General features: G+C 63.8%; 54 protein-coding genes and 1 tRNA gene (2 of these 55 cut by a window edge). 23 read left to right on the top strand and 32 right to left on the bottom strand.

Features of this window, described 5'->3' with window-relative positions:
• A protein-coding gene (locus tag CH286_RS11250) for a sensor histidine kinase (RefSeq protein ID WP_052058852.1) crosses the window boundary here: on the top strand, nucleotides 1-1,813 show its 3' portion. Its footprint begins 734 nt before the window's first position; the window shows 1,813 of its 2,547 coding nt (coding positions 735-2,547); its start codon lies off the left edge, out of view; the stop codon is at nucleotides 1,811-1,813.
• Nucleotides 1,806-2,504 carry a response regulator gene (locus tag CH286_RS11245; RefSeq protein ID WP_037154659.1) on the top strand — a complete coding sequence of 233 codons (699 nt, stop codon included), beginning with the start codon at nucleotides 1,806-1,808 and terminating at the stop codon, nucleotides 2,502-2,504. The genes CH286_RS11250 and CH286_RS11245 overlap by 8 nt, the downstream gene beginning before the upstream one ends.
• Here CH286_RS11245 and CH286_RS11240 read toward each other — a convergent pair.
• Complete coding sequence (locus CH286_RS11240; protein ID WP_141215834.1) at nucleotides 2,467-3,687, bottom strand: diaminopimelate decarboxylase; 1,221 nt, start codon at nucleotides 3,685-3,687, stop codon at nucleotides 2,467-2,469. The two genes, CH286_RS11245 and CH286_RS11240, sit on opposite strands and share 38 nt — an antisense overlap.
• 234 nt (nucleotides 3,688-3,921) lie before the next feature.
• Between CH286_RS11240 and CH286_RS11235 the strand changes: the two genes are divergently transcribed.
• Both CH286_RS11235 and CH286_RS11230 read left to right on the top strand, forming a co-directional pair.
• Nucleotides 3,922-4,605 (top strand): hypothetical protein, encoded by a 684-nt coding sequence (locus CH286_RS11235; protein WP_052058756.1) that lies wholly within the window; start codon nucleotides 3,922-3,924, stop codon nucleotides 4,603-4,605.
• 64 nt (nucleotides 4,606-4,669) lie between these two features.
• A complete protein-coding gene (locus CH286_RS11230) occupies nucleotides 4,670-5,392 on the top strand; it encodes a mycothiol-dependent nitroreductase Rv2466c family protein (protein WP_037154663.1) in 723 nt (240 codons plus the stop codon).
• Between the two features lie 13 nt (nucleotides 5,393-5,405).
• On the opposite strand, the gene CH286_RS11225 is transcribed toward CH286_RS11230, so the two are convergent.
• The 4 genes from CH286_RS11225 to CH286_RS11210 all read right to left on the bottom strand — a co-directional run bounded on the left by CH286_RS11225 (nucleotide 5,406) and on the right by CH286_RS11210 (nucleotide 8,209).
• Nucleotides 5,406-6,023, bottom strand: coding sequence for a dihydrofolate reductase family protein (locus tag CH286_RS11225; RefSeq protein WP_037154665.1), 618 nt, complete (start codon nucleotides 6,021-6,023; stop codon nucleotides 5,406-5,408).
• A 44-nt stretch (nucleotides 6,024-6,067) separates the two neighbouring features.
• Nucleotides 6,068-6,934, bottom strand: a complete 867-nt coding sequence (locus CH286_RS11220) for an alpha/beta fold hydrolase (RefSeq protein ID WP_037154667.1) — start codon at nucleotides 6,932-6,934, stop codon at nucleotides 6,068-6,070.
• Nucleotides 6,935-6,981: 47 nt separating this feature from the next.
• Complete coding sequence (gene arr, locus CH286_RS11215; RefSeq protein ID WP_037155889.1) at nucleotides 6,982-7,443, bottom strand: NAD(+)--rifampin ADP-ribosyltransferase; 462 nt, start codon at nucleotides 7,441-7,443, stop codon at nucleotides 6,982-6,984.
• 115 nt (nucleotides 7,444-7,558) lie between these two features.
• Complete coding sequence (locus CH286_RS11210) at nucleotides 7,559-8,209, bottom strand: class I SAM-dependent methyltransferase (protein WP_094609248.1); 651 nt, start codon at nucleotides 8,207-8,209, stop codon at nucleotides 7,559-7,561.
• A 36-nt stretch (nucleotides 8,210-8,245) separates the two neighbouring features.
• Between CH286_RS11210 and CH286_RS11205 the strand changes: the two genes are divergently transcribed.
• Nucleotides 8,246-9,712, top strand: a complete 1,467-nt coding sequence (locus CH286_RS11205) for a dihydrolipoyl dehydrogenase family protein (RefSeq protein ID WP_094609247.1) — start codon at nucleotides 8,246-8,248, stop codon at nucleotides 9,710-9,712.
• Here CH286_RS11205 and CH286_RS11200 read toward each other — a convergent pair.
• Nucleotides 9,684-10,295 (bottom strand): CDP-alcohol phosphatidyltransferase family protein, encoded by a 612-nt coding sequence (locus CH286_RS11200; RefSeq protein WP_037154673.1) that lies wholly within the window; start codon nucleotides 10,293-10,295, stop codon nucleotides 9,684-9,686. The genes CH286_RS11205 and CH286_RS11200 overlap by 29 nt on opposite strands.
• Complete coding sequence (locus tag CH286_RS11195; protein WP_230592586.1) at nucleotides 10,292-10,960, bottom strand: TVP38/TMEM64 family protein; 669 nt, start codon at nucleotides 10,958-10,960, stop codon at nucleotides 10,292-10,294. Before CH286_RS11195 ends, CH286_RS11200 begins: the two co-directional genes overlap by 4 nt.
• A 143-nt stretch (nucleotides 10,961-11,103) precedes the next feature.
• Here CH286_RS11195 and CH286_RS11190 point away from each other — a divergent pair, with 143 nt between their 5' ends.
• From CH286_RS11190 to CH286_RS11175, 4 genes are read left to right on the top strand one after another with little or no spacing between them, the layout of a single operon-like run.
• Nucleotides 11,104-12,339, top strand: coding sequence for an ABC transporter substrate-binding protein (locus CH286_RS11190; protein ID WP_207309263.1), 1,236 nt, complete (start codon nucleotides 11,104-11,106; stop codon nucleotides 12,337-12,339).
• Nucleotides 12,336-13,175, top strand: a complete 840-nt coding sequence (locus tag CH286_RS11185; RefSeq protein ID WP_052058758.1) for an ABC transporter permease — start codon at nucleotides 12,336-12,338, stop codon at nucleotides 13,173-13,175. Before CH286_RS11190 ends, CH286_RS11185 begins: the two co-directional genes overlap by 4 nt.
• Nucleotides 13,172-13,945, top strand: a complete 774-nt coding sequence (locus CH286_RS11180; RefSeq protein WP_037154675.1) for an ABC transporter permease — start codon at nucleotides 13,172-13,174, stop codon at nucleotides 13,943-13,945. Before CH286_RS11185 ends, CH286_RS11180 begins: the two co-directional genes overlap by 4 nt.
• A complete protein-coding gene (locus CH286_RS11175; protein WP_094609246.1) occupies nucleotides 13,942-14,976 on the top strand; it encodes an ABC transporter ATP-binding protein in 1,035 nt (344 codons plus the stop codon). The genes CH286_RS11180 and CH286_RS11175 overlap by 4 nt, the downstream gene beginning before the upstream one ends.
• A 193-nt stretch (nucleotides 14,977-15,169) precedes the next feature.
• Here CH286_RS11175 and CH286_RS11170 read toward each other — a convergent pair whose 3' ends face one another.
• The 3 genes from CH286_RS11170 to CH286_RS11160 form a co-directional block, all read right to left on the bottom strand.
• The gene (locus CH286_RS11170) at nucleotides 15,170-17,089 is read right to left on the bottom strand and encodes a UvrD-helicase domain-containing protein (protein WP_037154677.1); all 1,920 of its coding nucleotides are present in this window, start codon (nucleotides 17,087-17,089) and stop codon (nucleotides 15,170-15,172) included.
• Nucleotides 17,086-18,972 (bottom strand): ATP-dependent nuclease, encoded by a 1,887-nt coding sequence (locus CH286_RS11165; protein ID WP_094609245.1) that lies wholly within the window; start codon nucleotides 18,970-18,972, stop codon nucleotides 17,086-17,088. The genes CH286_RS11170 and CH286_RS11165 overlap by 4 nt, the downstream gene beginning before the upstream one ends.
• 131 nt (nucleotides 18,973-19,103) lie before the next feature.
• On the bottom strand, nucleotides 19,104-19,913 hold the full coding sequence (locus CH286_RS11160) for a DUF4241 domain-containing protein (protein WP_165430154.1): 810 nt from the start codon (nucleotides 19,911-19,913) through the stop codon (nucleotides 19,104-19,106).
• Nucleotides 19,914-21,027: 1,114 nt separating this feature from the next.
• Between CH286_RS11160 and gluQRS the strand changes: the two genes are divergently transcribed.
• The 3 genes from gluQRS (at nucleotide 21,028) to CH286_RS11140 (ending at nucleotide 23,674) form a co-directional block, all read left to right on the top strand.
• Complete coding sequence (gene gluQRS, locus CH286_RS11150) at nucleotides 21,028-21,888, top strand: tRNA glutamyl-Q(34) synthetase GluQRS (protein WP_094609244.1); 861 nt, start codon at nucleotides 21,028-21,030, stop codon at nucleotides 21,886-21,888.
• A gap of 102 nt (nucleotides 21,889-21,990) precedes the next feature.
• Nucleotides 21,991-22,851 carry a hypothetical protein gene (locus CH286_RS11145; protein WP_080734557.1) on the top strand — a complete coding sequence of 287 codons (861 nt, stop codon included), beginning with the start codon at nucleotides 21,991-21,993 and terminating at the stop codon, nucleotides 22,849-22,851.
• Nucleotides 22,852-22,930: 79 nt separating this feature from the next.
• Nucleotides 22,931-23,674: a queuosine precursor transporter gene (locus CH286_RS11140; RefSeq protein ID WP_032404507.1), complete on the top strand. Its 744-nt coding sequence runs from the start codon at nucleotides 22,931-22,933 to the stop codon at nucleotides 23,672-23,674.
• Here CH286_RS11140 and CH286_RS11135 read toward each other — a convergent pair.
• Genes CH286_RS11135 through kynA form a run of 3 tightly spaced genes read right to left on the bottom strand, consistent with a single transcriptional unit; the run spans nucleotide 23,671 to nucleotide 26,550 of the window.
• On the bottom strand, nucleotides 23,671-24,507 hold the full coding sequence (locus CH286_RS11135) for a PaaX family transcriptional regulator (RefSeq protein WP_037154685.1): 837 nt from the start codon (nucleotides 24,505-24,507) through the stop codon (nucleotides 23,671-23,673). The genes CH286_RS11140 and CH286_RS11135 overlap by 4 nt on opposite strands.
• Nucleotides 24,488-25,696 (bottom strand): kynureninase, encoded by a 1,209-nt coding sequence (locus CH286_RS11130; RefSeq protein ID WP_080734614.1) that lies wholly within the window; start codon nucleotides 25,694-25,696, stop codon nucleotides 24,488-24,490. Before CH286_RS11130 ends, CH286_RS11135 begins: the two co-directional genes overlap by 20 nt.
• Nucleotides 25,696-26,550 carry a tryptophan 2,3-dioxygenase gene (kynA, locus tag CH286_RS11125; RefSeq protein WP_037154689.1) on the bottom strand — a complete coding sequence of 285 codons (855 nt, stop codon included), beginning with the start codon at nucleotides 26,548-26,550 and terminating at the stop codon, nucleotides 25,696-25,698. Before kynA ends, CH286_RS11130 begins: the two co-directional genes overlap by 1 nt.
• 140 nt (nucleotides 26,551-26,690) lie before the next feature.
• On the opposite strand from kynA, the gene CH286_RS11120 reads away from it, so the two are divergent.
• Nucleotides 26,691-27,068, top strand: coding sequence for a BlaI/MecI/CopY family transcriptional regulator (locus CH286_RS11120; RefSeq protein WP_094609243.1), 378 nt, complete (start codon nucleotides 26,691-26,693; stop codon nucleotides 27,066-27,068).
• The gene (locus CH286_RS11115) at nucleotides 27,065-27,946 is read left to right on the top strand and encodes a M56 family metallopeptidase (protein WP_094609242.1); all 882 of its coding nucleotides are present in this window, start codon (nucleotides 27,065-27,067) and stop codon (nucleotides 27,944-27,946) included. The genes CH286_RS11120 and CH286_RS11115 overlap by 4 nt, the downstream gene beginning before the upstream one ends.
• A gap of 2 nt (nucleotides 27,947-27,948) precedes the next feature.
• Here CH286_RS11115 and CH286_RS11110 read toward each other — a convergent pair whose 3' ends face one another.
• The 3 genes from CH286_RS11110 to CH286_RS11100 are packed head-to-tail and all read right to left on the bottom strand — an operon-like array spanning nucleotide 27,949 to nucleotide 33,558.
• On the bottom strand, nucleotides 27,949-28,668 hold the full coding sequence (locus CH286_RS11110) for a VIT1/CCC1 transporter family protein (protein ID WP_037154698.1): 720 nt from the start codon (nucleotides 28,666-28,668) through the stop codon (nucleotides 27,949-27,951).
• Nucleotides 28,661-29,137, bottom strand: coding sequence for a DUF2231 domain-containing protein (locus CH286_RS11105; protein ID WP_094609241.1), 477 nt, complete (start codon nucleotides 29,135-29,137; stop codon nucleotides 28,661-28,663). The genes CH286_RS11110 and CH286_RS11105 overlap by 8 nt, the downstream gene beginning before the upstream one ends.
• A 50-nt stretch (nucleotides 29,138-29,187) precedes the next feature.
• Nucleotides 29,188-33,558: a non-ribosomal peptide synthetase gene (locus CH286_RS11100; protein WP_255182635.1), complete on the bottom strand. Its 4,371-nt coding sequence runs from the start codon at nucleotides 33,556-33,558 to the stop codon at nucleotides 29,188-29,190.
• A 188-nt stretch (nucleotides 33,559-33,746) separates the two neighbouring features.
• Between CH286_RS11100 and CH286_RS11095 the strand changes: the two genes are divergently transcribed.
• On the top strand, nucleotides 33,747-34,403 hold the full coding sequence (locus tag CH286_RS11095; protein ID WP_052058853.1) for a pyridoxamine 5'-phosphate oxidase family protein: 657 nt from the start codon (nucleotides 33,747-33,749) through the stop codon (nucleotides 34,401-34,403).
• Here the strand turns inward: CH286_RS11095 and tgt are convergent.
• From tgt to CH286_RS11060, 7 genes are all read right to left on the bottom strand, one after another.
• The gene (tgt, locus tag CH286_RS11090) at nucleotides 34,357-35,595 is read right to left on the bottom strand and encodes a tRNA guanosine(34) transglycosylase Tgt (RefSeq protein ID WP_037154708.1); all 1,239 of its coding nucleotides are present in this window, start codon (nucleotides 35,593-35,595) and stop codon (nucleotides 34,357-34,359) included. The two genes, CH286_RS11095 and tgt, sit on opposite strands and share 47 nt — an antisense overlap.
• A gap of 34 nt (nucleotides 35,596-35,629) precedes the next feature.
• The gene (locus tag CH286_RS11085; protein ID WP_170944731.1) at nucleotides 35,630-37,528 is read right to left on the bottom strand and encodes an ABC transporter ATP-binding protein; all 1,899 of its coding nucleotides are present in this window, start codon (nucleotides 37,526-37,528) and stop codon (nucleotides 35,630-35,632) included.
• A gap of 56 nt (nucleotides 37,529-37,584) precedes the next feature.
• Nucleotides 37,585-39,318: an ABC transporter ATP-binding protein gene (locus tag CH286_RS11080; RefSeq protein WP_094609239.1), complete on the bottom strand. Its 1,734-nt coding sequence runs from the start codon at nucleotides 39,316-39,318 to the stop codon at nucleotides 37,585-37,587.
• Between the two features lie 93 nt (nucleotides 39,319-39,411).
• Nucleotides 39,412-41,700 carry an MMPL family transporter gene (locus tag CH286_RS11075; RefSeq protein ID WP_037154714.1) on the bottom strand — a complete coding sequence of 763 codons (2,289 nt, stop codon included), beginning with the start codon at nucleotides 41,698-41,700 and terminating at the stop codon, nucleotides 39,412-39,414.
• 2 nt (nucleotides 41,701-41,702) lie between these two features.
• Complete coding sequence (locus CH286_RS11070; protein WP_094609238.1) at nucleotides 41,703-42,353, bottom strand: acyl-CoA-like ligand-binding transcription factor; 651 nt, start codon at nucleotides 42,351-42,353, stop codon at nucleotides 41,703-41,705.
• Between the two features lie 86 nt (nucleotides 42,354-42,439).
• Nucleotides 42,440-42,898, bottom strand: coding sequence for an RrF2 family transcriptional regulator (locus tag CH286_RS11065; RefSeq protein ID WP_037154717.1), 459 nt, complete (start codon nucleotides 42,896-42,898; stop codon nucleotides 42,440-42,442).
• Nucleotides 42,899-42,944: 46 nt separating this feature from the next.
• A complete protein-coding gene (locus tag CH286_RS11060) occupies nucleotides 42,945-43,580 on the bottom strand; it encodes an SOUL family heme-binding protein (protein ID WP_037154720.1) in 636 nt (211 codons plus the stop codon).
• A gap of 114 nt (nucleotides 43,581-43,694) precedes the next feature.
• On the opposite strand from CH286_RS11060, the gene CH286_RS11055 reads away from it, so the two are divergent.
• Entirely contained in the window at nucleotides 43,695-44,600 is a 906-nt protein-coding gene (locus CH286_RS11055) for a sterol desaturase family protein (protein WP_037154723.1), read from the top strand.
• Here the strand turns inward: CH286_RS11055 and CH286_RS11050 are convergent.
• Complete coding sequence (locus tag CH286_RS11050) at nucleotides 44,581-45,270, bottom strand: YceI family protein (RefSeq protein WP_037154725.1); 690 nt, start codon at nucleotides 45,268-45,270, stop codon at nucleotides 44,581-44,583. The two genes, CH286_RS11055 and CH286_RS11050, sit on opposite strands and share 20 nt — an antisense overlap.
• 120 nt (nucleotides 45,271-45,390) lie before the next feature.
• Between CH286_RS11050 and CH286_RS11045 the strand changes: the two genes are divergently transcribed.
• The 3 genes from CH286_RS11045 to CH286_RS11035 are packed head-to-tail and all read left to right on the top strand — an operon-like array spanning nucleotide 45,391 to nucleotide 47,791.
• Complete coding sequence (locus CH286_RS11045) at nucleotides 45,391-46,401, top strand: PHP domain-containing protein (RefSeq protein ID WP_094609262.1); 1,011 nt, start codon at nucleotides 45,391-45,393, stop codon at nucleotides 46,399-46,401.
• Nucleotides 46,398-47,312, top strand: a complete 915-nt coding sequence (locus tag CH286_RS11040; protein WP_037154728.1) for an alpha/beta hydrolase family protein — start codon at nucleotides 46,398-46,400, stop codon at nucleotides 47,310-47,312. Before CH286_RS11045 ends, CH286_RS11040 begins: the two co-directional genes overlap by 4 nt.
• 23 nt (nucleotides 47,313-47,335) lie before the next feature.
• On the top strand, nucleotides 47,336-47,791 hold the full coding sequence (locus tag CH286_RS11035) for a hypothetical protein (RefSeq protein ID WP_037154731.1): 456 nt from the start codon (nucleotides 47,336-47,338) through the stop codon (nucleotides 47,789-47,791).
• A gap of 226 nt (nucleotides 47,792-48,017) precedes the next feature.
• Here CH286_RS11035 and CH286_RS11030 read toward each other — a convergent pair.
• The 4 genes from CH286_RS11030 to CH286_RS11015 form a co-directional block, all read right to left on the bottom strand.
• Nucleotides 48,018-48,107 (bottom strand) — tRNA-Ser (locus CH286_RS11030).
• 58 nt (nucleotides 48,108-48,165) lie between these two features.
• Nucleotides 48,166-48,363: a CsbD family protein gene (locus CH286_RS11025; protein WP_032404959.1), complete on the bottom strand. Its 198-nt coding sequence runs from the start codon at nucleotides 48,361-48,363 to the stop codon at nucleotides 48,166-48,168.
• A 93-nt stretch (nucleotides 48,364-48,456) separates the two neighbouring features.
• A complete protein-coding gene (locus CH286_RS11020; protein ID WP_032379928.1) occupies nucleotides 48,457-48,912 on the bottom strand; it encodes a nucleoside deaminase in 456 nt (151 codons plus the stop codon).
• A gap of 3 nt (nucleotides 48,913-48,915) precedes the next feature.
• A complete protein-coding gene (locus tag CH286_RS11015) occupies nucleotides 48,916-49,455 on the bottom strand; it encodes a tRNA adenosine deaminase-associated protein (protein WP_008712456.1) in 540 nt (179 codons plus the stop codon).
• Nucleotides 49,456-49,518: 63 nt separating this feature from the next.
• Here CH286_RS11015 and CH286_RS11010 point away from each other — a divergent pair, with 63 nt between their 5' ends.
• A complete protein-coding gene (locus CH286_RS11010; RefSeq protein WP_037154738.1) occupies nucleotides 49,519-50,490 on the top strand; it encodes a prephenate dehydrogenase in 972 nt (323 codons plus the stop codon).
• Here CH286_RS11010 and CH286_RS11005 read toward each other — a convergent pair.
• Nucleotides 50,463-50,978 (bottom strand): putative glycolipid-binding domain-containing protein, encoded by a 516-nt coding sequence (locus CH286_RS11005; protein WP_032380655.1) that lies wholly within the window; start codon nucleotides 50,976-50,978, stop codon nucleotides 50,463-50,465. The genes CH286_RS11010 and CH286_RS11005 overlap by 28 nt on opposite strands.
• Before the next feature lie 189 nt (nucleotides 50,979-51,167).
• Here CH286_RS11005 and CH286_RS11000 point away from each other — a divergent pair, with 189 nt between their 5' ends.
• Complete coding sequence (locus CH286_RS11000; RefSeq protein WP_230592582.1) at nucleotides 51,168-51,509, top strand: hypothetical protein; 342 nt, start codon at nucleotides 51,168-51,170, stop codon at nucleotides 51,507-51,509.
• 22 nt (nucleotides 51,510-51,531) lie between these two features.
• On the opposite strand, the gene CH286_RS10995 is transcribed toward CH286_RS11000, so the two are convergent.
• From CH286_RS10995 to CH286_RS10985, 3 genes are read right to left on the bottom strand one after another with little or no spacing between them, the layout of a single operon-like run.
• On the bottom strand, nucleotides 51,532-51,909 hold the full coding sequence (locus CH286_RS10995; RefSeq protein WP_230592581.1) for a hypothetical protein: 378 nt from the start codon (nucleotides 51,907-51,909) through the stop codon (nucleotides 51,532-51,534).
• Between the two features lie 40 nt (nucleotides 51,910-51,949).
• Nucleotides 51,950-53,773: an ABC transporter ATP-binding protein gene (locus CH286_RS10990; RefSeq protein WP_037154740.1), complete on the bottom strand. Its 1,824-nt coding sequence runs from the start codon at nucleotides 53,771-53,773 to the stop codon at nucleotides 51,950-51,952.
• Complete coding sequence (locus CH286_RS10985) at nucleotides 53,766-55,559, bottom strand: ABC transporter ATP-binding protein (RefSeq protein WP_037154742.1); 1,794 nt, start codon at nucleotides 55,557-55,559, stop codon at nucleotides 53,766-53,768. The genes CH286_RS10990 and CH286_RS10985 overlap by 8 nt, the downstream gene beginning before the upstream one ends.
• A 178-nt stretch (nucleotides 55,560-55,737) precedes the next feature.
• On the opposite strand from CH286_RS10985, the gene CH286_RS10980 reads away from it, so the two are divergent.
• Complete coding sequence (locus CH286_RS10980) at nucleotides 55,738-56,886, top strand: DNA cytosine methyltransferase (RefSeq protein ID WP_037155921.1); 1,149 nt, start codon at nucleotides 55,738-55,740, stop codon at nucleotides 56,884-56,886.
• A protein-coding gene (locus CH286_RS10975; protein WP_037154744.1) for a very short patch repair endonuclease crosses the window boundary here: on the top strand, nucleotides 56,883-57,043 show its 5' end (the start). It continues 256 nt past the right edge of the window; the window shows 161 of its 417 coding nt (coding positions 1-161); the start codon lies at nucleotides 56,883-56,885; its stop codon lies off the right edge, out of view. The genes CH286_RS10980 and CH286_RS10975 overlap by 4 nt, the downstream gene beginning before the upstream one ends.

The following is a 57,043-nucleotide window of genomic DNA, read 5'->3' as shown; positions in this document are numbered from 1 at the left end:
TGTTGTCGTCTCGGTGACCGGTGGACCGGAGTCCGAGACCCTGTTGCGTCGCGCAAGCCGGATCGCCTCGCGGTCCAGCGCGGAATTGATGGTGCTGCACGTCATCCGCGGTGACGGCCTCACCGGCGTCTCGGCACCGCAGATGGGGAAGGTCCGCGTACTCGCAGCGAGTCTCGGCGCAAGCATGCACAGTGTCGTCGGTGACGACGTGCCGACCACGCTGCTCGACTTCGCACGGGGGGCCAACGCGACCCAGCTCGTCATCGGAACCTCGCGGCGGTCTCGCTGGGCCCGAATACTGGACGAGGGCATCGGCGCTGCGGTCATTCAGAACTCGGGCAAGATCGATGTGCACATGGTCACCCACAACCAGATCAGTCGAGGTTTTCGGCTCGGCCGGCTGATTCCGCCCAACCCGAAGCATCGACGAATTCTGTCCTGGGTTGCCGCCGTGGTCGTACCCGTTGTCTCGGCCCTGGCGATGCTGCTGGTGGATCCGTATCTGGATCTCGGCGGCGAGAGCGCCCTGTTCTTCATGGTCGTACTCGGCGTTGCGCTCCTGGGCGGCGTTGCACCCGCGGCACTGTCGGCGTTAATCGCAGGACTGTTGCTCAATTATTTCTTCGCCGATCCGCGGTACAGCTTCACCATCGCCGAACCCGACAACTTCGTCACCACCGTGGTGCTGCTCATCATGGCGGTGGCAGTGGCATTTCTCGTCGACGCGGCTGCCCGACGCACCCGCGAAGCTCGGCGAGCGTCACAGGAAGCCGAGCTCCTGACACTGTTCGCCGGAACGGTGCTGCGCGGCGGCGACATTCGAACGCTGTTGGAACGAGTCCGCGAGACGTACTCCCAGCGCGCGGTCTCGATCATCAGAGGTGCTGGTGTAGTCGTCGAATCGGTCGGTGATTCTCCACCCGCCGTGCCCGATGACGCCGACACCGCAATCGACACCCCCGACGGTTCCTTCACGTTGCTCCTGTCCGGTACCAAGACCGGTGCGCACGATCGACGTGTGCTCAGCGCAGTAGCCAACCAGGCAATGGGTCTGATCCGGCAGACCGAACTCGCCCAAGAGGCGAGCACCGCCGCAGGACTGAAGGAAGTCGACCGTCTTCGGCGGGCACTGCTCTCTGCGGTCAGCCACGACTTACGAACACCGCTCGCCGCGGTCAAGGCTGCGGTATCTAGTCTGCGCGCGACCGATGTGGAATTCTCTGCCGAGGACACCGCTGAACTGTTGGCGACCATCGAGGAATCGACCGACCAGCTGACGGGTCTAGTTGGGAATCTGCTCGATTCATCGCGGTTGGCCGCGGGGGTCATTCAGCCGAGCCGGTCCATCGTGTACGTCGAGGACGCGGTGGACGCAGCGCTCGTCGGAACGCACACCGGTCGCGAACTCGTCATCGTCGATGTCGACGACGTCGCCGTCTCCGCCGACGCGGGTCTGCTCGAGCGCGTGCTGGCGAATCTGATCGACAATGCGCTGCGACACGCACCCGGATCGCCGGTGCGGGTCGGGGCCGCCTATATCGGCGACCGAGCGGTGATCACCGTTGCCGACAGCGGCCCTGGGATCGCTCCCGGAAGCGAAGAGGCCGTCTTCGAGTCCTTCCAACGATCGGGCGACCGCGACAACACCACGGGCGTCGGGCTCGGACTCTCCGTTGTGCGTGGGTTCGTCGAAGCCATGGGAGGCTCGGTGACGGTGTCCGATACTGCAGGTGGTGGTGTGACCATGACCGTCGAATTGTCCCGAGCGGAATCGACTGCCAGAGTCGACTTCTTCGAGCAGACCCATGGGTGAATCCCGTTCCGCGATCAAGGTTCTGGTTGTCGACGACGAGCCGCAGATCGTGCGCGCACTGCGCATCAACCTCACCGCCCGCGGGTACCACGTCGTCACCTCGGCCACAGGTACCGGCGCGCTACGCGCAATTGCGTCCGAGCACCCCGATGTCGTGATCCTCGACCTCGGACTGCCCGATATCGGCGGCCTGGACGTGCTCGCCGGTGTGCGAGGATGGAGCGAGATTCCGGTGATCGTGCTGTCCGCGCGCACCGACAGCGGCGACAAGATCGAAGCCCTCGACGCCGGTGCCGACGACTACATCACCAAACCGTTCGGGATGGACGAATTTCTGGCCCGGCTGCGCGTTGCCGTCCGAAGACGAGCCATCAGAACGTCCCCTACGGACCCGCTCGTGACCACCTCGTCTTTCACGATCGATCTGGCCTCCAAGAGGGTGACCAGGGACGGGGAGATCGTGCATCTCACGCGCACCGAATGGGGAGTCCTCGAGATGCTGGCCCGCAATGCAGGCAAGCTGGTGGGGCAGAAAGAACTACTCCGAACTGTCTGGGGCCCAGGGCACGATCACGGCTCCAATTATCTGAGGATCTACATGTCTCAACTTCGGCGCAAGCTGGAAGTCGACCCGGGCAAGCCTCGGCATCTCATCACCGAGACGGGAATGGGTTACCGACTCGTGGAATGAACCGGACCGGAGAAGGCATCTCGGGGAGCAGATCCAGATGGTGGGCTTGTCCGTCGGACAGTGTCAGGACGCTCGGGCAGTCTCCCGGACCGTCGGCGATCGCGAGAACGTCACCGACCCGAACATCCGCCGGGAGCGACACTGTCGAGTCGATCACGCACCGACGCAAAGGATCACTGCCGTCGGCGAGTACGAACAATTCGTCGCCGGCCTGGCTGTGACGGTTGGCGATGACCGCCGCGGCCGGACCGGCCGGGGCGCAACCGGTTCCACCGTCCACCACCACGACGGCTCGTTGCGAATCCGTCCGGTCGATCGACCGGACACGGCACACCGTCACCATGGACGCGTCGGTGATCGACTCCCCGGTCTCGACGGCAAGCTGCGGACGCGGAAAGCGATGCCGAATGCAGCCTTCGTCGACGGCGTCTTCGACGACGTCGGACAGGAGCGCAGTATCGAGTCCCGTCCGAGAATCGATCCGTAGATGGAGCCGATTGCCGATCACACCGTGATCTCGGTAGGCCTGAGCCATCACCCCGAGAGACTCGACGATCCGTGCGAACACCCCGTCGAGAGTGGACGCGCTGCATTCCACACCGTCGAATTCCGTTGCGGGGCAGTCGACAACCTGAGCGATGACGTTCTCCGCGTATTCACGATTGCCATCGGTGCTGACCAGAGTCGACTGTGCGGGGGCTACGGTACGGTCCGCATCCGAAATCCGGTGAAGACCTGCGGCGACGACGATTCGGCCCACTCGCTCACCCGCCGGGAGTGACAGCAGGAGATCTGCAGCCTGCGCGCTCTGCGCTCGGCCGACGATATGGGAGGGATCGACACCGAGCTGCCGGGCGGATGACAACGCTGCCATCGAGTCGACGACCAGCGTCAAGTGCTGCTCCCCTATCCAGCGCGCCACAACCGGGGCCAGCACACTGCTTGGCCTGTAGAGCATTTCGGCTGTGAACGACCCGAGCGCGATGCGATTGCACCTACCGCGCAGGCTGGTTTCGTCGATCACGCACACCGGCGTCGAGTAACGATCGGCGATGTCATCGAGGAACATTCCTGCCACCGTCACTCGACCGTGTCGATAGTGCGTCGTACTCTGCCACACGGCGTGATCCAACCGCGACGACAGTGCACCTCTGAGCGACGGCAGATAATCCAACAATGTCATCGAACACATCTCCTCGTCGATACTGGACCGAGTGCGGGCCTCCAGTCGATCATCGTCCCGAATCGAGGCGAACAGCTCTGCCTTGACGGGAAATTGACGCTGCGGACAACGACCTTGACGCCGCGGTAACAGATGCGCCTCGACCATCTGCACCCCGTAAGAATCTCGGTACGTCGCGTCAAAACTCCGTCAACGAACTGCCCGAGCGGTTCGTGCGGGCGTATATCTGAGTGCATGACACTCTCGCTCGAAGCGACCGATCACTCGACACAACTGCACAATTCGATCCACCTCATGCGTCGGGTCATGCCAGGGGTCGGTTTCGGTATCCGCGCGGCCGAGCTCGGCGACCGAGCTCTCGCCACCTGGGTACGGAACTCCGGTGTCACCGTCCTCGCGCACGATGACGACGAGCTCGATCGTGTGCAGCTCAGCGGGATTCGACCGACCCAAATAGTGTTTCGATGCGGAGCCGGCACCGACGGTATCCGCAGTGCCGTGCACCGCGGGGTGTTCCGTTTCGTCGTCGGCACGGAGCCGCAGATCGCTCGATTGACAGAGTGCGCGCAACGAACGAAATATGTCTACCTCGACAGCGATGCGCCGGCAGCACTCTGCGGTCACCGAGTGGAGGTGGTCGGCCTCCACAGCGACGTCAGCAACTCCGGCGACGCGGACGAGTGGGCCTCGGCGGCCGAAAAACTGCTGCGCCGAGCATCCGAGTCCACGACGTGCGGATCGCCGGTGCACCGGATCATTCTGAGCGGCGGATCGACCGAGGAGTGGATGACCTGTTCCGCCCCGTACCTGACGTCCGTCGTGCGCTCTGTGGACGCTGCACTGGATGAGGGGTGCACCCGATGGAATCTGCCACGGCCTGCCGTCTCGGTGATACCGGCGCAGGCGGCGGCCCACTGATGCTCCGGGAGGCGTATACCGTCGAGTCGACAGAACTTCCGTCCCGAGAAGGAGCGTCCACTCGATGGCCGATATCGATTTCTACTTCGATCCGGTGTGCCCGTTCGCCTGGATGACCAGCAAGTGGGTCCGCAAGGTCCAGGCCCAGCGCGAGTACACCGTCGACTGGCGGTTCATCTCGCTGCGCCTGCTCAATTCGCACATCGACTACGACGCGCACTTCCCACCCGAGTACGAGGCCGGCCACACCGCGGGTCTCCGACTGTTGCGGGCCGCCGCCTCTGTTCGTCGTGAGCATGGGTCGGACGCTGTCGGGCCGCTGTATCAGGCCCTAGGAACCCACATCTTCGACACCGAGATGGTGCCCGACGACGCTGCGAGCCACGGCCATCGAGGCACCGCCACATTCCTCGGGCCGATCCTCGAAGAACTTGGTCTGCCCACCCATCACACTGCAGCGCTGGACGATTCGTCACTGGACGACGAGATCCGGGCCGAAACCGATCATGCCCTCTCGCTCACCGGCAAGGACGTCGGCACACCCATCATTGCGTTCGAGCCGCCGGACGGCGTCGCCTTCTTCGGTCCGGTGATCAGCCGACTCCCCAGCGATGAGGAAGCAGTAGCACTGTGGGACAACGTGATCGGACTCGCTCGATTCCCCGGCTTCGCCGAGATGAAGCGCAGTCTGCGCGAGCTCCCCCAGCTGAAGGCGCTGGGCGTTCAGGAGGACGATGCGGGCGTGCAACAGGACTGGCACGCCGGTAGCCGACGACAGAAGAAGTGATGTGCCGGCCGGATCAGCCGCCTCGCACGTCGTCCATGTTGCCGACGTCCGGGGTTCCGGCGTCGAGGCCGTAACGCAGGTAGACGGTGCCCTTCCCGCCGACGGCCGGAGGCTCGAGCAGCGTCAGGTTGCTGGGCACGGTGCCGTCGGCAAACACTCTTTTTCCCGCCCCGAGAACGATGGGATGCACCCATAGATCGAGTCGATCGAAGAGCTTCTCGCGCAACAGAGTCTGAACCAGATCGAGACTTCCGACGACCTTGATGTGGTCGTGCCTCTCTCGGATCTCACGCACGGCATCGACCAGATCCGGTCCGAGTTGGGTCGAACCGTCCCACCGCAGATCGGGTGTGCCACGCGAGGCCACGTATTTGGGGATCGCGTTGAACAACGTGGCAAACGAATCGTTTTGGTTCGGCCAGTACGCAGCGAAGATGTCGTAGGTGCGTCGACCGAGCAGGAGCGCATCCGTGCCCTCGTATGCGGCGACAACTTGCGCCCCGGAGACCTGGTCGAGCAGAGGAACCTGCCAGCCACCGTAGGGGAAATTCTCTGGATCTTCTTCGGGGCTTCCGGGTGATTGTGCGACGAGGTCGAGGGTGGCGAAAAGCTCCAAGGTGATGAGGCCCATGATTACTCCTGGTTCGGTGGGGATTTCTTTGTGACGAAACCTTTTCAGCCCAATACTTTCCGCAAGCTCTCGGCAAATTCTGTCGGCTTTCCGGTCTGACCGAATTCTCCGCCGAGGAATCCCGAGTGGCCGCCGGGAAAAACGATCGGCTCCGATCCGAGCAGCGCCGCAGTCGAATACGCTGCGCGAGCTGCCATGTGACCGTCCTCGGGACCGCCGGATTCTTCCCCTACGCCGATCACCACAGTGGTGGGTGCTGCACGTAACGCATCGACGTCCGGTGCAAAGTCCACTCCGCCCCCGCGCATGTTGGACATCAGCGCATCGTCGCGGGTTCCGTCGTCCTCGGCCGAGAGACCGAACTGCGCCGGGTCCGGTGCCGGGCGATCGAAGTAGGTGTCGTCGATGGGTCCCGCGTGCATGAGCAGAGACATGAATTCGGCCATTGCCGGCCCGCGGCCGTGAGCGTCGTAGGTGGCCACCATGTTCGCGCACACTGTCGCGATGTTCTCGCGGTCCGGCAAAGCGCCTCCGGCGGGTGGTTCGTGGGCAACCAACGTCCGAACATCGGACGGGTACTTGCTGACGAGCACCAGCGCATTGACCGCACCCCCGCTCGAGGCGAACACATCGACAGGCCCGTGGCCGACGGCGGTGAGCACTGCATGCAGGTCGTCGGCATGTTCGCCGAAGGTGACCGCGGCGGTCGTGTCGTCACGTCGACTACGTCCCACATTTCTCGGGTCGTACGTGACGACCACCCGGTCGCCGAAGTGCGATGCCAACGTGCCGAACCCACCCGCATCCATCGGCGAGCCGATGAGCAACAGGGGTGTGACCCCGGGCTCGAGCTCGCCGATCACGTCATAGGTCAAGGTCGCACCGGGAACGGAAACTGTCTGTGTCGTCATGCTCGTGTGGACCTCGGTCCGAGCGAAAACTCACCGGACGGTGTCGCCTAGTCGTAGAGAACCGCCGTGCCCGTCTGTCTCAACTTCTCGAGACCGTCTCGGAAACGCTGCAGGTATTCGGGCGAATGTCCGACCCAGTCGGTCGTCTCCTCGACTATGCGCACCGGTTCTGCGCTGCGATACGAGTGCGTCGGGTTGCCGGGAAACCTCTTGTCCGTCACGTTCGGGTCGTCCTCCACACTGCCGGTCGGCTCCACGATGTAGACCCGCGGATCCCCAACGCCGACGGCCATCTCCGCCGCGAGCACAGCACCGTCCAGCACCTTGGTCATGTAGATGTAGTTCGAGATGTGCTCGGGGCGGTAGTTCGACCGATACCCGGGGACCAAGAACTCACCGGCCTCGAGATCGGCCTTGGTGCCATGAAAGTAACTCTGGTCGCTCCGCAGGCTGCGCTCCTGGCAAGCACCGGATTCGTGGACGCGAAATCGCTCCGGTGTGTCAGCCATGTCTGCCATAGAAAACTCCTCCGTGTCGGTAGCCGGAAGAGTGTGCACGCCCGACGGGGTCTTGCCGCAAGCCCCCACCCCGGCGATACACTGAAGGCAACGCAGGCCAGTTCGTTTATGGATTCCGCTCTGCCAGGCGAGGGCTCACAGTCCCGACTCGAACCTGGATGTGGCCTCCGCGGACAGTGCGAGTCGACAGATCCCGCAGCAGTGGCGTCATCGCCGTCCACGGATGAGCGTCGATATCCGACCCACCGAGTCGACACGCAAGCTTCGCCAGCGGGGTCCACACCGCCGCCCGGCCCACGGGCCGCTGCATGTCGACGACAGCCACGACGCCGCCCACTCGCGTAGCCGCGATCATCGTATCGAGGGCCGTCCGCCACGGCGTCATCAGCGAGAGCGCGTAGGTGCTCAGAGCCGCATCGAACGGGGCCTGTTCCCCCAGATCCGCCGACGTCAGGGCGGTGGCGTCGGCCGCGATGAGCGTGACGTTGGTCCAGCCGGCCCGGTCGGCTCGCCGTCGGGCCTGTTCGAGCATCTGCGGGCTGGCGTCGACCCCGGTGATCGAACCGGTCGGGCCGATCATCCGCTGCAACCCGGCGAAGTTCAGCCCCGTTCCGCAGCCGAGATCCAGAACATGGCTTCCAGCAGGCAGATTCAGCAACTCGAACGCCGCCTCTCGCCCGGCGCGATACACCGGCCATTCGAAGGAGATCACGTCGTACAGGCGCGCCGAGAAGGTGTACTTGGTCGGTCGTCTCATCTCGGGTCTCTCCAAGGCGCGGGCATAGTGGGGGGTATGGGAATCCGTCATTCGTCTTCGAGTGTGCCCGAGAACCGCGCCGACGTGGTTGTGGTGGGCGGCGGTACCGCCGGCATCGTGGCCGCGAAGACCGCGGCCGGCTTCGGCATTCGCGTCGTATTGATCGAGCGGGACCGCACCGGCGGCGACTGCCTGTGGACCGGATGCGTACCGTCCAAAGCACTGCTCGCGGCGGCTTCGGTGGCACAGACGGTTCGATCCGCGTCCCGGTTCGGCATCGTCACCCAGCCACCGATTGTGGATTTCGCGCTCGTGATGCAGCACGTGCACGGTGCGATTGCCGAGATCGCGCCGATCGATTCATCGGAGGCCCTCACCGAGGCCGGGGTACATGTGATCCACGGCGACGCCGTATTCGCCGGGCCGAACACCGTTTCCGTCGGTACGCAGACGCTCTATTTCGGTCAGGCAATCGTGACCACCGGCGCGCATCCGACGGTGCCTGCGATCGACGGCATCGAGCACGTGGACTACCTGACCAGCGACACCCTGTGGGATCTGAAGGACGTGCCGGAGCGACTACTGATCGTCGGGGCCGGTTCGGTGGGTTGCGAAATGGCGCAGGCATTTTCGCGCCTCGGATCTGACGTCACCCTCGTCGGACGGTCAGCGACGATCCTTCCCCGCGAGCACCCTGAGGCCTCGTCGATACTGACGCAGGCCCTGACCGACGAGGGCGTGCGCGTCCTGACCTCCACCGCTGTTGTGCAGATCAGGGAGGGTTCGGCGATCACCGACACGGGCGTCGAACTCGACTTCGATCGGGTGCTTGTCGCCGCCGGGCGGACTCCACGAACCGCGTCACTCGGCTTGGACACGGCCGGTGTGGAATTGGACGACAACGGATTCGTTCAGGTCGACGAGCATCTGCGGACCACCAATCCCCGCATCTGGGCGGCCGGAGATCTCACCGGGCATCCGCAGTTCACGCACACTGCCGGCGTGCACGGCAGTCTGGCCGCGAGCAATGCAGCACTGGGCCTGAACCGAAAGGTGAGCGCGACGGGAACCCCGCGGGTGACGTTCGCCGATCCCGAGATCGCCTCGGCCGGAATCGATGTGCGGACCGCGCGGCAGCGTGGATTGCGGCTGCAGACTCTCGACCACCATCACGTCGACCGTGCCGTCACCGAAAGAGCGACGAACGGATCGACGACGCTGGTGCTCGACGCCAAGCGACGCATCGTCGGGGCCTGCGTGGTGGGACCGCGAGCGGGCGAGACGATCGGGGAGCTGATCATCGCCATCGAGCAGGGGCTGCGTACCCGCGATCTCGCCGGAGCCACGCACCCGTATCCGACGTACAACGACGGGCCGTGGAACGCGGCGATAGCAGACGTGAAGTTGCAGTTGGGTTCTCCGGTGGTTTCCCGAGCGACGGCCGCACTGGCGAAGGTGCGCGGCAGGTGGATCGTCAGGAAAGAGCGCGATACCCGGCGATGATCCGTTGGGTGGAGCTCACCGCGACCACCGCCGCCCAGACCACCGCGATCTGCCACGAAATGCCCGGCAACAGCAGCCAGAGGCAATGCACCGCAATGGTTTCGGCACCCTCGGCCAATCCTCCGAGGAAGGAGAGCGAGCGGCCGTCGTCGATGGTGCGACCGGTGCGCTCGGCAATCGAGGAGAACGCGAGAAACGCGGTGCCGTTGATGTAGTACGCCAACAGCACCAGCAGGAACGGCCACCAGGGGGCGTCGTATCCGGCGGACGCACCCACAGCGACACCCACCACCGTGGTGCCGTACACCACGAAATCGGCTGTGATGTCGAAGAATCCGCCCGCGCCGGCTGTTGTCGCCCGCCTGCGCGCCAGCGGTCCGTCCAGACCGTCGGCGATGCGGGAGACGATCCACAACGCCAACGCGAGTGGCCAAAATTGCAGGCCAGCCGCCAGTGCACTACCCAGACCCAGCACCAGTCCGGCGGCGGTGATCCGGTCGGGTGTGATCGTGGGGCGGTCGAGGGCGCGGGCACAGCGATCGAGTGGAGCTTCGAGGTGGCGGCGCAGAAAGCTGTCGATCATTCGGCAGCTCCGGTCAATCCCAGGCGGCGGGCCAAGAGGGCCGACCCGGCCGCGATGGCCAGTACCGCGAGCAGTGCGATGGCGAACGGCCACGACAACGGAGACGTTCCGTACGCACCGAGCGCGGTGTAGGCGACGGTCGCGGGCACGATGCCGATCATTGTGCCCACCACGTAGTCACGTTGCCCCACGGCACTGACTCCGGCCGCGTAGTTCACCAAGGAGAACGGTAGCGGCACCAGACGCACGAGCAGTACCGACAGCAATCCGCGTCGCCCGAGCATGGCGTCGAGCCGGCGGAGCCTGTCCCATTCGGTGCGGGCCACCTGGCCGCGTCCCAGCGCCCGCGCTCCCCAGTACCCGAGGTAGGCCCCCATCGTGGCGGCGAACACCACGACGGTTGCGCCCACCGCCAGTCCGAACAGCAGTCCCGACGCGATGGTCAAAGTGCTGGCGGGGAACGGGGTGGCCGACAGGACGGCGTAGAGCACGACGAACAGCGCGATGCCCCAGGGCCCGGCCGACGCCACTCGGTCACGGATGAACGCCGGATCGGGTAGATCGACGGTGCCGAGCACGATCACCAGAGCGATGACGACCACGGCAGCCGCGACCAATTTCAGGGTGGTGCCGCGGCGACTACGCGTCGGGCGGTCCTGCGTCACAGTGTGTGCCTCTCGTCCGGCGGTCAGGATCCATTGTGCACACGACCGGTGTGCCCGCGTGTTCAGCGGTTGTCCCATACGACCGATTACGGTGGTGAGGGCAGCGTCGACGACGGCTGCTTCGGTTGATCTGGAGGCCCACGGTGATTCGATCGGTACGGCGCGCAGTGACGATTGCGGCGAGCGCAGGGCTGCTGCTGACCGCCTGCGCAGCACCATCATCGGAGGCTCCGCGCGCCGAGGACTTGTCCTGGAGCGAGATCCAAGAGCAGGCACAGGGGCAGACGGTGTCGCTGTGGATGTACGGCGGCGACGAGCAGGGCAATGCCTATGTCGACGACGTGCTCACGCCCGCGGCGGCCGAAGCGGGCGTCACGCTGCGCCGCGTGCCGGTGGAATCGACGACCGACGCCGTCAACCGCATCCTGTCCGAGCGGCAGGCCGGGGTCACCGACGGCGAAGTGGACCTGGTGTGGGTCAACGGCGCGAACTTCGGCACCGGTAAGCAGGCCGGCGCGTGGCTGTGCGGGTGGACGCAGAATCTGCCGAACATGGAACTGACCGATCCCGAGGATCCGCTGCTGCTCGACGACTTCGGCACCCCGGTCGAGAACTGCGAATCGCCCTGGCACAAAGCTCAATTCACCCTGGTCTACAACGCGGCAGCTATCCCCGATCCGCCGACGACATTCGACGGCGTGCTCGACTGGGCCAAGGCCAACCCCGGCCGCTTCACCTACCCCGCTCCCCCGGACTTCACCGGCTCGGTGTTCGTGCGTGAGGCGTTGATCAATGCGTCCGGCGGTGTCGACGAGGTTCCCGCTCAGTTCGATCAGGACTCCTACGATCGCCTCGCCCCGGCATTGTTCGACCGATTGAACGAGCTCGCCCCGTCGCTGTGGCGCGAAGGAACGACGTATCCGCAGTCTTCTTCCGAGCTCGACGCCCTCTACGCCGGCGGCCAGGTCGACATGACCATGACGTACGGCCCCGCGACCCTCCCGAAACTCGTCGCCGACGGCACCTTCCCGCCGGAGACCCGCGTCCTGACTCTCGACGAGGGAACCGTCGGGAATGCGAGTTTCCTTGCCATTCCGTCGACGTCGGGGAAGTCGGCCGCGGCGCAGGTGGTTGCCAATCTCGCGTTGTCGCCCGAGCAACAGCTTGCAAAGGCGACGCCGGACGTGTGGGGGCAGTTCACTGCGTTGGACATCGCGCGTCTGACCCCGGAGGAGCGGGCGCAGTTCGAGCAGCTCCCGTCCTCGCCGGTGGTTCCTTCGTACGAGGTGATCTCGGCGAACGCGCACCCGGAGCTGTCCGCGGAGTGGGTCACCCCGCTCGACGAGGGATGGCGTCGAAGCGTGCTCGCCGGTCAGTGAGCGCGTCCACGAGGAGCTTTCGCGGCACAGCGGCGGTCCTCCCCGCCGTCGTCTTGGTCGTTCTCGTCGTCGGCGGCGGTCTCGGGACCGTGGTGCTGCAGAGCCTGGGCTTGATGCCGTTGGTCGGAACCCCCGAACTATCGGTCGACGCGTATTCCGCGCTGGGCGACGACCTCTGGCGCTCAGTGGGGCTGACGCTGTCGATCGCCGTCGTCTCGACGGCATTGGCCACGGTGATCGGGCTTGCCGCGGCGCTGACGGCCTTGTCGGGTGGACGGGCCGCCCTCGTCGTCGCCGGGTTGACCGTGACTGTCCCGCACCTGATCGGTGCCGCGGCGATGGCGTTGTTGCTAGCGGATTCGGGGATGCTGCCCCGCATTCTCGGCATGACCGACGGCGGCTGGCCGGAGGTGGTCGGCGGGCGGTGGTGGATCGCCGTTGTCGCCGAATATGCCTGGAAAGAATCGGCTTTCGTGGCCGTCGTCGTGGCCGGGACTCTCGCCACCCGAGTAGCTGCATTCGACGAGACGGCCGCAACCTTGGGCGCCGGCCGGTGGACTCGGCTCCGTTTGGTCACGCTGCCGTTGGCTCGGCCCGCGCTGATCGCGTCGGCGGCCATCGCGTTCGCCTACACCGTCGGATCGTACGAGGTGGCCCGCATTCTGGGTCGGCCCTATCCGGAGCCGTTGTCGGTGATGGCAATTCGCCTGTTCACCTCGATTGATCTCGAGACGCGTCCACAGGCAGCAGCTGCCGCGACGGTCGCCACCGCTCTGACGGTGGTCGTGGCCGCGGTGGCACTGCACTATCTGCGCAGATCGGCAGCGTGGAAATGAACAAGGTTGCTCCCGCTGTCGGCAGGTCCGTTCTGGTCCTGTGGTTCCTGCTGCCGCTGATTCCAGTTGTCTTGTGGGCCATCAGCAATCGATGGTCGTTTCCCGGATCGGTTCCGCAGGACTGGGGGTTCGACGGCGTTCGCAGTGCTCTCGACGCCGGTGGCGTCGATGCGTTCGTGCGGTCGACCCTGCTCGCTCTGGCCGTCGCCGCTATCGCAACTCCATTGGGCGCGTTGGCGGCTCGCGCCCTGGTGAACGGCACCGTGCGTTTCCCCGCTTTCGTGGCCGGGGTTCTCTTCGCTCCGCTGGCCCTGCCCCCGTTCGCCGTGGCGTTGGGACTCGATGTTCTGGTGCTGCGCTCCCGCATTCCGAGCACGGTGGCGGTGATCGCGTTGCTGACCGTTGCGGCCATTCCGTACACGACGTACCTGATGCGAGTGGCATTCGGCGCGTACGACATCGGTTACGAGGAGGAGGCGCGCACACTCGGTGCGTCGAATGCCATGGTGCTGCGAAGGATTCGCATTCCGCTGCTGGCTCCAGCGTTGGCGGGGGCGGCGTTGCTCGCGTTTCTCGTGGCGTGGAGCGACTACGTGATCACCCTGCTGATCGGTGGAGGCAGACTGGTCACCGTGCCCATTCTCGTCGCCTCGTTCTCCGCGGGGACCGGTAACGACTCCGTGGTGGCTGCGCTGTCGGTCGCCGCCGTGGTGCCGCCGTTGTTGCTGGTGCTCATGCTGGCCCGGCTGCGTCGTAGGAGTGCCCGATGAGCGTCGAACTGTCCGTTCACGGACTCACGAAAGTCCATGCCGGTCAATCGGTTGCGGCTCCAAATTCGTTGGATCTCACCGTGTCGCCGGGTTCGTGTACGGCGATTCTCGGACCCTCGGGCTCGGGTAAGAGTACGGCGCTGCGGCTCATCGCGGGACTGGATTCGCCCACCGCCGGCACGGTGCGCATCGACGGCCGTGAGGTGACCGACGTTGCGGCCGAAAACCGCGGGGTGGGGATGGTCTTCCAGCGTCCGATGTTGTTCCCGCACATGTCGGTACTGGACAACATCGGCTTCGCCTACCGCGCGGCCGGGGACAGTCGTAAGCGGTCGCGCGAACGTGCCCGGGAGTACCTCGACCTGGTGCATCTGGGTGATATCGGAGGACGGGCGGTCTCCGAAGTGTCGGGCGGGCAGGCCCAGCGGGTGGCGTTGGCGCGCTCACTCGCCGGCTCACCGCGAGTGTTGTTGTTGGACGAGCCGTTCAGTGCTCTGGACCCGGTGTTGCGCACCGAGATGCACGACCTGGTTCGCGAATTGCGTTCGACGTTGGATCAGACTCTGCTGCTCGTCACTCACGATCAACAGGAGGCGGCGGTGCTGGCGGATTCGGTGGCGGTGCTCATCGATGGACGGCTCGAACATCACTCCGATATCGCGACGGCCTACACACGTCCGAGCACGCTGGCGGTGTCGCGACTGATGGGTGGGATGAACGAAATCGAGGGTCGGTGGGATGGGGTTGGGGTACATCGCTCCGAGCTGGGTGAGTTGGAGGTGGACGGGGTTGCGGGGCTTCCGGCAGGGCCGGCCGTGTTGCTGCTGCGACATGAGCTGATCACTTTGGATGACAACGGAATTCGTGGAGTTGTTTCGGGTCTGCGTCCGACCGGATTTCGCAGCATCGCCGATGTCACCGTGGGCTCCACGGTTGTAAAGGTGGAGTTGGCTGCGGGATCAACGGTGCGGGTCGGGGATGCGGTGGGGTTGGAGATTCCGGGAGGGGCGAGGTCTGTTGTTGCGGGCTGAGATCGGAGATGTGGCGGTTGGCAGTCCTAGTGCACCAGTGACGTCGCGCGTGCTCACATCACCCACCTACGAAAGCGGCAGTTACCGCACCGTCAGGATCTCTTGACGGTGCGGCGCGTTTTGGTTGGGCGACAATCGCGGGAAGACACTAATTGATGAGTGGTCGGGAGAGGACGTCACTTTTGCTTCTTCACTAAGCAAGGGCAGGGAGTGTCAGATCTTTAACAACCCACCCACGTGCGGATAGGGCCTCGATGTAAGGTTCAGCTCGCGCACGATGGACCGCGAAGGCGAGCAGATGTGTAGGGCGGGATGCTCCGACAAAAACCAATTCCGCAATGCGGCGTACTGCCTCGCCCGCAGTGGTGAACCCCTCTTGGCTGGCGTACCTCCGAAGTACCTCGTGGACGTCGTATCGCCTTCCTGTCGCCCCATCTAGACACTCAAGAATTAGTGTCGCTGAGTGTGTCTCGCCTTTGGCCCCATGGATGGTTCCAGGAGATATCGGCACCACACCACCAATTCCAAAGGGCGGCAGGACCGTATGATGCGGAGACGGGTAGATGGGCGGAGGAACATAAGCAAATGTTCCGGGCCTCTGCTGGACTCCTGATTGGCCATTGAGTTCGTCAACCAGTTCAAGCATGGTTTTCATGGTCGCGCCCCACCGTAGCTCGTCGTCAAGGGATTTCGACGTGATTTCTAGAAGCATTGCTCGGAGGCGGCCTCCTGCCGAGGTGGCATCGCGTGAGAGTTTCCGTAGAACTGGCAACGGACTCTCGCATCTAACTGACTCGCGGATCGTGTTCCAGATGAGTTCTGCCGCGCCGTGCCACTTGCCGTCCAATCGTCGGTTACGAGCCGCCCGGGCAATCTGGATCAAGGCCCCGTGACCTGTAATCGGCCTGTCTACAAGGTAGTCTGGGATATAGCAGCTGATGGACTGGGGATATTTTGTTGAAGTTCCGGGTTCTCGCCGTGCGCCGAGTGCCCGGGGAGGAAATTTAAGGACCTCTGAGTTCGGTACGTAGTCGCGAACCAGCAGCTGAAACGCAGGAACGACTGCTCCGACGCAACTATCGTCGTACAGAATAACCGCCACTGCGCCCTGCGGACCAGTTCCGACTATATCTTGGACGCGGTGAATAGTGAGCGTGCTGACAAATTCTGCAATTAATGGCCCAAATCTGCGACTGGCGCTCAACTGTAGCGCATCTGAACGGGGAAAGGCGGAATGCGAGACATCATCGTTCTCATTTTTCCTGGCGAAAATCCCCTGGTTGACGTCACCCACCCGTTGTACTACCGCGTCTGTGCTACCGAATACTTTGTCGAGTAACCGTTGCTGTGCAAATTCTGTGTCCTGCGTTTCGTCAATCAGAACGAACGGAAAACGGTGCGCCACCGCTTTTGCCAGTCCCATGTTCCTAAAAAGGGCGCGTTCGGCGATCGCGAACATGTCCGCGTAGCGAAATAGACCTCTCCTCGCCAGACGCATTTTAAGCTCGACGAATTCTCTACCACTTGCAGTATCCGGACCAAACGGTAGCTCTTTAGCGGTTTTGACCAATAGTTCGCCGTCTTCCCAGACAAAATGCGCGTTTGCAATGAGAGCCTCGCCGTTTCCAAATTTTCGGCCAAGCACTGAACGCAAGGTTGTGAAATCTGAGCTTTGCCTCATCATGCGCGCAGCTGATTCTGCATACGCCGCATCGTCGATCGACTGCACCTCTACCCCTTGCGATCGCAGCGCAGGCAGGGAAATAAAAGAATTAGTGAAGGACTGGATCGTGCCGATGAAATGCGGGTAACGCTCCAGTTTGGAGCCGGAAGGGGTCGACTTGAGCCGCGAAGAGATCTCATCTTTTGCCGTGTTGGTATGCGACAGAACGCACAAACCACGCGTGGCGCTGTTCCATGCCTGTGCAAATAGAGCAAGTTTTAGGCCGACCAGGCTGGTCTTTCCAGAACCGGGAGCCGCTTGAACATCGATCGCGTTCAAGCTCTGGATGAAATCCAATTGTTCCTGGTGAGGAAGGTCGAGCGCTAAGGCGGCGGCTGCTGCCTGGACTCGCTCTCGACTGAAGACCTCTAGGTCATACGGCGCACTCATGGGACGCTCACGGTGCACAAGTGCCCAAATGCGCGCCTGAGGTATTCAGGTAGATCAGCATCAGTAACTTTCGTAGCGTCAAGAAGGCGAGCGGCGTGTTGTGCAGCAATAGTTTTGCTGGCTTTGTTTAAACGCAGTGGTTTGTAGATCTCCAACGCCACGGTCGCTAACGGCCTTCGCTGGTCTCTCCAACCGTCGAGTTCGACTTTAGCATCGGACTCTGCCTTCTGGAGCTTAATAGCATCAGGCCATGTTTTCTGTGAAACCACAGCAGCACATATTGCCTTGTGCATTATTTCAGCCATGGTCCACGATGCCGCAGCGAGATCGTACTCCAATGTCCAGTTGTCAGAAACGAAAGTCTTGACTGGTCCGCTGTCTTCAGCTGTCAAGTTGGCAATGTGGGCGACGACGGCATCTTGAGTCATCTCGGCGGAGCATTTAAGCTGCCCCCGCATTTCTGTCGATGTTCCTTTCGGAACCAGGTCCCGATCACGGATACATGCTACTGACACCGGAATCTGCTCGCCGTCGCGTTGAAAGATTCTGCTGTATCGGAAAAGACCGACAGTACCTACATTGACGACACTGACCCCGGAAGCGTTAAATGGTTTGCCCACTGCGGCTGCGAGAGCAGGTACGAGAATGACCTCAGCGTCACCTTCAACGACTGCAACTGCGCGCGCGAAGAACAAGTTGGCCTTAGTGACGTCAAGAAATCGGGTTAAGAACGCGTAGTCGCCGGCATTCAGATGGGTCAAGTCACGCGCAAGTCGAAACGTCCGACCCCGTGCCACCATCGTCAGATGCTCGACTGGCGTCGAGGACGCGACGTTCGGGCTGTGTGTAGTGACAATGACCTGCACCGCGGGTTGGCTCCCCGACTTGCCCGGGTGGGCCCGATCCTGGAGCAAATCCATGACGCGGGTTTGCAGTTGGGGGTGCAGATGCGCCTCTGGCTCTTCAATAAGAAGAAGCGGAGCGATGTCGCTGGTGCCAAGCAGAAGAAGCTCGGCAGCCATGAACAGCGCGTTGTTGTAACCGAGTCCTCGTCTGGTTCGATCTCCGTGGGCGGAGGCAAGTGTCAATTCGAGCCGTTCAAGGGCGCGGATCAGGGATGCATCCCCGGACACCGAGATTTCACCGCGCAGGCGGTCTGCACCTATAGCGAACTTCTTGAGATAGTAATCGTTGATGTCGTCACGCGCGGCAGTCACCGCCGCGTTCTGCGCAAGCTTGTGCTCGGCGCGACGCATAATGCCGACGAGCGTGCTGGCTGTATCGGCTTCCTGGTCGAAGTCGTCGATCCCCTGCTCTTTAATCAACGGATAGCCAGCCATGATTTGCGACAAACGCGATCCACGTCCTGCTCGAAGCTCCGCCTCCGCGTCTCGAAGTGGTCGTAGGTATGTGGCTTTCAGCAGCTCACGCGCTGTGCCGTCCAGTGTCGGACCGTCCGCGTTTGGCCCCGTTCGCGTTGACACCGAAACTCGCTGCGGTAGAAGGGGGTTCATAATCTGCGCCTGAACGGTTACGTGCAGGGACACCGTGCCGTCGGAGTCGGTGGTTAGCAACTCAAGGAACGTAGCCTGCTCCTCAGTGGAGAGGTCCGCGAACCTACACGAAATGGTAATTTCGTCCGCCCTGCCCTGCGGGCTCACGTGGAAATCATCCCGCGTGATGCGGTGGAACTCTGTGGCCGTCGTCATCAGGCATAGACGAATCGCATCGACGATGGCGGACTTTCCGCTATCGTTCTCCCCCACCAAGACATTGGTGCCAGGACCAAATTCAAGGCTTAGCCGTAGGTCATCGCCACTGTCGCCTTTGGGGCGAGACCCAAAGATTCGAAAGTTCTCTGCTCGCACACTGCGCAGGTACATGTAGCTCCAATTCGTGGAAGCGTGTGTCGGTTCGCCGTCGGAGGTTCAAGATCCGCCGATCTAAATAGTGCAGTCTTCCGTGCAGGGATGTCCATCGCTGAGCTACCCACCGTGTGGTGTAGGGGTGCTTCTTATCCGGAAGTTATGTAGACGCGAACAATGCGTCCGTCGTGTAATTCTCCATACACTGGGTACATTCCGTCCCCCCATGCCGTTGCAAACGCAACTCCAGCACCCTCGTGGCCCTTAGGGAACGCGAGACGACCATGCGTCCCCGACAGCGTCGCGCCTACGCATCCCTGGTACGAGTACTCGAATAAGGTCCGTGAAATACCCTCGGCCGCAACTGGTTGCTGAATCTGAAGACTGGCCTGGTCGTGGTCAGTTGCGCGCCCGGCTTCTGATCGCCATTCGCCGTCGATGTAGCAGGGATCAGTGATGAGGAGCTGTCCGCTATCGACTCCGACCTCTCCTAACAGGACGATTTCGAGCTCCGTTGTCGCCGGGACCGTGCTTCCTTCCGTCGAATCGGGTCGTGCATCATCATCGGCAAAGTCATCCCCATCCATTGCTAGCATCATTCTGAACCCTTGTGTGCGCGATAGGTCCACCTCAAGGTTGGCCCGTTCATGACGGAGATGCTCTAGCGCGCCGATATTTCGATCCTTGTCTTCAGTGAGTCTGAGAATCTCGCTCTCGCGCGTCTGGATCCGCTCACTGAGGACCCGCTCCATGACTTCAGGGGACCGCTTCTCCAACTCCTGCGCCTTATCCCTCCACATATCACGGTTTTTTTCCACGCTGGAGATCTCAGCGTCCTTCACCGTCAAGGCGGCTTGCAGCTTGTCTACGTAGAGCTTCCAAATTGCAGCACCCCCGAGCAGCGCTCCGGCGTTAATAGCGAGCTGTACGGCATCGACCGTTGACGCGAACCACGACATTTCCACTCCTCTGGTCATGGGGAGTTAATCAGGTCCAACCGACAAGATGTGTTCGGTACCAGATAACGGGCGAACTGACCTCCTTCGGAGGCTAAACACCGGCGTGTCGGAACTCAACGAGTACGACCTACTGCAACCCGATGTCCTTCACTGCGTTACCGACTAGCGGTGCGTGCTTGGGGCGGTAGACCTTGACGGGGTCTAGGCTGGCGAGGCCGGTTTGGCAGGCGATGGGAATCCATCGGCACCGTTGCGCGTGCCCTGGGTGACGAAGCCGGCGCGGAGAGTGTCCACCGAGTTTTGCGAGCACCGGGGGTGTCGAAGCCCGCATGGTCAGCAAGGCGGCGGATGGGCTGGTGGATCGCTGCTGCGGCCAAACCTCGTCGGCCCACCCGCGTCACTGTTCGCGCGCGGTCTGAATGAGGAGCGTGATCGTGCCGACCAGCAGCGGGTTTCGCGGAGTGCGGGGTGGTCCCGCGCGGGGTTTTACTCCCGTCGAATTCCCGAACAAGTGGCGGTGATCATTTCCTGTGTCGTCGGGGACAGGTGGCCGGTGGTGCGGTGCCGGCGGTTGATCGCCGCCATCTAGGTGCGGAAGGTGGCGATGGCGTAGGACCGCCGCCCCGTTTGGCGCGGGTAGTCAGCGGCGTCGACGAGATCAGCGGCAATGGTGATCGGAGGCGCCGGCAACGTCGCGTGACTATTAGTCACGCACCATCTAGTGAAGCGCGTCCACGGGGGCGTGTGCGTCCTTCGCGTCCACTCAAATCGGCAGGAATGCACGAAGCTCGCGATCCGCTTTGCGCCGGCGAGCGGCATATCCGGCTCGACGGTTACCAATGAGCCGCCCTCAGGTTGCGCGCGTTAGTGATCACCACTGGTCTTCAGGCAGGTCGAGAGTCAAAACAGGAAGACTTCAGCAGGTCACTGGGAGGTCCGCAGAGCCATACTTTGCTGAAGTGGCGTTCAAGCACGACGGCGGGGAACGCAACTTTTGTCGCCCACGTCGGACTGGTCGGAGGCCAGTGCATCCGGCGGCCGCGAAAGTGAGCTTCCGCCGTAATCGGCCTAGCGCCCCGCATTTCCCCAATACACCTGGAACTACGATGTCCCCATGCCCGCCGGCCGCTTCGCTCCCAGTCCCTCCGGCGACCTTCATCTCGGCAATCTAAGAACCGCGCTTCTGGCCTGGCTCTTCGCCCGCTCCACCGAACGGCGGTTCGTGATGCGCGTCGAAGACCTCGACCGCGTGAAAGCCGGCTCCGAACAACGTCAACTCGACGACCTCGCCGCCATCGGACTCGACTGGGACGGTGCGATCATGCGGCAGTCCGAGCGTCGGGAAATCTACGACGCCACGATTCGCACGCTGACCGCAGCCGGGCTGACGTACGAATGTTTCTGCACGCGTCGGGAAATCCAACAGGCCGCATCCGCGCCCCACGCACCCGACGGCGCGTATCCCGGCACCTGTCGAAATCTGACCGCGGACCAGAGAGCAGCGAAGGACCGCCCACCGGCCATTCGATTGCGTTCGCAGGTAACCGAATTCACCATCGTCGATCAGCTGCACGGCCTGTTCCGAGGCCAGGTGGACGACTTCGTCCTCCGCCGATCCGACGGAGTCCCCGCCTACAACCTCGCCGTCGTCGTCGACGATGGAGCACAAGGCATCGACCAGATCGTGCGCGGTGACGACCTGCTCACCTCCGCGCCACGGCAGGGCTACCTCGCTCAACTCCTGGGCCTGACCCCCGCGACGTATGTCCACGTGCCCCTCGCTCTGAACATCGAAGGCAAGCGTCTGGCCAAGCGAGACGGCGCGGTGACGCTGCGCGAACGACCCGATGCGTGGGCACTCATCACCGCTTCCCTCGGTGTGCCGGACGTAAAGAACGCCGAGGAACTACTCGAACAGTGGAAGCCGACGCTGGTACCGCGCGAACCGTGGGTGTTCGACCCCTCGATCGTCTGACCACGAGCCGATCGAGATCACGTTGCAACGCGACAGGGCCCAACTCGGGATCAATCGGACGTACAGTGACCGCGACAACTCATCCCGAGGGAGAAGGACACGATGACCTCAGGCGGTTACGACCCCGACAAGGATCCACAGAACCCCGGTGGTTATCCCCCGCCGCAGGGCGGCGGCTACCCACCACCCGGCAACTACCCACCACCCGCGCAGGGCAACTACCCGCCACCCGGCAGCTACCCGCCTCCTCCCGGCGATTACCCCCAGCAGGGCGGCTACCCACCACCCGGCGGCTACCCACCGCCCCCACAAGGCAATTACCCACCGCCTCCGGCGTTCGGTGAGGCACCGATGCCGACGCAGCTGTCCGTGGGAACGGCCATCGGCTACGGCTTCGAGAAGTTCAAGCAGAACGCACTCGTCTGGGTCGGCATCGTCCTGATCGCCGCGGTCATCCAGGTCGTACTGAACTACGTGTTGAGCTCCAACAACATCGTCTTCAGCTTGATCTTCAGCGTCATCATCGGTGTCGTCTCACTCCTGATCCAGGCGGCACTCGTTCGCGGCGCTCTGCACGAGGTGGACGGGGTCAAGCCCGCGTTCGGGTCCTTCTTCCAGTTCGGCAATGTTGCCGCCGTCATCATCACCGGCATCCTCGTCGGCATTGCAACCAGCATCGGCTTCGTCCTACTGATCGTCCCCGGCATCGTCATCACGTTCTTCACGTGGTGGACCTTCCAGTTCGTCATCGACCGCGGCGACGAGCCGATTCCCGCCATCAAGGCCAGCGCGCAGGCAATCGCGTCGAACGGTGGGACCCTCTTCGTCCTCGCGCTCGCCCTGGTCGGCATCAATATCGTCGGCGGTCTCCTACTCGGCATCGGCCTGCTGGCGAGCATTCCGATCACGATCATTGCCGGCACCTACGCCTACCGCGTCACGGTGCGTGGCCGCGTCGCCTGACCTGTAGTCCGCCTCGATGGGCGCGCATCCCTCACTCGGGGATTCGCGCCCATCGTCGTCTCGGTGCTTGGATCCAGGGGTGACTACTACCGAACACACCGCCGCCAACGGCGGCACCGAGTCTGGGCAGGCCACGTTCGCTCACATCAGCCGGGGCTACTACCCCACCATCGTTGCGCTTTTCGTCGCGACCCTGCTGATCTCGAACGTGGCCGCCAGCAAAGGTGTCGCCTTCTTCGCCTCGTCCGACGTCATGCTCGGACCGTTCCAGATCCTGCCGATCAATACCGACGGCGCATTCTTTCTGTTCCCCCTCGCCTACATCCTCGGCGACGTACTCAGCGAGGTCTACGGCTTCAAGGCCACGCGTCGCGCGATCTATCTCGGTTTCGGCTCCCTGCTGCTCACCTCGGTGTGCTTCTGGATCGCCATCGAACTCCCCGCCGCCTCGTTCTACGAGAACCAGGCCGCCCTCGAAAGCGTCGTCGGCGTCGTGCCCCGGTTGGTCCTCGCCGGTCTCGCCGGCTACACCGTCGGGCAGCTCCTCAACTCCGTCGTCCTGGTCAAGATCAAGGAACGCACCAAGGAAAAGCACCTGTGGGCGCGACTGATCGGGTCGACCATCGTCGGCGAATTCTTCGACACGCTGATCTTCTGCTCCATCGCCGCCGGAGTCATCGGCATCAGTACCTGGACCGACTTCATCAACTACGTCATCGTCGGATTCCTGTGGAAGACACTGGCCGAGGTGATCGTCATGCCCATCACGTACCGCGTCATCTCGTACATCAAGAAGCGCGAGCCGTCGTACCAGGATGGCTAAGACGCAACCCATTCCATACTGAGGTCGTACAAACGCTCCCGGGCCGTCTCGAACGTGGCGACGGCCCGGGTGCCCGGCCAGTCTTCCGGCGTCATGGACGGCGGAAGACCAGGGTCGACGTAGGGAATGACGCGCCATTCGTCGAGCAACGGGACGAACGTGACAAACGCGTCCCGGGCATTCCGAGCCGAGGACCCGCCGTCGAAGGCCTCGAGAAATGCCCGATGACGATCGGCAATGCCGGCCAGATCCCACCACAGCTCGGCGCTCTCACGCAGCGTGGTCGGCGGCGCGACCTCGGAGGCGACGAACGTGGTCACGTAGGGCGAGAGCTCCAACGCGTCGACGATGGCACCGGCCTCGTCCGCGAGATATTCGGGTGCGATCCACAGACCGGGTGAGACTGTGCCACAGCCAATTCCGGTGAGTCGACGCCTCAGCTGGTGGCGTGCGGCGCGTTGGGTCTCGGGGATGGTGAACGAGATGAGACGAAACGGATCGCCGTCGGCCATCCGTCGGAACCCGAATATCCGGCCGTCACCGCGCGCGAACATGGTGTCGGCTTGCTCGGTGATGCGATAGCCGGTGCGACCCTCACGATTACTCGATTCGACGACGCCCTTCTTCTTCAGTCTCGTCACCGCAATGCGCGTGCTCTCCGGTGGCACTCCAAGCGTGTCCATCCAGACGACGAAATCGGCAATGGTAAACCACCCGCCGAGAGGCCGGACGTAGGCTCCGAGCACCGTGCGCACCAACGACGTTGCACTACCCGGACGAGACTCGAAGTCGTCGAGGATGGCCCCGGCAGTGCTAGGCGCGGAGTTCGTCACGGATCGCCACGATTCCCAGATACACCTCTCGGTATGAGGTACTCAGTGGGCTCAATCCCAGCCGAATACCGTGTGGCGCGCGGTAATCCGGGATGACACCCTGCTCCCACAGACGAGCGGTGATGGCCTTGAACTCGGGATGGTCGATGGTGACGTGCCCGCCGCGTCGATTCGAGTCCTCGGGTGAGGCGATCTCGACCCCGAGCGGAACCAGCATCTCTCGGACGAGCTCGAGGGCGTATTCGGTGAGCGCAACGGACTTCGCGCGTATTGCGTCCATACCCACCTCGGCGATCATCTCGATGGTGTCCTGCATCGCGATCATTCCGAACACCGACGGTGTACCGCTGATGACGCGTCGAATACCCTGTGCCGGAACGTAACCCTGCGCCATCTCGAACGGATCGGCCCGGCCCATCCACCCCCAGATCGGCTGAACGAAGTCGCCCAGAAGATCGCTGCGCACGTACGCGAAGGCCGGTGACCCCGGACCTCCGTTGAGGTACTTATAGGTGCACCCGACGGCCAGATCCACTCCCCAGGAATCGAATTCCAACGGTACCGAACCGACGGAATGACACACATCCAGCAGCATCAGAGCGCCGGCCGCGTGCGCGATCCGCGTTGCCTCCGCCACGTCGACGAGGAAGCCCGACCGGTAGGCAACGTGGGTGATCACCACCAATGCGGTGTTCTCCCCCACCACCTCGGCAAGCTGTTCCGGTTCGATACCACCGCGGCGGTCCGTCTCGATCCATCGCAGGGTCATATTCAGCTCTGCTGCAATGCCTTCGAGCAGATATCGATCGGTCGGAAAGTTGTCACGGTCGATGACGATCTCGGTGCGGCCCGGGCGCATGGCGATTGCCGCGCGGGCCAGCTTGTACAGCAACACCGTCGTCGAATCGCCGATGGTGGTCTGGCCGGGCGCTGCCCCCAGGGTGGCGTCGGCCAGGGCGTCGCCGATGGTGATGGGCAGGTCGAACCATTGCTCGTCCCAGCCGCGAATCAGGCGCCCTCCCCAGGCCTGCGTCATGAAGGTGTTGATCCGTTCGACGCTTGCCTTGGTGGGCCGGCCCAGCGAGTTGCCGTCGAGATACGCGCTGATCGACGGGTCGTCACTACCGAGGAACTTGTCGCGATAGCTGCGGAGCGGATCCTTCCCGTCGAGCTCGAGTGCACGTTCCATCATCGTCCGATGTCCGTTCTGACAGACAGTAATTCGGGGAAGAACGTGAGCTCGAGCGCCTTCTGCAGAAATCCGACGCCGCTCGACCCTCCGGTCCCGCTCTTCATTCCGATGGTTCGCAGCACGGTGCGCATGTGACGGAAGCGCCAGAGCTGGAAGTTCTCCTCCAAGTCAACGAGTTCCTCGAATGCCTCGTACACCGCCCAATGCTCGGTGTGGTTCTCGTAGACGAACTTGATCAGCGGCATCAGGTCCTCGTTGAACGTGTATGCCGTCGTGACGTCACGGTCGAGGGCCGACGCCGGTACTTCGTACCCCTGCCGCGCCAACGACTGCCAGAAGGCGTCGTACAGGCTCGGTTCGTGCAGCAGAGTCGAAAGCTGTTCGTGAGCAGCAGGATCGGACTCGAAGACTTTGAGCATGCCCGCATTCTTGTTGCCGAGCACGAACTCCACGGCCCGGTACTGATAGGACTGGAAGCCCGACGAGTTGCCGAGGAAGTCGCGGAACTGCGAGTACTCCGTCGGCGTCAGAGTGGCCAGGACGGACCACTGCTCGGTCAGCGTCTTTTGAATGTGCTTGACCCGGGCCACGCACTTGAGCGCGGTGCCGATGTCGTCGGCATCGAGAGCCGCACGCGCGGCCAGCGTCTCGTGCAGCACCAGCTTGAGCCACAGCTCGGTGGTCTGGTGCTGAATGATGAACAGCAGTTCGTCGTGATGCTCCGGGGTGCTCACCGGCTTCTGGGCGCTGAGCAACGTGTCGAGGTCCAGGTAGGAGCCGTAGCTCATGCGGTCACTGAAGTCGGTGACGACAGTCTTCTCTATCGCGCGAGTATTCGCTTCGACACTCATGGCTGGTCCTCGAGGTGATGGGCTGATACCGACAGCGTATTACAGAATTGTGCCGTCCGCCAGTAATACGACATACACCGGTTTCGTGAAAGCCACCCGTCGCCTATCCTCGAAGTACCCGACTCGAGTGAGGAATCGCAGTGCGTAGAGCGTCCGGACAGTTGGAGGAGTCGATCCTCGAGTTGCTCGGCGAGCACACGGAACTCTCGGTGGCCCAGGCGCGCGAGCATCTGGGTTCGGAGCTCGCTCACACCACTGTCATGACCGCGCTGGTGCGCTTGCACGGCAAAGGCCTCGTCGATCGCGAGCGGCGCGGGCGTTCCTTCGTCTACACCCTCAATGCCCCGGTCGATGAGATCCCCGCATTGCGGGCCGCGATGCGGATGCGTACCGAACTCGGCGCGAGAGCCGAACGTGCGGACGTACTGGCCAACTTCGTGGCCTCACTCGACCCCGAGGACGAGGCCACGCTGCGAGAGCTACTCGCCAAGTCGGACGCAGCCGAGCAGCATCGATGACCCTGCTCCTGATCGTGGCCGTGCTGCCGTGGGTGCTGTCGCTGCTGCTGGGGTTCGGAGCCGCCCACATCGACCGCCGACTCAACCCGTCGACCGCAGTCGTTCTGCTCCCCATCCTGTCGATGGTCACCGCGTTTGCAGTCGCCGCGTCCCTGGCCGCGCTGGCCGCGGTCCTTCTGGCGTCGGCTCAGGTTGTGTGGGTATCGCTGGGAATTGCACTCTGCGCGTTGATGTTCTGGCGCTCGGTCGAGGTGGCCCGCCATGTTCGACGCGTTGTGGTCAGTACGTCCATCGCATCCGAATTCGGTGACGAGGCGCGAGCGACGGGCGGCATCGTCGTGGTCGACTCCGACGTTCCCGACGCCTTCGCCGTCCCCACCGGCGGAGGTGCCGTCGTGATCACGACCGGCCTGGCGGAAGCGCTGTCGAACAACGAATTACGCGCGGTGATCGAACACGAACGCGCTCACCTGCGGCACCGTCACAGCGTGTGGATCCAGATGTGCGAGATCGGAGCCCTGATCGATCCGATTCTCAGGCCGCTGTCCGCCACAGTACGACATGCCGCGGAGCGTCAAGCAGACGAGAGCGCGGCCGCTCTGGGCCGTCGAGATACGTTGTCTGCCATTGCCAGAACTGCTTTGCTGCGGGCCCACCTCGACCATGGAACCCGCACTCTGGCCAGTACCGGGGGCGACGTCGTGCGCCGCGTGCAGGCCCTCAGCGAACCACCACGGCACCGTCCCGACCGCGGAATCCTCGCCGCCGGACTGGTTCTCGTCCTCGCGTTCTCCGTCATCTCGGTGGCGTTGTTCGACGTCGTCCAAGATGTGGTGGCACCCGAAACCGGAGAAGCCGCCACCTCGATCTTCCGCTGACCTCAAATACCCGCGACGCCCGCGAGTTGGCCGATCGCATAGGTGACAGCCATCGCGATTGCACCACCGATGACGACCCGGGTCACTGCCGGCCGAGCGGGCGCACCGCCGAGACGCGCGCTGATACTTCCGGTCAGTGCCAGAGCTACCAGCACCACGACGAATGTCACCGGGACGCGCAGCGACGCGGAAAACAGCAGGATGGACAGTAGCGGCAGCAGCGCGCCACTGACGAACGACACCGCCGACGACCCGGCCGCCTGCCACGGATTCGTCAGCGCATCCGGGTCGATTCCCAATTCGACGTCCACGTGTGCGGCAAACGGATCGTGTTCGGTGAGTTCGCGAGCGACGGTCTGCGCGGTGTCGGCCGAGAGCCCCTTGGCCTCGTACAGCGCCGCGAGCTCGGCCAGTTCCTGCTCGGGTTGCTCTTCCAACTCCCGGCGCTCTTTGATCAGCAACGAACGCTCGGCGTCACGCTGCGTGCTCACCGAGACGTACTCACCGAGTGCCATGGATACGGCCCCCGCAACGAGACCCGCGAGACCGGCAGTCAGTAGCGATCCTCGGTCGGTGGTGGCGGCCGCGACACCGACGACCAGACCCGCGGTGGAGACGATGCCGTCGTTCGCCCCTAGCACCCCGGCCCGCAGCCAGTTCAGCCGACCGGACAGGTCTCCGTGCGGTTCGTGCTCGTGCAGGCTCGGCTCGGGCTCACTCATCGACGGCCGTTGCCGATACGTCGTCCCACGCGGCGCGAGCGCCGGACTCACCGATTCTGTACACCTGGACGATTGTGGTCGCTCCGATCACCACTGCCAAGACCACCACCGCGATCGACTGCCACCGCACTGGCGCGCTGCCGCGACGCTCACGCAGATGCAGGAACACGAGTGCCGCGGCGACGATCACCAAGCCGACGGAGAAGTAGATCATCCAGTCACCGATCTCGGTGTGTTGTTCGACCGCCGCGGTCTCGGGGACGCGCTTCTCGAGCCACTCGCCCGCCTCGGTCGTCAGCGGAGTCAGCACCAGCGTGAACACCGCCAGGGCTGCAATGAGCCAGACGAGCCTGTTGCGCACACCGGACCAGATACTGGCCGCAATGGCGAGTATCGCGGTCAGCGGTGCAAGCACCACGATGAAGTGAACGAGCAGAATATGGGCCGGTAGGCCGTTGAAGGTGGACATGCGTTCTCCCGCTGGCTTCGAAGTCGCGTGCGCCTCACGCACCGCACATGCTACACACCATGTAGTAGTTGCGTCGACGGTTCTCGTGCTGCCAGAGCTCGCCACACCGAGTGGGGTTCTACGACCATCGCATGCACGATCTGCTCGAGACGCTCCCCCAGTGCGACAACGGTATTCGCGTCGAACAATGCTGTGGGATAGACGATATCGATGTCCGTACAGATAGCCTTCCCTTGGTCGTCCCGCCGTTCGGTGACGTGAAGATGAAGGTCGCACTTGGCGATGTCGATCGGCCGAGGCGTGATCTCGAAGCGCACGTCCCCGACGTCGAAAGTCGAGGCACTGAAGACGTCCAACGACAGCGCCACCTGAAAGATCGGGTGCCGGCCCTTCGTCGAGTCAGCAGCGAGGTCGGCGACGACATGCTCGAACGGAACGGAGGCATGATCGAAGGCCCGTAGTTCGCTCGCACGGGCCAACTGCACTACGTCCTCGACCGTCGTGGCCGCGGCGATCTTCGTTCGAATGGCGACGGTGTTGGTGAAGGTTCCGACGAGCTGCTCGAGTCGCGGGTCGTCGCGACCGGCAACCGGGGTCCCGATGACGATGTCGGTGGATTCCGTCGTCTGGGCGAGCAGAATCAGCAGTGCTGCGCGAAGCACGGTGAATCGTCCAGTCCCGCAACGCTGTGCCAGATCGGTCATTCTCTCGGTGGTGTCTGCGTCGAACCGAAGCGACGTGCGAGCGCCGGAGAAGTCCCAGTCCTGCGTACGAGTGCGGTCCAACCGCAAGCCCCTCGAGCTGGGTATGTCCGCCAATTCCGTGCGCCAGAAGTCGAGATCGGCCGAGACGTCGCGGTCGGCGGCCCAGACGCTGTAATCGGCGTACTGCAAGGGCAATTCGGGCCAGGACGGTGCGGTGCCGGCAATCCTGGCGTGATACGCCAGTACGAAATCCGACGCCAACAGCCCCAGCGACCAACCGTCAGCTGCACTGTGGTGGACAGCGCATGCGAGCACGTGGTGATCGGGCGCTACTGCGAAGAGGCGAGCTTGGATCGGAAACTCGGTGCGCACGTCGAAGGGGTGCTCGAGCGTTTGCACCACCGCGGCGTCATCGAAGTCGACAACGTCCAGGTTCGGTACCGCCCCCGACGAATCGGGCTCGACTATCTGCACCGGAACCCCGTCGATATCCGGGTAGCGCGTTTGCAACGTGCTGTGCCGATCGAACAGGTCGGTCATCGCCTGCACAGCTGCCGCTGAGTGGAACTCCCCAGAAATCGTGACCGTGAACGGCAGGTTGTACAGCGGAAGCCGTGCGCTTCGATCGATGTGGCGTTGCTGTGGAGCGAGCGGAATTGCGGCCACCCCGTCCGACATTCCACATTCGGGTCGCGAATTCTGCTGCTGCCCAGTAAGTCGACGTTCGTCGATCCGTGCGGCCAAGGCCTGAACGGACGGGGCATCGGCGAGGTCACGCACGCCGATGTCCACCGAGGCCTCGGCTCGCACCGATGCGACGACCCTGGTCGCCGCCAACGAGTCGCCCCCGAGATCGAAGAACGAGGCAGCACAATCGATGCCGTCGATGTCCAGCACGCGCGCGAACGCTGCCGCCACCATCTCCTCGGTGGCACCGGACGGTTCGATCGGAGTACCGGTCGTCGGAGTGGCCAGGCTCGGAACAGGAAGGGCACCGCGGTCGACCTTTCGATTGATCGTCAGCGGGATCTCGTCGAGGATCGTGATGGTCGCCGGCACCATGTGGACAGGCAATCGCCCGACGAGATCCCTGCGGATATCCTCGGTGTCGAGCACATGTTCGTCGAGTGCGGCAACGACGTACCCGTCGATGCGCAGGTCCCCAGCTCGATTGCGGCGCAAAGCCGATGATGCCGCAGCGACATCCGGATACGCCCGCAACGCCGCGTCCACCTCGCCCAGTTCGACGCGATTTCCGCGAATCTTGATCTGATCGTCGGTGCGGCCCAGGAACTCCAGCGTGCCGTCACCGCGCAGACGCGCCCGATCTCCACTGCGGAACATTCGAGTCCCGTTGCTACCGAAAGGGTTTGCTACGAAGCGTGCCGCTGCATCCGCGGTGCGACCGAGATATCCGCGTGCGACGCCAGGTGTCTCGATGTAGATTTCGCCGGCTGCCCCCGACGGAACGGGCCGCAGCGTGCGATCGAGAAGGTGAATCACCGCCCCCACCATGGCTCGACCGATTCCGTCCGCGCTGGCCGGGTTCAGTGGCGCGGTCATCGTGACGCTGCACGTCGTCTCGGTGGGGCCGTAGGCGTTGAGCAGTCGTCGCCCCACCGACCAGCGGTCCACCGTGTCCTGCGGCGCCGCCTCACCGCCGATGATGATTGTCCCGACACCCGACAGTGCTGCGGGATCCAGCGTCGCCAGCGCCGAGGGTGTAATGAGAAGATGCGTAATCGACTGCTGCGCAGCCAGATCCGACAGTTCAGCGCCCGCGTAACTCCCTGCCGGCGCGATCACCACTGCCGCGCCCGCGGTTGCTGCGGCCAGCACCTCGACGATGGCGGTGTCGAATCCGGGCGAGGCGAGGTGACAGACTCGTGAGTCGACGTCGAGGTGGTAGCTGCTGCTGATCTGTTGCACCAACGCGGCGATGCCATCGTGGGTGACGACAACGCCTTTGGGAGTGCCGGTGGAGCCGGAGGTGTAGATGATGTACGCCGCGTGGGGCGGTGCCGTCGGCGCAGCTTCGTCACCCGGGGCACCCTCGGCGAGAACGTCATCGAGGTTCAGCCACTCCACGTCGCCGAACTCGCCGCCGCCCGTGCACAGGCCCAACACCGCCCCGCTGTCCCGCACCACGAACTGCACTCTCTCGCGTGGGTGATTCGGGTCGACCGGAACGTACACCGCACCCACTCGTGCGATCGCCCAGAAAGCGACGACCCCCTCGAGGGATCGGCCGACGCGCACGGCGACCCGGTCCTCGGTGCAGATTCCTCGGGCACTCAAGGCGGATGCGAGTGCGGAGACTTGTGCGGCCAATTCTCCGTAGGTGATCGAGAAGGCCGCATCCTGGATCGCAATTCGATTGCCGTGCTCCGCGATTGCCGTCGCGAACACATCGTTCAGAGATCCCTGCTCGGTCACGGCCGCGCCCACCGAGGCTGGTGTCGTTCGTGGCTCCTCGGGCAGGAACAGGTCGAGGTCGGCCACTGCCGTATCACCGCAACCGGATTCGGCGAAGCGGTCGAGAAAGTACAGGAACCGTTCGTGGTGGCGAGCAAGGTCGCTCGGTGTGTAGGCGGCAGGATTGGCTTCGAAGTCGATGCGAGGACGCGCTCCGCCTCGCCCGGGATAGATGTTGACGGCGAGGTCCGACACCGGTCCCGTGGTCAGAATGTTGATCTCGCCGTCGAAGTCACCGACGGCCACGGTGTTCGCGAACATCATCACGTTGATGGTCGGACCGAAACGCCCTGCGTGCAAGGCACTCCCGCTCTCGGACACCGGCGGTCTGCTGCGCTGGTGTCGGAGGACGGCCCCGATCGCGACCTCGGCCGACTTCACCACGTTGTTCACCGTCGCCGATCCGACGCTCGGCAACCGCAGCGGCACCACATGTGACAACGACGACCCGGCCCCGCGCAGCAGTGCCGTCGGCCGTGCCGAGACCGGCAGCGAGAGATCGACGTCGTCTACATCGTTCATGCGCGCGAGGAAGGCAGCGAATGCCGCGATCACCACGGTCGACGTGGCGCGGCCGGGGGCGGTCACAGAAATCGATCGGTCCTCCCCGACGACGATCGGCACCGACGCAGGCTGAGCACTCCGGCCCCACGATGCGCCGTAGCCCAGGTCAGCGGACTCCCAGTGCGCCCGATCGCGCCGCGCACGGGCGGATGCGTGGTAGCGCTCGTCCTCGGCGAGAAGTGCCGCCGGAGTCGTCGGATCGACCCGTGGCGGCTCGACGCCATCCTGCGCCGCGGCGTACAGAGCCGCCGCCCGCTCGAGCACCTTCATCGAGGCATAACCGTCGAGCGCGATGTGGTGTGCTCTGGTGTACCAGAACACGCGATCGTCCCCGACGCGGAGGACGCGCAGTCGCACCAGCTGGCCGTACAGCGACAACGGCGTTCGACAGTCGTCGTTCATCCATTGAGTGGCTATTTCTTCTGGACGGTCGTGTTCACGGAAGTCGAGAATCTCCACCGCCTCGGTCTCCGCGTCCAGGAATCGCTGCACCGGAGTGCCGTCGACCTCCAAAATCCGCATGGTCGACGACGAGAATTCGCGATGCGCCCGGCTACCGCAGATGGCCAACGCGTCGACGTCGACGGCACCGACGATGTCGACGTAATACGCGATGGTGAAGGGCACGTCGGGCATGAACTGCTGGGCCAGCCAGATGTCGGCCTGAGACGAACTCACAGGTATGGCGTCGTCCAACATAGTGGTCCCCCCACGGCAATCCATTTACTACACACTCGGTAGTACCAGAGTACGCGCCGGTCCGGCGAGGTGCCGTCGAGAACGTCGTGCACCGCTGTGGGGCCGCGAAACGCACGGATTGCCCTAAGGTGACACCCGTGCCGCAGAGCAACCACTATCACCATCTGATGTTCGGTCCTGCTGCGATTGCGCGACAGAAGGTCGACGGCAGCTACACCGCCTACGGCTCACAGACCGAACGACCCGACGACGGCCCGGTACCTCTCGACACTCGCGAGAAGGCCATGATTCGTGCGGTGGACCAGTTCCAGATCGCCACTGTCGCCGAGTCCGGCTGGCCCTACATCCAGTATCGAAGTGGCCCGAAGGGGTTCCTGCAAGTACTCGACGACCGGACGCTGGGGTTCGCCGATTTCGCCGGCAACCATCAGTACGTCACGGCGGCCAATCTCGATCACGACGATCGCGTCGCCGTATTCTTGGTCGATTACCCTCTGCGCCAACGCCTCAAGCTCTACGGCCGGGCACGGACCGTCGAGGCCGCGGATGATCCCCAACTACTGGACCGACTGAGAAAGATCGGTGACCTGACCGTCGCCGCCACGTGCGAGCGCAGCGTCGTCATCGATGTCGAGGCATTCGACTGGAACTGCACTCGCAGCATCATCCCCCGCTACGACGCGGCCTACCTCGCGGACCTGTCCGAGGTGTACCAGCGCAAGGCTGCCGAGCGGGAACAGGGACTGCTACAGCGTATTTCGGAACTCGAAGATCAGCTCACGCAGTCTTCGGCGCATAGAAGCGACCCAGAAACTCCGTCTTGAACTCCGTGAAACGTCCCTGTTCGATCGAGGCACGGATGTCGTCGACCAGTTTGACCGTGAAGCGCTCGTTGTGGATGGTGCACAGCGTCGATGCGAGCATTTCCTTGGCCTTGAACAGGTGATGGATGTATGCCCTGGTGTAATGCGCGCAGGTGTAGCAGTCGCAGTTCTCGTCGATCGGGGTGAAATCGCGTCGATGCTTGGCGGTGTTGATGTTGAAGCGGCCCGTCGGCACGTAGATCGCCGCATTACGCGCTACCCGTGAGGGATTGACGCAATCGAAGGTGTCGGCACCGTTCTCGATGGCGGTGAAGAAATCGTCCGGCTCGCTGATCCCGAGCATGTGCCGCGGCTTGTGTTCGGGCAGTTCCTCGTTCACCCACCGAGTGATGGTGCCGAGGTTCTGCTTCTCGAGTGCGCCGCCGATCCCGTAGCCGTCGAAGCCACGGCCCGTTTCGCCGGTGATCGTCTCGAGGTCGTGTGCGGCCTTGCGCCGTAGGTCCTCGTACTGGGCACCTTGCACCACTCCGAACAACGCCTGGTACGGCTTGTCGGCGCGCTCGACCGTGAGCCGTTCGTGTTCGAGGACGCATCGCTTTGCCCATGCCTGGGTTCGGTCGACCGACATCTCCTGGTAGCCGCGGGTATTCATCAGCGTCGTCAGCTCGTCGAACGCAAACATGATGTCGGCACCGAGCCTGTGCTGAATCTGCATCGACACTTCGGGAGTGAAGCGATGCTTGGAGCCGTCGAGATGGGATTTGAACGTCACGCCGTCGTCGTCGACGTGGGCGAGGCGCTCCTTGCCCTCGGCGATGACGTCGTCGGACTGCACCCGCGTGGCGTCCATCGAGATGACCTTCTTGAATCCGACGCCGAGCGACATGACCTGGAATCCGCCGCTGTCGGTGAACGTCGGACCGTCCCAGTTCATGAACTTGCCCAGCCCACCAGCCTCGTCGACGATGTCCGAGCCCGGCTGCAGGTACAGGTGGTAGGCGTTGGCGAGTACGGCCTGCGCGCCGAGTTCCTTCATGGCCTCCGGCAGCACCGCTTTGACGGTCGCCTTGGTGCCCACCGCGATGAACGCGGGGGTGTTGATGTCACCGTGCGGGGTGTGGATGGTGCCGGTGCGCCCGAGCTCACCGTCGAGCCGGGTGCCGATATCGAAGCCGAAACTGGAGGAACTCACCGCGTCAGTATGCCGCTGCGCGGCAGTGGTGCGGTTAAGTGCCCTCTGAGGCACTTATTCCTGCCACTGCGGCGCCAGCCGCATTGAGGCGGAAGTACGCACCCCTGGCCTCGAGCAGTTCCTCGTGATTGCCCTGCTCGACGATGCTGCCGTTCTCCATCACCACGATCGTGTCCGCGTCGCGGATTGTCGAGAGGCGGTGCGCAATAACAAAACTGGTGCGATCGCTGCGCAGTTTCGCGGTGGCCTTCTGCACCAGCAGCTCGGTTCGAGTGTCGACGGAGCTGGTGGCCTCGTCGAGGATGAGGATCAACGGCTTGGCCAGGAAGGCGCGGGCGATGGTGATGAGCTGCTTCTCGCCGGCGCTGACGTTGTTTCCCTCCTCGTCGATGATCGTGTCGTAGCCGTCGGGCAGCGAGTGCACGAATCGGTCCACGTAGCTCACCCGCGCGGCCTCGAGGATTTCCTCTTCGCTGGCACTCGGGTCGCCGTAGGCGATGTTGTCGCGAATGGTTCCGCCGAACAACCAGGTGTCCTGCAGCACCATGCCGGTGCGAGCGCGCAGTTCTTCGCGGGTCATCTTCCTGGTGTCGACGCCGTCGAGAGTGATGCGGCCCGAGTCGATCTCGTAGAACCGCATGATGAGGTTGACCAATGTGGTCTTTCCCGCACCGGTGGGACCGACGATCGCGACCAGGTGACCGGGATCGGCGACCAGCGAAAGGTTTTCGATCAGCGGGCGGTCGGCCGAGTAGCCGAAGGAGACATTCTCGAATTCGACGCGTCCCCGCCGCTCGATGGGCCGCACCGCATCGGCCGGATCTGCATCCTCTTCCTCGGCGTCGAGTACCTCGAAGATGCGCTCGGCGGAGGCGACGCCGGATTGGATGAGGTTCACCATCGAGCCGACCTGAGTGAGCGGCTGAGTGAACTGACGTGAGTACTGGATGAAGGCCTGCACTTCACCGAGACTGAGCGTGCCGGACGCGACCCGTAGCCCACCGACGACGGCGATGACCACGTAGTTGATGTTTCCGAGGAACATGATGACGGGCATGATCATGCCGGAGATGAACTGGGCTCGGAAGCTGGACTGGAAGAGCTTCTCGTTGCGATCGCCGAACTCGCGTTCTACGTCTTCCTGTCGACCGAAGGCCTTGACGATCTCGTGGCCGGTGTAGGTCTCCTCGATCTGGGCGTTCAGCTTGCCGGTGTGCTTCCACTGCGCGACGAAGTGCGGCTGCGAACGCTTGGCGATGACGGCGGTCACCGCGAACGACGCCGGAATGGTCAGCACCGCAACGAGAGCCAGCAGTGGCGAGATCCAGATCATCACACCGAGGATGCCGAGCACGGTGAGAATGCCGGTGATCAACTGACTGAGTGTCTGCTGCAGGCTGGTCGAGACGTTGTCGATGTCGTTGGTGACGCGGCTGAGCGTCTCACCGCGCGCATTGTTGTCGAAGTACTTCAGCGGCAGTCGATGCACCTTGGCCTCGACGCTGCCGCGCAACAACAGGATTCGACGCTGCAGCGCGATGTTGAGAATGTAGCCCTGAGCCCAGGCGAGCAGTGACGACAGCACGTACAGGACGAGGACCCACATCAGGACGGTTCCGACAGCACCGAAATCGATACCGGCACCGGGGATGACATTCATGCCCGACAGCAGATCGGCCGTCGAATCGTTCCCGGCTGCCCGAAGCCCGTCGATCGCTTGCTCTTTCGTCTGACCGGGCTCGAGCCCCCTCCCGACGACGCCGTCGAAGATCAGGTCGGTCGCGTGGCCGAGCACGGTCGGCGCGGCAACGGTGAGCACGGTGCTGGCGATACCGAAGGCCAGCATCACCGACAGGAGCACCTTCTCAGGAGCGAGTAGGCCGACCAATCGTTTGAACGAACCCTTGAAGTTGCGGGCCTTGGTTCCCGGCATCACAGTCTTCGCGACGGGGGCGTCGTCCTTCTCTTCCGTCTTCTCCACCTGCGCGGTCACAGTGCACCGGCCACGGCGCGCTGCGAGTCGACGATCTCGGCGTAGGTGGGGCAATCGGCCATCAATTGGTCGTGGGTACCCACACCTACCGGCTTTCCGTCGTCGAGTACGAGTATCTGGTCGGCATCGATGATGGTCGAGACGCGTTGAGCGACAACGATCATGCATGCATCTCGCGTCACCGGCCTCAGTGCCGCGCGCAGATTGGCATCGGTCGTCAGATCCAGTGCGGAGAACGAGTCGTCGAACAGGTAGATGCTGGGTTTGCGCACCAGCGCACGAGCGATGGCCAGGCGTTGACGCTGACCACCGGACACCGTCGTACCACCCTGTGCGACGGGTGTATCCAGTCCCTCGGGCATGGCGCGCACGAAGTCGGCACCCTGTGCGATCTCGAGTGCCTCCCACAGTTCCGCGTCGGTGGCGTCGGACTTGCCGTACCGCAGATTGCTGGCGATGGTGCCCGAGAACAGATATGGCTTCTGTGGGATCAGACCGATCTCGGAACGCAGCAGATCCAGATCGAGTTCGCGGATATCGACTCCCCCGACGCGTACCTCGCCGCCGGTGACGTCGATCAGTCGCGGAATCAGGTTGATCAGCGTGGACTTTCCGGAACCGGTACCGCCGATGATCGCGGTGACCTTGCCTGCTTCGGCCCGCAGGTTCACTCCACAGAGCACCGGATATTCGGCACCGGGGAAAGAGAATTCGGCGTTCACGAGCTCGACCGTTCCCGGCGAGGATGCGAAAGTCTTGGGCTTGTCCGGCAACACGACCGACGATTCGGTGGCGAGTACCTCACTGATGCGATCGGCACACACCGACGCGCGGGGCACCATCATCGCGATGAACGAGGCCATCATCACCGACATCAGGATGAGCATGATGTAGCTCAGAAGAGCTGTGAGAGAGCCGATCTGCATGGTGCCCTGATCGATGGCATGGCCACCGAACCAGATGACGGCCACGCTGGTGACGTTGCTGATGAGCATGACCGTCGGGAACATCAAGGCCATGAGCCGCCCGACGCGTAGTGCGGTTTCGGTGAGTGCGGTGTTGGCCGCTCCGAACCGGTCGACCTCGAAGTCCTCTCGGACGAACGCCCGCACCACTCGAATTCCGATGATCTGTTCACGCAGAACACGATTGACGGCGTCGATGCGCTTCTGCATCGAACGGAAGGCCGGCACCATCTTGATGATGATCAGGCCCATGGAGATCGCCAGCCCCGGTACCGCGATCAACAGGATCCAGGACAGGCCGAGATCTTCGCGCAGCGACATGATGATGCCACCGACGCACATGATCGGTGCCATCACCACGATGGTGAACCCCATGACGATCACCAGCTGCACCTGCTGAACGTCGTTGGTGTTGCGGGTGATCAACGACGGCGCACCGAACTGGCCGACCTCACGGGCCGAGAACGTGCCGACGCGGTGCAGAATCGCACCGCGCAGGTCACGTCCGACGCCCATGGCCGCGCGAGCTCCGATGAACACCGCGGCCACCGAGCTGATGATCTGCACTGCCGAGACCAGCAGCATCAGTCCACCGGCGGAGAGGATGTAACCGGTATCGCCGGTGGTGACGCCCTTGTCGATGATGTCGGCATTGAGGCTGGGCAGGAACAGCGCCGCCAACGTCGCGACGAGCTGCAGCAGGACCAGCGCGACGATCGGCAGCTTGTACGGAGCCAGATACGTGCGCAGCAGCGGAATCAGCATGATGGCCGAAGATTACTCGTACACATGGATGACAGTCTCTCCGTTTTTCGAGTGTTGCGGGCAATCTTCGGCCGACCGGTTGCTGCCCGGGAACTACAGGCCTTTCTCCGGAGCCGTCTTCAACTTGGCACCTTCGATGTCGACGTTGGGCAGGATCTTGTCCAGCCACTTCGGCAGCCACCAGGCCTTGTCGCCCAGTAGAGCCATCACCGACGGAATCAGCACCATGCGCACGACGAACGCGTCGAAGAACACGGCCGCAGCGAGCGCGAAGCCGATGGACTTGATGAACGAGTCCGGCTCGGCGATGAACGCGGCGAACACCGAGATCATGATGACTGCAGCCGAGGTGACCACGCGTGCGCCGTACTTGAAGCCGTTGACGACGGCATCCTTGGCAGCGGCTCCGTGGACGAACTCCTCACGCATACGCGAGACGAGGAAGACCTGGTAGTCCATCGCGAGACCGAACACCACACCGATGAGGAAGATCGGCATGAAGCTGACGATCGGCTGCGGGTTGGAGATCAGGCCCAGCCCACCCTCTTGGAAGATGAACACCGTCGCTCCGAACGTGGCCAGCACGCTGAGCAGGAACCCGACCGTCGCGGTGAGCGGCACCAGAATCGAGCGGAACACCAGCATCAGCAGCACGAACGCCAGTCCGACAACCACAGCCAGGTACGGAATCAGCGCGCTCTGCAACCGCTCCGAGATATCGATCCCGATCGCGGTCTCTCCGGTCACGCCGTAGGAAACGCCCGCGCTCTCCTGCAATCCGCTCTCGGCGTCGCGGAGGTTGGTGACGAGCGCCTTCGTCTGGTCACTGTTGGGTGTGCTCGACGGGGTGACGAGTATCTGAGCCGTGTCACCCGCCGGGTTGACGGCGACGATCTGCGCATTCGTGACGTCGGATTGCGCGGTGATCGTCTCGATGACCTTGCCGAAGGACGCAGTGCGATCGGCCTCGGCGACGCCGGACGCATCGGCGATGACGAGCAGCGGACCGTTACGTCCCGGCCCGAAGGCGTTTTCGGTGACGTCGTATGCCTGACGGGCAGGCGTGGACGGGTCCGAGGTGGCGATCGACGGGAGCGCGAGAGACAACCCTGTGGTCGGCCCTGCGATGACGCCGAGGAGCACGATGCCTCCGACGAGTCCGAGGATCGGCCTCTTGACCAGGAATCGAGCCCAACGAAGTCCGTTGGTGGGCTTGGCCTCCGGGTCCTCGGGGTCGGTGGTGTTGACGAACTTGAGCTTGCCCGCGAAAGCCTTGCCCTTGTAGACGCCGAGCATGGCGGGCAGGAACGTCAATGCGATCAGGACGGCAACGAACACCGCGAAACCTGCGGCCAGACCCATCTGGGACAGGAACGGGATGCCGACCACGCGGAGGGCTACGAGGGCGATGAGCACCGTTGCACCTGCGAACACGACGGCGGAGCCCGCGGTTCCGACCGACCGTCCGACGGCTTCCTCGCGGTCGTCGGTGAGCGTGAGCTCGTGCCGGTATCGCGCCAGGATGAACAGCGAATAGTCGATCGCGACTGCGAGACCGATCATGATGGCGAGAATCGGGGTGAACGAGGACAGGCTTGCGAACCCGGAGGCCGTGGTGATGGCCAGACTCGAGATGCCGATGCCGACGATCGCGGTGATCAGCGGCAGGCTGGCAGCGGCGGCCGAGCCGAACATGATGAGAAGAACGATGGCGGCGACGGCCAGACCGACGAGCTCCGAACTTCCGCCGGGCGACGGATTCTCCTGCGCGACGGTGCCGCCGAGGATGACGTTCAAGCCTGCATCGCGGGCCGGCTGCGCGGCGGCGTCGAGATCGCTACGAATCTGATCGGTGACGTCGGCAAGATCGACGTTGATCGGCGCGGTGACGGTACCCACGTTGCCGTCGGGGCTCAGCGGCGAGGTGGCGGCCGCATCGGCCGCTATCTGGTCGGCCGGGGTGCCTGCTTCGGTGGCCGCCTTGGTGTACTGCTCGACGATCGACTGGTTGGCCGCGACCGGATTGGCAAGTGGCGGTGCACCTTCTGCTGGCTTAGCCGCGTCGATCTTCTGGATGTCGGCGATGGTGGCGTCGATGGCGGAGGTGTACTGCGGGGTATCGAGTGACTGGCCGTCCGGTGCCTGGAAGACGTACTCGGCGTTGACCGCTTGCAGCGGGTCCTCGGCTCCGCCGAACCGCTCCTTCTGCAGGTCGAGTGCAGCCTGAGCGGGTGTTCCCGGAATGCTGAACGAGTTGACCGTCGGCGCGGACAGCGTCGATGCGCCCACGGCGGCGAGAATCAGAATCGCCAGCCACAGTCCGAGGACGATGCCCTTGCGTCGGTACGCGAATCTTCCGATTCGGTAGAGATAGGTGGCCACTGTCAAGCTCCTCGGTTGTGTTCGGACGAGTCGGGGTGGGGATGTGGTTCGGGAAGTCCAGCGCGGAGTTGGTCGAAGGCGTCTTCGATGAGAGCCTTCGGTGTCGACGCACCTGCGGGGTCGGTGATCCAGATGTTCAGTGCAGACGTCACGGCACCACCGACGGCCATCTGCAGCAGGTTCGGGTACAGATCGGTATCGATGTCCGTTCCGGTGCGCTCGGCGATGGCCTCGCCGAGTTTGCGGGTCAGTGAGTGGTGCATTTCGAGTCTGCGGGCCATCAGGGCGGGGTTGGCCTCGATGAGCCGCGCTGCCGCGAAGGTATCGTCCAGATCCCGGCCGGGGTCCGCGACGAGGTTGATTGCTATGTGCCGCAACGAGTCCCAGATCGGCTCTGTCGACGGCCTGGCGCGCAGGAGCTCGAACCATTCGAGGGCCGAGACCTCGATGTGGTGCAGAACCGCTTCCTCTTTGTTGGAGAAGTAGTTATGGAACGTGCGGGTGGAGACTCCCGCCTCGTGCGCGATGGCGTCGGCGGTGACCGCGTCGAAGCCGTGCAGCTTTCCCAGACGCACGGCCGCCAGACCGAGAGCGTCGCGGGTAGCGGCCTTCTTCAGATCACGAAGGCCCGTCGGAGAAGTCACGATTACCAACGTACGGAACTTGCACGGTTCTGCAAGTTTGCAGAGACGTGCAATTTTGTCGATCGCGCCACACCTGACCGTCGGTGTGACTCAGGTCATCGACGAGCCCACGCCGTTGGCTCGTTGACCAGCTCTTTCACGAATCCCGGCAGATCGTCCTCGACGATGTCTGCGAGCGACACCGCCTCGAGTACCGCGCGCAGATTGACGCGCACCGCCAGCCACACTCGGGTGAGCGGCTCGGCCGGGCCGGCGTACTCCGCATCCTCGGGCCGTTGACCACGCACCGACGCCAGCGGCCCCTCGACGGCCCTGATCACATCGGCAACAGAAATGTCCGACGCCTCCCGCGCCAACCAATAGCCGCCGTCCGGCCCTCGTCTGCTGCACACCAGGTCCGCGCGACGCAGATCCGAGAGCACCGATTCGAGAAACTTGTGCGGTATACCTTGCGCAGCGGCCAGCGCCTCGGCTTTCGCGGGGCCCTGCCCGCCGACCGCTGCCAGTTCGATGAGCGTCCGCACCGCATAGTCCGCCCTCGCCGTGATGTGCACCGTCAATTCCTATCATTTCGGTAGGAAATTAGCGAGCAGTCGCCCGTCAGGAACCGTCCGGTACCACCACGACCACCTCGTTGCGACGGAGTGGCGCCACGGTCCAGGGCGGATCGTAGAACCAGGTCATCGGCTCACCCAGCATCTCGATGCCGTGTGCGCGTAGCGCTGCGGTCAACGCCGCCATCTGCGGTTCGACGTCGTCCCGGCCGCGCCCACCGCTGAAACGCAGCACGGCCACCGTCTCCGCCGGAACCGACGTCAACGTCACGCGGTCGTCGTCGGGCTTCGGAAGCGTGTCCATCGTCCACTTCGACGGCATGAAGAACCGGACAACCCAGCCGTCGCTGCCGGGCGTGCTCGACACGGGAGCCGTCATCGCGATCTTCTGCGAGCCTGCGGACGACTGACTGACAGGAGCGGTCATCGCGACCTTCTGCTTACCCCCGTTTGCACCGAAGATGTACCTGGCCAGGCGACGAAATCCCTCCTGGCGTGCCTCTTCTTCATCTGCGTCGACGGTGGTCTGGGCCGCGATGCGCGGTTCGTAGCGACGAATCTCCACCGCATCGGTCAGTCGACGGCTCGTGTGCGGCGGCTCCTCCGTACCGACCCGAATTCCGACGACACCCAACGCGGCCTCGCCCACCTGTCCGATCGTGGACGTGATCTTCTTCAACAATGTTCCACTCCGCTCTCTCGGCCGACAGGTGCGCACATTCCACGGTACGAGCTGTGGGAAACCTGGTCCGACAGCGTTACACTTCCTCCGTTACTGTCACGCACTGGAGGTTCGATGAGCGAGTGGATCGGCTCGGCGTGGAATGCACTGCCTGAACCGCTGCGCGATCCCGTCGCGCTGGCCATCCCCGCGTTCGCGCTGCTATTGACGATCGAATGGATCGCAGCGGCGAAGCTCGAAGACGGTGCACGCGGCGGTTACTCCGGCAGAGACGCGCGGGCCAGCCTGAGCATGGGCCTGGTGTCGATCGTGACCACCACGGCATGGAAGGCGCTGGCGTTGGTCGGCTACACGGCCATCTACGTCTACCTCGCACCGTGGCACCTTCCCGCAGACGCCTGGTACACCTGGGTGATTCTGATCCTGGGCGTCGACCTGCTGTTCTACGGATATCACCGCATCGCGCATCGAACTCGAATCATCTGGGCGACGCATCAGTCCCACCATTCGAGCGAGTACTTCAACTTCGCCGCGGCGCTGCGACAGAAGTGGAACAACAGCGGCGAGGTCATCATGTGGCTGCCACTCCCCCTGTTGGGCATGCCGCCATGGATGGTGTTCGTCGGATTCTCGATCAACCTCGTCTATCAGTTCTGGGTGCACACCGAGCGCATCGACCGGCTCCCGCGCCCGTTCGAGTACGTCTTCAACACGCCCTCCCATCACCGCGTCCATCACGGCCGCGATCCGCAGTACCTCGACAAGAACTACGGCGGGATCCTCATCGTCTGGGATCGGTTGTTCGGAACGTACGCCGAGGAGGTCGAGCGGCCGAACTACGGATTGACCAAGCCTGTCGACACGTTCAACATCTGGACCCTCCAGACACACGAATACCGCAACATCGCACGGGATGTTGCGGCATCGCGGTCATGGAAGGAACGCGTCGGATATCTCGTCGGACCGCCGGGATGGACGCCGGAGGCCCCACGAGAACGAGCTACTGCCGGCTCAGATTGATCAGGAAGTCGACGGTGCCCGAATCCTCGACGGTGACGAAACCGAGCGACGGCGGTTCGACGCCGTAATCGGCCCATGTCGTCGGAATGGCACCCGACGCGATGAGCGTGTCACCGGATTGCAGTACCTGCATCTCCACCGAGACGGGGCGAGTCTGATCCTTGAGCGTCAACGTGCCCTCGGCCGTGACGGTTTCGGAGGTTCCATCCTTGGGGAGGCCGGACAGATCGATCGGCGAGTCGATCGTGAACGTCGCCGTCGGATACGTCGCGGTGTCGAAGATGTTGCCGCGGAACTGGTTGTCTCGGCGATCGCTGTCGGTGGTGATCGAATTGGTCTGCACCACAACCTCACCGGTGGTCAAGGAGTTGTCGGCGATGCTGACCGAACCGCTGACCTCGGGCGTCGACCCGACAACGGTCACGTCCGAGCCGTTGAGTACCTCGTCGACGGTGTAGCCCGCCGCGGTGGTGTTCGACGCGTCGCCTGGGGTGACGGTCCATGTTCCGTTCAGATCCTCGGTCGTCGCCGCCTGCGCGCCCGAGGTGTCGACGGACGCCGCTGGGGCGGCGTCTTCTTGAAACGACGCGTAGATCTTGGGCCCGAAGTACAGCCCGAGTGCCACGAGCACAACGACAACCACGCCTACGATCCACCATTTCTTGGTCATGGCTGCCGATGATAGTTGCAGCTTCAAGCCCATGGGAGATGAGCGACCTGGTAACTCCCTGAGAGTTTTGTCCGTTTACCCCGTGCGCACGTGTCGGTACCGGCAGGCACAATGGAACGCATGGATCCGGTGGACGCACTTCGAGAGATCGGATACTGGCTCGAGCGCTCACGCTCGGACACCCACCGCGTCAAGGCCTATCGGCGAGCCGCCGATGTCGTCGAATCTCTCGGTCCTGCACAACGATCCGAGCACGAGAAGGCCGACAGTTGGTCCTCACTGGCCGGCATCGGAGCCAAGACCTCGCTGATCATTCGTCAGGCTCTGACGCAGGACGTTCCGGACTATCTGGCCGAGCAACGAAACGCTGCCGAGCCCATCGGCAACAACGACCTCCGCGCCGCGCTCAAGGGTGATCTGCACACCCATTCCAACTGGTCCGACGGCGGTAGCCCCATCGAGGAGATGATGCGTACCGCGGCCAGGCTCGGCCACGAGTACTGCGCGCTGACCGATCATTCCCCGCGCCTGAAGGTCGCGAACGGCCTCACCGCCGAGCGTCTGCGCGCCCAACTCGACATCGTCGCCGAACTCAACGAACGGCTCGCACCGTTCCGCATCCTCACCGGAATCGAAGTCGACATCCTCGACGACGGTTCGCTCGACCAGGACGAAGGCCTGCTCGCCGAGCTGGACGTAGTGGTGGCGAGCGTGCACTCCAACCTGCGTGCCGATTCGAAGGCGATGACCAAACGCATGGTCACCGCCATCGCGAACCCGCACGTCGACGTCCTCGGCCACTGCACCGGACGGCTCGTCGAGGGCGGTCGCGGCACCAGGCCCGAATCGACATTCGACGCGCCCGTGGTGTTCGAGGGCTGCCGCCAATTCGGCACCGCGGTGGAGATCAATGCCCGACCCGAACGACAGGATCCACCCGAGCGCCTCATCGACATCGCGCTCGAACGCGAGTGCCTGTTCTCCATCGACACCGATGCGCACGCACCAGGCCAGCTCGACTGGCAGGGGTACGGCTGTATCCGCGCCGAGGCCCGCCGTGTGCCCGCGGAGCGAGTGATCAACACCTGGCCGCTCGACGAACTGCTCGATTGGACGGATCGCCGCGCGTGAACCGTCGTCACTTCCTCTCCGGCCTGCTCGCGGTGGCGCTGGTTGGCTGCAGCTCCAACGACACCGATTCCTCACCGAGTACGGCCGAGACGTATTCGGCTGCGCTGCAACCGGTCTCGGGTCCTGTTGGCGACCCTGTCCGATTGAAGTACGGATACGATCCGGACAACATCGGCGATCTCTACCTCCCCGACAACAACGCCACCTCACTGCCGGTGGTGGTGATGATTCACGGAGGCGGATGGCAGGAGGATCTCGACCTGTCGTACTTCGAGCAGATGTCGGCGGCCATCGCCGACGAGGGCATCGCCGTCTGGAACGTCGAATATCGGCGCGGGCCGAACAACTGGGCCAACACCCTCTCCGACGTCGACGACGCCACCGAGGCATTGGCAACCGTCGTACAGGACGCAGCAGGCGGGAGGCTCGATCTCGATCGCGTCCACGTCGCCGGACACTCGGCCGGCGGGCAGCTGGCCGCATGGGTGGCCGCTCGACACCTGATGCCCGTCGACGCGCCGGGAGCGGAACCGAGAATCAAGCCGCGTAGCGCCACCATCATGGCCGGCGTGTTCGACATGAAGCGGGCGGCCACACTCGGAAACGACAAGTTCGTGCCGGTCTTCCTCGGCGGCATGCCGAACGAGGTACCGGGCCGCTACAAGATCGCGTCGCCCATCGAATATCTCCCCCTCGACGTTCCGCTGACTGCGCTGCACGGTGACGCCGATCAGACGGTGTCGGTCAATCAGAGCCGCGTCTACGTCGATGCAGCGACCAAGGCGGGCAGCACCGACACCGAACTCGTCGTACTTCCCGGAGCCGGACACGGCGCGTTTCTCGACCCGAAGAACCGGGCCTGGTCGACGGCATTGAGCACCATCACCGGACGTGCGCAGACCCTTCTCTGAGCCGTAGGTGGTACACAGTTGCGATGAACGGAAAAATCGCGACCGGATTGCTCGGGCTGATCGTGGCAGTCTCGATTGCCGGATGCAGCGACGATGCGTCGACCGAGGCCGCGTCGACCACTCCCGCCGCGACGAGCACAACGACGTCTGCCGCGGCCTCCACGACAGTTCCCGCCAGCACCACGCTCGACGCCCCGGCACCCGCGGACACCCCCGAGTCCGAGGCACCTGCTGCCGAGCCCGCCGCCCCCACCGATCCAACCTCGGGCGTCACCGGCGAAGCGCTGTACCAGCAGACCTGTACCCAATTTTTGCCGTCCATCGATGCACTCGAACAAACCGGAATCTCCGATCGCGCCAAGTCGGTCGAGGGTCTGCGCAACGAAATGACCACCGCGCCGAGCTGGAACACCGTGCCGCCCAGTGATCAGGAACAAATTCTGCGTGGACTCGACGCCGCGGGTACGGGGCAATGCTGAGCGTCTGAGTCGCTGGAGTTCGGCAGCCCCGGCGATCCCGGCCCCGGTGATCCCGCAAACGCGCGCGCACTTGCCAAGAGCGCGCGAAATAGACACCGAATCGGTGGCGAATCCGCGCGCGTACGACGAATGCGCGCGCGTTTGCGGCCGAACCCAACCCGGCCGCATACCCACGCCCCCAGCACACAAAAAAACTCCCCACCCGACGGATCGGGTGAGGAGTTCTTGGCGGTGGCGGAGGGATTTGAACCCTCGGAGGGGGTGAACCCTCACACGCTTTCGAGGCGTGCTCCTTAGGCCGCTCGGACACGCCACCGCAGAAGACTGTACCGGAATGACGGCCTGAGGCTAAATCGCCTGCTCAGCACATAAAACTAGTTGCCGGTGAGCTTGTCCTTGATGTTCGACGCTGCGTCCTTGACCTTCTCGACGCCGTCCTTCACTGCGGCCGACGTCTGATCGCCCTTGCCCTCTGCTTCGAGGTCCTTGTCTCCGGTGGCCGAACCTGCGGCTTCTTTCGCCTTGCCGCCGAGGTCTTCGGTCTTGTTCGAGATCTTGTCGCCGAGTCCCATGAATGTCTCCTTCGCAAGTTCGGAGCGCAGCGTTGCGCTCTGCCCTCCACCCTCCACAAAATTGGACATCGGGGCCACCGTGTGACGAGATCGTTATCTCTGGCGAGCGAAGAACCTGGTCAACACTTCGGCGCATTCGGCTTCGAGTACCCCGCCGCGAACCTGAGGGCGATGAGTGAGTCGACGATCCCGCACGACGTCCCACAGCGAGCCGACGGCTCCGGTTTTGGGTTCCCACGCGCCGAACACCACAGCGCCGACGCGGGCCAATACCAGCGCCCCCGCGCACATCGTGCAGGGTTCCAGCGTGACGGCCAGGGTGCAGCCCTCGAGTCGCCAACCGTCACCGTGCACCGCCGCTGCTCGACGCAACGCGATCACTTCCGCGTGTCCGGTGGGGTCGCCCGACGCCTCCCGCGCATTGCAGGCCCGGGCGATCTCACGTCCCGAGGCATCGAACACGACGGCTCCGACGGGTACATCGGCATCCGATGCCTCGGCCGCGGCCGAGAGCGCTGCGCGGATCATGTCCGCGTCGGATACCACCATCGGTCAGCGTCGCAGCTTGTTCACCGCAGCAGCGAACTCGTCCTCGAAGCCCAGACGTTCGGCGATGGATTGCAGCTGCTCGTCCGGGTAGTCGTCCGTCTCGGCGACGATGATGCCCAGCACGGCCTCGGGTAGTCCGAGGTCGGCTAGCAGGGCGAGGTCGCCTTCCTCGTACGGTTCGATGTCGTCGAGCTCGTCGGGGTCGACGTCAGGGATCTCGATGTTCAACGCATCGAGAACGTCAGCGGCAATCTCGTAGTCCACTGCGGCGACCGCGTCGGACAGCAGCAGGCGCGTGCCGTTCGGTGCCGGACGCAGGATCACGAAGAATTCCTCGTCCACGTCGAGCAGCCCGAACACGGCACCCGAGCTGCGAAGTTCACGCAATTCGGTCTCTGCCGCCGACAGGCTGGTCAGTGCATCGTCGGACAGCGGCGTCACGGTCCACTTGCCGTCCTCTCGGACAACTGCAACGCCGAATCCCTCGAGGTCGTCGTACTCCGATGCGGATGCGCGATTGTCTTTCGCGCGCTGTGCGGCCATGGCCGCAACGGTAGTCCGGTATGGGTCGGTATTCGAAGTCCACCTCCCATCGACAGCACCCACCTGTGCCAATCTGATCGGGTGACTTCTTCCTCGGTGTGCGTTCTCGGTCTAGGACTGATCGGTGGGTCGATCCTGCGCGCCGCACACGGTGCCGGCCGTCAGGCGTGGGGGTGGAACCGATCGGCCGACGCGATCGCCGGTGCTACAGCCGACGGATACGACGTCGGTACCGATCTGACAGCTGCTCTGACCAGGGCATCCGAGGAGGATGCGCTGATCGTCATCGCCGTCCCGATGCCCGCTGTCGATTCCATTCTGGCCGCCGTCGCCGAGCACGCACCCTCGGCTCCGCTCACCGATGTGGTCAGCGTCAAGGCCGAGGTCGCTGCCGCTGTGACTGCTCGCGGACTGCAGGCGCGCTATGTCGGCGGGCACCCGATGGCGGGCACCAATCATTCGGGCTGGTCCGCCACCGACCCCACGCTGTTCGCCGACGCGGTGTGGGTGGTGTCCACGGACCCCGACGTAGACGCGGACGTATGGGTCCGCGTGGCCCGGCTCGCCCTGGACTGCGGCTCGGTGGTGGTGCCGGCCGAGAGCATCGAGCACGATCGCGCCGTGGCCCGGATCTCCCACCTACCGCATCTGCTGGCCGAGGCACTGGCGATCGTCGGAGCGGCCGGCGGACCGTTGGCGTTGGGCCTGGCTGCGAGCTCGTTTCGCGACGGGACGCGGGTGGCGTCGTCGTCACCGAATCTCGTCCGGGCGATGACCGAGGGCAACGCAGCCGCGCTACGGACTGCACTCGACGAAGCGATGCATGCGCTCACCGCAGCGCGCGAAGAACTGGACAAGAACTCGACGAAAACGCTGGTCGACGCCGGAAACGCAGCGCGGCTGCAGTACGAGCAGCACCAGCGTTTCGAGATCACCGACATCACCCCGGGGGAGCCGGGGTGGCGAGAAAAACTGCAGGACGCGGGTCGACGCGGCGGCGTCGTGCGTCAGATCCGTTCGGCCAATCCGGGGTAATCGAGAACGAATCCCTCGGCATCGACCGTGACGGACGACGTCGACACCGGCGAGATGACGTGGATACCCTCGGAACCACTGCTGTAGGTCAGCGTGGCCTCCTGGATGCTGAGGTCGAGGAGATTGACGTACACAGTCGGCACTTCGAGGTCCTGGACCTGGGTGTGCAGACCGAAGCGACGGATCGGCAGCGTGTTGAAGAACGGACTGAGCACCATGTCGACGTCGAGAGCGCCGCTGTAGGTCGAGCGCTGATGGCTTGCGCTGTTCTCCACCATCCAGTAGCCCTCGTCGTCTCGGCTGACGGACGCCTGCCGATCACCGGAGGCGAGCGAGGTGCGCACCGACAGCCGCTTGGTGACGCCGTATTCGTCGGTCACCAGGTCGTAGGAGGCGCTGAAAGCGGGATGATCGGCACACGCGGCACCGATGATGCGTCCGGCAGCCTTGATTCGGTTGCCGGAGAGCTGAACGCGCACGGACTCCATGCGCGGAACATCGTGCGCTCGCCACGTCAGGATCGAGGGCCAGGTTTTGGCGTCGGTGGAGTCGGACGCAGGGACGGAGGCATGCTCGGCACCCGATGCTTGAGTGATCACCCATCTACGGTAGGCGACGAGCCCCCCTCGAGAACAAGCGGACGTGCCTTTTCCCGCACATTACTTAAGGTGATGACCGTGACGACAGAGAACACAGGCGGCGGGCAGTTCGATTTCGCACATTCCGAACAGGCTGCCAAGAGTCGACAGGACAAGGCGACGGCATTGGCGCGCTATGTCTGGGATCGCGGTATCACCGGAGCCGAACTGCTCGACCTCACCGACGCCGTCCGCAGGAAACTCGCCCGCGCCGCCGACCTGCACCCGCCGAGCACGCTGGAAACGTGGACCATCGTGGCCGAGCTGCTCGACCGCAAATCCGCATGGGCGGCCGAACACCCCGGTCACGACGGGGCGACGCCCCAGCACGCCGACGAGAAGATCATGTGGGTCAAGCCGCCCATCACTCCCTGGACGTGATCAGCCGGTCACCAGGCCGATCTCACTGGCGATAGATCTCCACGTGGGCACCGGTGACCACACCGAGAGTCGACGTCGGCTGGTCCCAGCTCGAACCGCAGTTACCCGACGCCTGACCTGTCGGCACGAAGTATCGGCTCGACGAGGTGTAGGGACCGACCGCCAGGAACGGAACGGCGGCGGTGACATGAAAGCCCCAACATTCGGTGATCAGTACGTACTCCCTCCCCGGAGGCGCACCGGTGTCGTGACACGTTGCAGACGCGCCGAAGGCATCGTGGGCGATGGAGCAATCCTGAGTGTCAGCATGGGAAACGCCTGCGCCGATGATTGCTGAAAAGGCCAGACCTGAGACGACGACGGTGGCAACTCGTGTTGCCGCTACAAATGTTCTTCTCATACAGGCCATTTCGCTGGGGACCGACCAGGCGTTACGAAAATCAGACCAGCGAGTCTTCCCACGCCTCGTGCAGGTGCGCAAAGCGTCCCTCTCCCGCGATCAGATCCTCGGGAGTTCCGTCCTCGACGATGTCGCCGTCGGACATGACCAGAACGCGATCCGCAATGGCCACCGTCGACAGGCGGTGCGCGATGATCAGCGCCGTTCGCCCCTGCAGGATGGTCTCGAGTGCACGCTGCACCAGCCGCTCGCTCGGGATGTCCAGACTCGATGTTGCCTCGTCGAGCACGATCACCGACGGTGCCGCGAGGAACACCCGCGCGAAAGCCACCAATTGCCTTTGCCCCGAGGACAATCGGCCACCGCGCTTGCGTACGTCGGTATCGATGCCGTCGGGCAGCGACGCGATGAACTCGGTCAGTCCGACGGCATCGGCCGCAGCCCGCACGTCCGCATCGGTCGCCGTCGGACGTCCGAGACGGATGTTGTCTGCCACCGAACCGGAGAACAGGAACGACTCCTGCGTCACCATGACGACGTTGCGGCGTAGGTCCTCGTCGCTGATCTCGCGCATGTCGATGCCGTCGAGTCTCACGGCTCCGGCCGTCGGATCGTAGAAGCGCGCCAACAGCTTTGCCAGTGTCGACTTTCCGGCTCCGGTGGCCCCGACCATCGCGACCACCTGACCTGCGGGCACGTGCAACGAGAACTCGGGCAGCACAACGCGCTCGGAGCCGTACGAGAAGTGCACGTCGTCGAACGTGATGTCGCCCTTCGCCGTTCCGATCTTCACCGGATTCTTCGGCGCGATCACCGACGGTTCCTCCTCGAGCACGCCGGAGATCTTCTCCAGCGCAGCCGCGGCGGACTGGTAGGCGTTGAACACCATCGCCAACTCGTCGAGCGGCCCGTAGAACCGTCGGAGATACAGCACGTAGGCCGCGAGCACGCCGATGTCCATGTGGCCGTTGATCACTCGCCAGCTACCGAACACCAGGATGATCGCAAGCGTGACGTTGCCGATCCAGCGCACGATGCCGGTGTAGCTCGCCATACCGCGCAACGCCGCGGTGGTGGCGTCCCGATACTCCGAATCCTCGGTGCTCAGGATGGCGTCGTTGCGGCCCTCACGCCGGAACACCTGTACTGCGCGAATGCCGCCCATCGACTCCACGAAGTGGACCACGACGCGCGCGATCGCCACCCGTGTTCGACGGTATCCCTGACGTTGGCGACGCTGCGACCACCGGGTGACGAGCACCAGCGGAACGAAGCCGGCCAGCACGATCAGCGCCATCGGTACATCGAGATACACCAGAATGATCGCGATCGACACCATCGACAGGATGGCCGTCAGTGCATCGTTGAGCGCACTCTCCAGCAAGGTCTGCAGAGACTCGACGTCGCTGGTCAGTCGCGAGATCAGCCGTCCCGAGGTGTATTTCTCGTGGAACGACAGGCTCAGCTTCTGTGCATGATCGAACACCCGGCCACGCAGGTCGTAGAGGATGTTCTGGCTGAGCCGCCCCGAGACGGTGAGAAACGCATAGGTGGTGAACATTCCGAGCAGACCGAAGCCGGTGTAGCCGCCGACCGCCCACAGCAACGGACCCCAATCGCCCTGCCCCGCAGCGCCGACGCCGTTGTCCAGTGCATAGGCGATGAACAGTGGGCCCGCCACGTAGGTGATGTTGTCGACCAGAATGATCAGGAACGACAGCAGGGCCTGCTTCTTGTACGGGCGCACCAGTGATGCCAGCAAGCGACGAGAACGTCCGGCCAGCACCAGGTTTCCGGTGGCGTCGACCTCGGATTCCTCCCCGCCGACGCCCCGCCAATCCTCGGTGGCGCTCTGATCACTCATGGACCGACCCCATCACCTCGCGGTACCGCGGCGACGACGCCAACAGTCCCTCGTGTGTTCCCTGCTCCACAATTGTTCCGTTCTCGAGATAGAGCACGCGGTCGGCCAACGCAGCGGTCGACGGCCGATGTGCCACCAGCACTGTCGTCGAATGCGCCAACACGCGCCGCAACTCCTTCTGTACTTTCGCTTCGGTGTCCACGTCGAGCGCGGACAGCGGGTCGTCGAGCACCAGCACCCGTGGCTTGCCCAGCACCGCGCGTGCCAACGCGAGCCGCTGCCGCTGTCCGCCGGACAGGCTCATGCCCTGCTCTCCGATGCGAGTGGCCAAACCCCACGGCAGCCGCTCGACGAAATCCGTTGCGTGCGCGATCTCCAACGCCTCCGCAATCTCCGCGTCGGACGCCCCAGGAGAACCGAGTGCGATGTTCTCGCGCGCACTGGCCGAGAACAGCACCGGATCCTCGAAGGCCACCGACACGATGGAACGCAGGTCCGACAATCGCATCGAGGCCACGTCGATACCGTCGATCGTGATGGACCCCTCGGTGACGTCGAACAGCCGAGGAACCAGGTTGGTCAGTGCGGTCTTTCCGCTGCCGGTGTTACCGACGAGCGCAACGGTCTCCCCCGGCTCGACGACAAAACTGACATCCTCGAGCAGCGGCAAGGACGAGTCGGGAAAAGTGAATCCGACGCGGTCGAATTGCACTCGGCCACGGATTCTTTCGGGCAGTTCGACGGGATTGTCTGGATCGGTGACGGTTTCGGGAGTGTCCATGATCTCCCAGTACCGATCCGCTGCTGTACGTGCATTGTTCAGCTCTGCCAGCAGGTAGCCGAACGACTCGATCGGCCACAACAGGAACGTGACGATGGCGATGGCCGCAACGAGGGTGCCGACCGTCATCGTGCCCTGCACGATCGAGTACGTCCCCACGGCCAGAATCGCTCCGATGGTGATCGGTTGCAGCCCGACGATGACGGCCCAGATGATCGCGAGGTAGCGCACCTTCTTCAGCTCGGTTCCGCGAAGAGTACGAGCCTGCCGAAGAAACTGCTTGCCCAGGTGCGCACTTCGACCGAACGCCTTCAGGACGCGAATGCCCTGGATGGATTCCTCGACCGTCGTCGTGACATCTCCCGCCTGATCCTGAGCATCACGCGCTACGACGCGGTACAGCGTCTCGAACTTGGTGCAGGCGATCACCAGCGGCACCGACGTCACCAGCATGATCAGCCCCAATTGCCAGGACTGGACCAGCAATACGCCGATACCCACAACGAGCGTGACGGCGTTGATGATGATGAACGGGCCGATGAAGGCCATGAACCGGCGCAGCGAACCGAGGTCCGCGATGGCACGTGAGAGCAGCTGACCCGATTCCCAACTTTCGTGCGCCGCGACCGAGAGGCGTTGCAATTTGTCGAATACTGTTGCACGAGCGGTGATCTCGAATTGACTCGACGGCCTGGACACCAGGTAACGCCGCACCCAAATCCCGGCCGCGTCGATGGTGCCCAACAGCAAAATCAACGCTGCGGGCCACCACACCGCCGAGAAATTGCGATCGGTGATGGGTCCGTCGATCACGCGCTGTATCACCAGAGGAATGACCAGACCGGTCAGAGTCGCGATGAGCGAGACCACGATCGAGCCGATGTAGAACCACTTGTACGGGGCCAGGAACGGCGCAAAACGCTGCAGTGAGCTGGGCACCTTCGCCGTGTCCGGGTATGGCTGATCGCGGGTTCGGGTTTCGGGATCGAGCACACCCGTAGACACAGTTCTTCTCCTTATTGCTGTGCTCGAATGATTTCATTGCACAGGCTCAGTTTCCAACCGATTTTTCGGCGCTCGCATTCCAGTGTGAAACCTCGAGCTAGGTCGAGGTCAAGGCCTACCACTCTCGAGTACCGTAGGACCGTCGGGCGAGAGAAGGGCATACGTGAGCGCACGGTCGATGGTCGGGTTGTTCGCGGGAATCGGCGGGCTGGAGCTGGGGTTGGCCGAGGCGGGCTGGTCGACGCAGTTGCTGTGCGAGGTCGATCCCGGAGCCCAAGCCGTCCTCACCGCCCGCATGCCCGACGTCCCCCTGCACAGCGATGTCACCACACTCCGCAGCCTGCCCGCCGACACCGAATTGGTAGCAGCAGGCTTTCCGTGCCAGGACCTCTCCCAGGCAGGGCGCACCGCGGGCATCACCGGCGCCCGATCCGGCCTGGTCGACGAGGTCTTTCGGCTGGTCACGCGGCGGCGCGGCCCACGCTGGCTACTGATCGAGAACGTGCCGTTCATGCTGCAACTCGGCCGCGGGGCCGCCATGCGGCACATCACCGACGCACTCGAAGACCTCGGCTACATGTGGGCCTACCGCGTCGTCGACGCCCGAGCGTTCGGATTGCCGCAGCGTCGGCAGCGGGTGGTGATGCTGGCCTCGCGCACCGACGATCCGCGCGAGGTGCTGTTCTCCCAAGATGCAGGCCCGTTGCCCGACGGCGACCCGAGCACCCAGCCGTGCGGGTTCTACTGGACCGAGGGAATCCGCGGACTGGGCTGGGCCGTCAACGCGGTCCCGACGCTCAAGGGCGGGTCCTCACTCGGCATTGCCAGTCCCCCGGCGGTGCGGTTGCCGTCCGGGGAAATCGTCACGCCCGGCATCATCGGGGCCGAGCGTCTGCAGGGATTCGATCCGGACTGGACGCTGCCTGCCGTCCAGCAGCCCGGCGTCCGCAGCGGACATCGCTGGAAGCTCGTCGGCAATGCCGTCAGTGTGCGGATGGCGTCATGGGCCGCGCGCGCTCTCGACGACCCGAAGCCCTACGACGCCTCGAACGATGCGACTGTTCTGCCTGGCCAGGCCTGGCCGACAGCAGCCTGGGGACGTGACCGGACGACGTTCAAGGTGACGATCTCGACCATGCCGGTGCACGAACCGTACGAGGACCTGGCCGGCTTTCTCGACGACTCGAAGCTGCTCTCCGCACGCGCGACCGCCGGATTTCTCAAACGGGCCCGGGCCGGCAGCCTCCGTTTCGCTCCGGGATTCCTCGACGATCTCGACGCCCACCTCGAGCGCATGGGCGGATACGCCGAGCGGGTTCCGGTGTGAGCGCTTCCCGGCCGATAACCGATGCGAAAACCAGCGCGAGACTGAGCAAGCAGAAACGCCGCGACACCAAACCGGAGGTGGCCCTGCGGCGGGCACTGCACCGGCGAGGTCTGCGGTATTTCGTCGATCGTGCTCCGCTGAAGGGCATGCGGCGTCG

This window comes from Rhodococcus sp. WWJCD1, from assembly GCF_002258735.1.
Lineage (GTDB): Bacteria > Actinomycetota > Actinomycetes > Mycobacteriales > Mycobacteriaceae > Rhodococcoides.
Note: the sequence above shows the minus strand (reverse complement) of the source record. Positions and strands in the feature narration are given on the sequence as shown.

Bases quoted from the DNA above. Each gene is read 5' to 3' on its own strand.
- CH286_RS11165 (WP_094609245.1), bottom strand. From the start codon at position 18,972: ATGTACCTGCGCAGTGTGCGAGCAGAGAACTTTCGAATCTTTGGGTCT.
- CH286_RS11175 (WP_094609246.1), top strand. From the start codon at position 13,942: ATGAGCGTCGAACTGTCCGTTCACGGACTCACGAAAGTCCATGCCGGT.
- CH286_RS11205 (WP_094609247.1), top strand. From the start codon at position 8,246: ATGGGAATCCGTCATTCGTCTTCGAGTGTGCCCGAGAACCGCGCCGAC.
- CH286_RS11180 (WP_037154675.1), top strand. From the start codon at position 13,172: ATGAACAAGGTTGCTCCCGCTGTCGGCAGGTCCGTTCTGGTCCTGTGG.
- CH286_RS11235 (WP_052058756.1), top strand. From the start codon at position 3,922: ATGACACTCTCGCTCGAAGCGACCGATCACTCGACACAACTGCACAAT.
- CH286_RS11225 (WP_037154665.1), bottom strand. From the start codon at position 6,023: ATGGGCCTCATCACCTTGGAGCTTTTCGCCACCCTCGACCTCGTCGCA.
- CH286_RS11005 (WP_032380655.1), bottom strand. From the start codon at position 50,978: ATGGAGTCCGTGCGCGTTCAGCTCTCCGGCAACCGAATCAAGGCTGCC.
- gluQRS (WP_094609244.1), top strand. From the start codon at position 21,028: ATGCCCGCCGGCCGCTTCGCTCCCAGTCCCTCCGGCGACCTTCATCTC.
- CH286_RS11160 (WP_165430154.1), bottom strand. From the start codon at position 19,913: ATGTCGTGGTTCGCGTCAACGGTCGATGCCGTACAGCTCGCTATTAAC.
- CH286_RS10990 (WP_037154740.1), bottom strand. From the start codon at position 53,773: ATGAGTGATCAGAGCGCCACCGAGGATTGGCGGGGCGTCGGCGGGGAG.
- CH286_RS11200 (WP_037154673.1), bottom strand. From the start codon at position 10,295: ATGATCGACAGCTTTCTGCGCCGCCACCTCGAAGCTCCACTCGATCGC.
- CH286_RS11020 (WP_032379928.1), bottom strand. From the start codon at position 48,912: ATGGTGGTATCCGACGCGGACATGATCCGCGCAGCGCTCTCGGCCGCG.
- CH286_RS11130 (WP_080734614.1), bottom strand. From the start codon at position 25,696: ATGGAACGTGCACTCGAGCTCGACGGGAAGGATCCGCTCCGCAGCTAT.
- CH286_RS11095 (WP_052058853.1), top strand. From the start codon at position 33,747: ATGTTCGGTCCTGCTGCGATTGCGCGACAGAAGGTCGACGGCAGCTAC.
- CH286_RS11045 (WP_094609262.1), top strand. From the start codon at position 45,391: ATGGATCCGGTGGACGCACTTCGAGAGATCGGATACTGGCTCGAGCGC.
- CH286_RS11025 (WP_032404959.1), bottom strand. From the start codon at position 48,363: ATGGGACTCGGCGACAAGATCTCGAACAAGACCGAAGACCTCGGCGGC.
- CH286_RS10995 (WP_230592581.1), bottom strand. From the start codon at position 51,909: ATGAGAAGAACATTTGTAGCGGCAACACGAGTTGCCACCGTCGTCGTC.
- CH286_RS11210 (WP_094609248.1), bottom strand. From the start codon at position 8,209: ATGAGACGACCGACCAAGTACACCTTCTCGGCGCGCCTGTACGACGTG.
- CH286_RS11110 (WP_037154698.1), bottom strand. From the start codon at position 28,668: ATGAGTGAGCCCGAGCCGAGCCTGCACGAGCACGAACCGCACGGAGAC.
- CH286_RS11240 (WP_141215834.1), bottom strand. From the start codon at position 3,687: ATGACATTGTTGGATTATCTGCCGTCGCTCAGAGGTGCACTGTCGTCG.
- CH286_RS11145 (WP_080734557.1), top strand. From the start codon at position 21,991: ATGACCTCAGGCGGTTACGACCCCGACAAGGATCCACAGAACCCCGGT.
- CH286_RS11230 (WP_037154663.1), top strand. From the start codon at position 4,670: ATGGCCGATATCGATTTCTACTTCGATCCGGTGTGCCCGTTCGCCTGG.
- CH286_RS11035 (WP_037154731.1), top strand. From the start codon at position 47,336: ATGAACGGAAAAATCGCGACCGGATTGCTCGGGCTGATCGTGGCAGTC.
- CH286_RS11050 (WP_037154725.1), bottom strand. From the start codon at position 45,270: ATGACCAAGAAATGGTGGATCGTAGGCGTGGTTGTCGTTGTGCTCGTG.
- CH286_RS11170 (WP_037154677.1), bottom strand. From the start codon at position 17,089: ATGAGTGCGCCGTATGACCTAGAGGTCTTCAGTCGAGAGCGAGTCCAG.
- kynA (WP_037154689.1), bottom strand. From the start codon at position 26,550: ATGAGTGTCGAAGCGAATACTCGCGCGATAGAGAAGACTGTCGTCACC.
- CH286_RS11080 (WP_094609239.1), bottom strand. From the start codon at position 39,318: ATGCTGATTCCGCTGCTGCGCACGTATCTGGCTCCGTACAAGCTGCCG.
- CH286_RS11055 (WP_037154723.1), top strand. From the start codon at position 43,695: ATGAGCGAGTGGATCGGCTCGGCGTGGAATGCACTGCCTGAACCGCTG.
- CH286_RS11085 (WP_170944731.1), bottom strand. From the start codon at position 37,528: ATGCCGGGAACCAAGGCCCGCAACTTCAAGGGTTCGTTCAAACGATTG.
- CH286_RS11115 (WP_094609242.1), top strand. From the start codon at position 27,065: ATGACCCTGCTCCTGATCGTGGCCGTGCTGCCGTGGGTGCTGTCGCTG.
- CH286_RS11105 (WP_094609241.1), bottom strand. From the start codon at position 29,137: ATGTCCACCTTCAACGGCCTACCGGCCCATATTCTGCTCGTTCACTTC.
- arr (WP_037155889.1), bottom strand. From the start codon at position 7,443: ATGGCTGACACACCGGAGCGATTTCGCGTCCACGAATCCGGTGCTTGC.
- CH286_RS11245 (WP_037154659.1), top strand. From the start codon at position 1,806: ATGGGTGAATCCCGTTCCGCGATCAAGGTTCTGGTTGTCGACGACGAG.
- CH286_RS11015 (WP_008712456.1), bottom strand. From the start codon at position 49,455: ATGGCCGCACAGCGCGCGAAAGACAATCGCGCATCCGCATCGGAGTAC.
- CH286_RS10980 (WP_037155921.1), top strand. From the start codon at position 55,738: ATGGTCGGGTTGTTCGCGGGAATCGGCGGGCTGGAGCTGGGGTTGGCC.
- CH286_RS11220 (WP_037154667.1), bottom strand. From the start codon at position 6,934: ATGACGACACAGACAGTTTCCGTTCCCGGTGCGACCTTGACCTATGAC.